Here is a 57,671-nt window from a genome sequence, read left to right on the forward strand (position 1 = left end):
TCTTCGGCTTCCTCGGCGCCGTCCTGCAGGGCGCGAACGTCTCGGAAGCCGTCGGAAGCGGGCTCATAGAGGGCGTCTCTCTCCCCGCAACGGGAGTGATCTTGGTCCTCCTCATCGGGGCCGGCCTGATGGCGATCGGTATCTACACGGGGTATCCGATCGCGACGGCGTTCACCGTCACCGGTTCCGTCGTGGGCGTCGGCCTCGCGCTCGGTGGCGCGCCCGCGTGGGCGAAGTACCAGGAGATCGGCCTCGTGTGGGTCGGGACGCCGTTCGTGGGCGGTGGAATCGCGTACCTCATCGCCAGCCTGCTCCCGCGCGAGGACATTCCGGAGCGTTTCAGCGTCCCCGCGCTCGCCGGACTCGTCGGGAGCGTGGTCGCGAACCTCGACTTTCCGAGGCTCGGGACGAACGGAGATCCGGGCTCGATTGCGGGCGCTGTAGCCCGCTCGATGTCGGTCGATCCGTCCATCGCGATCGGCGGGACGACCCTCCTCGTCGGCGTCGTCGTCGCCGTCGCAGTCCACTGGGACATCGCCAGCAACCGCGACGGTGGACTGCGACGAGTCCTGCTCGCGCTCGGGTCGCTCGTCGCGTTTTCGGCCGGCGGGAGTCAGGTCGGTCTCGCCGTCGGACCGTTGCTGCCACTGGCCGATCAGATCGACGCCGTCTCGACGTTCGCCGTGCTGTTCGGCGGTGGTCTCGGGATCCTCGTCGGGTCCTGGACCGGTGCACCACGGATGATCAAGTCGCTCTCACAGGACTACTCGTCGCTCGGACCGCGACGCTCGATCGCGACGCTGGTGCCCTCGTTCCTGATTGCGCAGACGGCAGTGTTGCTGGGGGTGCCCGTCTCGTTCAACGAGGTGATCGTCAGCGGGATCGTCGGAAGCGGCGCGGCCGTCGGCGGAAGCGACGTCATCGACACCCGGAAGATCCTCGTTACCGTGGGCGCGTGGGTTGGATCGCTGCTCCTGGCGTTTGTCATCGCCTACGCGATGGCGAGGGCGCTGATGTGACCGCGTAGCAACACTGAGTCGGATCCGCTCGCGTGGATGCAGAAGCGGTTGCCTGTATCTATGACACTTACGTGTCGGTTGTGTCCACAGCTAGCGGCGGCTGCGATCGGCGCGGGACAGAAGTACTGGGGACCGAGAGCTGGATCGAAACATATGGAGCCAGCGTGAGCCACATACGCGCGCGAGACCCACTGTCAGGTCGACGCGGGGTGTAAATAGCGACAGAGAAGTGTTCGAGGCGTGAGAACGGCGGGTTCGAGACGGACGATTCGTTCTTCGTAACTTATCGATGTGCGCTGAATATAGTATTGTACTATCGTCCCAAAAGCGTTATTAAGCACAAGCGGATACCTGGAGTCGAGTAGAATAGTATGGAAGCTACACAACCACACAACTCGAAAGGAGAACACACATGGCAGATATCGGAGCAGTGCTAGGAGCATCGGGAGCTGGAACAACCCAGGCGCTCAGTCTCGTGGGTGCAGTGCTCGTCGAGGCGATGATCCTCTACGTCGGGTACGGAGCGCTCACGAACGCGCTTGAGCCGACCGTCCGCCGGCTAATCGGGGTGGAATCCGGCGAATGATGGAGGTTATGGGGGTTGGGATCGGTGTCCTGGCCCTGTTCGTCGCGTTCGGGCTTCTCATCGGGATCCTCTTCGGATTCTTCGGAATGGGCGGCTCGTTCCTCGTCACGCCGGCGCTGTTAGTGATGGGCTACCCGTCTCGGGTCGCCGTCGGGAGTGGCCTCGCGTTCGTCTTCGGGACGTCGGTCATCGCGACGCTGAAACACCGCGATCTGGGTCAGGTGGACTACAAACTCGGAGTTCTGATGATTGCCGGGACCACGGTGGGTATCGAGGTCGGCAAGGAGATCGTCCTGCACCTCGAGAGCCTCGGACTCGCCGGGAGCATCATCAGCGTCACGTACGTGGTGCTGCTGGGCGGTATCGGCGTGTTCGTGACGTACGAGGCGATGAAGGGAGACGGCGGTGGCGGCGTCGACCACGACGCGGAGGCCGACGGCGAAATCGACGCCGACGACATCCCGGAGATCGCGAAAACGATCCAGTCGTACAACGTCCCGCCGATGATCAAACTCCGGGGCGGGATCCGCGTCTCGCTGTGGATGATTCTCGGCGTCGCCTTCGCGACGGGTCTCCTGTCGGGGTTCCTGGGCGTGGGCGGGGGCTTCATCCGGATGCCCGCGCTGTTCTATCTCATCGGCGTGCCCGTTCCGATCGCGGTCGGGACCGACCTGTTCGAGATCGTCTTCTCGGGCGGGATCGGGAGCTTCATCTACGCGATGGACGGCGGCGTCGACCTCTCTATCGTCCTGCCGCTCTTGGCCGGAAGCGCGCTCGGTGCCCGCCTCGGATCGGCCGCGACGAGCATCGTCGACGAGGGCGAAATCAAGGTCTACTTCGGGCTGATGCTCCTCGGCGGATCGGTCGCCGTCGCGGTGCGTGAGATCGGGAACTACATCGATATGCCCGTCCTCAACACGGTCAGCCTGGTGTTAATCCTCGGCTCGGCGCTGCTGGTCAGCGGGATGGTGGTCTACAGCAGCCTCGTCGAACTCCGCAGTGAGGCCGCTCGGCAGTCGCCGACCGCCGATTAACGCCGTTCCGTTCTTCGTGTGGCACAAGATTGTACGAACTCCACACAAGCCTTTTAATTGTACGGCTCCAACCGTTGCATAACAGATGCCAGATTCGATGTCCGAACAACTGAAGCAGGATATGGAGTGTGAGGGACTCTTGGAGTGTTTCCACGGTCTCAAACAGCTCGACAAGCAGTGTTTCCAGGTACTGGTGCGGGCCGGAGAGCCGCTGACCGTCGACGAGGTCGCCGAAATCGTCGATCGGGAGCGATCGACGGCGTACCGCTCGATCCAGCGACTGCTGCAGTCGGGATTCATCCAGAAGGAACAGGTCAACTACGAGCAGGGCGGCTACTACCACGTCTACTCGCCGACGGATCCGGAAAAGATATCCGATAGTATGCAGCGGATGCTCAACGATTGGTACGCGAAGATGGGCCAGTTGATCCAGGAGTTCGAGGACAAGTACGAGCGTCCGGAAGCCGAGATGACCGTCGAAGGGTAGTGAGGAAGGCGGCGCTGCGAGTCGCGGGGACCGATCCGGTTTTCGTGAGGCTGGCCCGATTCTAATGAGACCGATCGCTCGATAGCGGACGCACTCGACGCTGTCGGCGACGCGTTCACGTCGGTGCGGTAAGTATCGATATCGGAGTGGCAGACACCCGAAAACGACCGCGTCAGCGACCGGTCAGTCGAACCGGAAGGTTTCGAGGTTTCGGGGTGCGTACGTCCGAACGTCGTACTTCTGGTACAGACCGGATGAGAGCTGATCCGTCGAGGCCTCGTCGCCGTGGACGCAGATGATCTCCTCGGGGCGCGGATTCATCGTCCCGACGAAGTTCTCGAGGCCGTTGCGGTCGGCGTGACCCGAGAAGCCACTCACGGACTCGACGTCGAAGCGGAGCGTCAGCTGTTCTGAACGACCACCGCGGTCGCTGAACGGAATCTCCCGTCGGCCGCTCTGGATCCGTCGACCCAGCGTGCCCTGTGCCTGGTACCCGACGAAGATGAGTTGATTCTCCTCGTCGCCGCCGAGCAGTTCGAGCCACGACATAATCGGGCCGCCGGTGACCATTCCGGACGTCGAGAGAACGATGCACGGGTCGCCGCCGGCGACCTCCTCGCGCATCTCCTGGCCGCCGTCGACCTGCTGGAACTGGTCGGCGAGGAACGGGTTCTCGTCCTCGTGAAGGATGCGGTCTCTGAGCCCGTCGCGGAGGAACTCGGGGTACGCCGTGTGTATCGCCGTCGCCTCGCGGATCATCCCGTCGAGGTAGATCGGCATCGTGGGGAGTCGTCCCTCCCGCATCGCCTCTTCGAGAACGAGCATCAACTCCTGGGACCGACCGACGGCGAAGGCCGGAATGACGACCTTTCCGTCGCGGTCGTAGGTCTCCTGGATGAGTTCGACGAGCTTTCGCTCCGAGTCGGCCTGATCGGTCTGGTAGTCGTCGCGGCGACCGTACGTCGACTCCATCACGAGCGATTCGACGCGCGGGAAGTCGTTCGACGCGCCGTTGAACAGCCGGGTGTCGTCGTAGTGGATGTCGCCGGAGAAGACGACGTTGTGGAAGCCGTCGCCGATGTGGAAGTGCGCGACCGCGCTGCCGAGGATGTGCCCGGCGTTGTGGAAGGTGAGTTTGATGTCCGGAGCGATGTCGGTGACGTCCCCGTAATCGAGCGTGATCGTGTGCTTGAGTTCCTCGCGGACCATCTCGGACTCGTACGGCGGCGTCCGGCCCTCCTTGGCGGCGACGTCGAGGTAGTCGAGTTGGAGCAGGCCCATCAGGTCCCGGGTCGGCTCGGTCGTGTACACGGGCCCGTCGTAGCCGTACTTGAACAGAAGCGGCAGGAGCGCGCTGTGGTCGAGGTGTGCGTGCGTCAGCACGACGGCGTCCAGATCCGCGATCGGGTTCGCCTCGGGGACCTGGAGGTACGGGACCTCGCCCTCCGCGCCGGGTTTGTCACCGCAGTCGATGAGAACGCGCGTCTCGGGAGTACTGAGGACGAAACTCGCGCGTCCGACCTCGCGACAGCAGCCCAGCGTGGTGACGCGCACCCAGTCGGTCTCTTGCATCGGTTCGCGGTGGATCCGCTGGCCGACGCGTTCGAGGAAGTCCCGGCGGTCGTCCCGTTCCTGCATCAGGAAGTTCCGCACGTTGTCCACGGTCGAGGACTCCATCGGCGGCGTCCGGAGGACGTCCGGCGTCCAGCCGACCTCCTGGGTGATCTCCCGGAGCGTGCTCGCGCGGCGGCCGATGACGAGTCCCGGCTTCTCGGCTTCGATGAGGACCTCGCCGGTCGCCGGATAGAACTGGAGGTTCGTGATTCCGGCCTCCTCGGGGATGAGATCGAGGATCTTCGGCTTCGCTTCCGCGGGGTTCAGTTGCGTTCCCGATGCCGGACGGACCGTGATCCGCTTGCGGAGCGTGCTGGCGAGACGGCGGATCAGGCCGTCGCGTTCGGCGAACTCCCGCGGCGTCTCGGTGTAAATGACCAGTTCGGGACCTTCGTAGGCGACGCGTGAGACGACGAGGTCGTCGGGGATCTCGCTTTCGAGTTTCGTTCTGACCGCTTCGAGCGGATCCGTCGTGTCGTTAGTGCTCATACATATCTTGAAAGCCGTGGGTAGGAGCCACAGAACCCGTGGCCCGTACCACCGGAATCGTGGTTGATGGGTCGGCGTCGAAGGAGCGACCCGACCGAACGGACGAAATCGTTCGTTTAGCTCTATCCCACAGAGTATATAAACGTTTTTCGCTGTCAGGGCGAAACGGTACCGATCACATCGCCCAGGCCGAGGTCCCGTGCGTGCCGCAGTTTCAAGCGAGAAGAAGGAAAGTACCAATCAGAGAAGAAGGAAAACGCCGAGAAGGGCGCAAAGCGATCCGATGAGGAGGCCGACCGTGGATGCCCGAGCCATTCGGATGAACGTCCGCCGCGGAGACAGCGTGGATACGACGAGCGGATCGATCGAACGGCTATCGTCCGGAGTTCGTGTCCGTTCGCCAGTGTCGTCGGACTCGGGGGGAAGCCAAGCGGATTCGACGACGTGCCCGACGACCGTCACACGGTCGCCGATGCCGACCCGTTCCTCGGCGTAGCGCCGCGTACCGAGAGATAGCAAGCGGGCGAGTGGACGGAGGATCACCGGGGGATCGCGCCAGTGGCTTCCGGGCGTGTCGATTCGACCCTCGAATCGCTGGACGCGTTCTGACGCGTGTTCGCCTCGTGAAACCGTCTCGACGACTCGCGAGTCGGCGACGACTGTCGACGGATCGCCACCGACGCCGACGTGCTCGGTCTCGGTTCTGAGGAGAAACGGCTTGGCCCCGGCAGTCTCGTGGAGCGTGACGAACTGGGGCAGGGGAACCCAGCCACCCAGTGTTCGTTCTTCGACGGTGTATCGAAGAACGAGCGCATCGCTGCCGGTGAACGGCGCCGTCAAGAATTTCCTAGTCGACGAGTGAGCCTCTTCATCGTTCGACTGGAAGTCGTCTCGGACCTCAGCAGTTCCCGTGAGGCGGACCAGATCACCCGAAGACGACGACGGAAGTGACTGCGATCCGTCCGCTCGGTAGACGGCGCTGGCACGCCACACGTGTCGGATGCTAACGAGGATGACGACGCCCGCGAGGGCCAAAAACACAGTCGCGAACAGATCGGGACCGACGCTCTCGACGACGAGCAGAGAAGTCGAGATCTCGAGGGGCAGTGCGATCTGGAGGGGCAGTGCGATCTGGAGGGACATTAGCAGACGTGTCAGTTCCCACCGATTCGAGCGTTTCGGTTATCGCCGTTGCGGATGCTCCCGGTGGTTGTGCGGTTCCAAACGCGAGGGTGGTTCTTCGGTGCGCGACGCATTCCCCCGGGAGTCTTCCGAGGAGTGCCTCGGTCACAAACACACCACAATGTCCGCTGTTATAGCCGAAAAAAGCGTCGAGACGCCCGAATTCAGGAGTTCGATTCGTTCCTCACGACGTCGAGTGCGGAGTTCAGTATGTCGTCGGCCCGCTGCTCGTCCCGGGCTTCGGCAGTCACCCGGACGAGCGGTTCGGTCCCGCTGGGTCTGACGAGGAACCACCCGTCGCCGGTATCGACTCGAAGCCCGTCGATCGTATCGATGTCGTCGTAGCGCTCGCGAAGGACGCGTTCGATGGCGCTCATCGCCTCGGCTTTGTTGTCGGTCTCGACGTTCGCTCGGCGCGTCACGTACTCCGAATCCGAGACAGTATCGAGGAGTTCTTCGAGCGAGCCGTTCGCCGCGACCAGCGTCGCGAGGTGAAGCGCCGCGTAGTGACCGTCTGGGGCGAGCGTCTGTTCGGGCCAGATCCACGCCCCCGACGGTTCGCCCCCGAATACGAACCCATCCTGTGATGCCACGTCCGCGACGTGGACGTCCCCGACGGGCGTGTACGTCACCGATCCACCGGACGTGGCAACCGTGTCGGCTACGACGAGGCTCGTGTCCACCGGAACGGCGACGCTCGGGGAGAGAGAACGTCCGGAAGGCTCGTTCGACTCGTCTGTATCGCGTGAGAACTCCGACTCCACGGCGTCGCGAGCGAACAAGGCGAGAAGCAGGTCTCCGGGAACGAAGTTCCCGCCGCCGGTGACTGCGACCATCCGATCGGCGTCGCCGTCGTGAGCGATGCCGAAGTCCGCATCCAGCGCCGGGGCCGCAGCTCGAAGGGCAGTGAGCGTGTCCGCGTTCGGCTCGCTCTTTCGCGCCGGGAATCGTCCGTCACGCTGGGCGTCGAGCGTGTGTACCGTCGCACCGAGTTCGTGAAGAGCGTCGACGGTAACGCGACCGGTACCGTTTCCCAAGTCGACGACGACCGAGAGCCCGCTCAAGGGGTTCGACGAGGCGTCATTCGAGGATTTCACAGCCGAGTGTTCGTCGGTGCGATCGCCCTCGGACGCCCGTGATCTCGAAAAAACCTCGACGAGGCGGTCGACGTGTCGCGAGGAGATCTGGTCGTCGACACGCTCGTTCCCGAACTGGTCCCAGGATGCGGGTTCGATGTCCGCCGACAGTTTTGGGTCGGGATCGGCCGTCGACGATTCCGCGTCAGTGTCTCCAGCGGAGAATCCGGGCTCGACACCGAGGGTCGAAAGACGGCGTTCGATCTCGTCGGTCTGTGCCGGGGTGAACGCCTGCCCCGACGGGTTCCAGAGTTTGATTCCGTTGTCGGGAGCGGGATTGTGTGAGGCGGTGATGCCGACGCCAGCATCGGCACTGAGCCACTGGACGCTCCTGGCGAGCGTGGGCGTCGAGACGACCCCGATTCTGACGACGTCGACCCCAAACTCGCGCAGGCCGGCGGAGACGGCATCGGCCAGGACTTCACCAGTGACCCGAGCATCCCGGCCGACGATCACCGTCTCGGTGTCCGCACCGAGCGCCCGTCCGAGGTCGAGAGCAAACCGGGCAGTGACGACCTCACCGACCGGCCCCCGAATTCCGCTCGTCCCAAACATATGGGTGGAATGCGGGATCGTTCGGTAAAAGCCATCGGGTCGCGCAGCGCTGGAAAATAATCGGGACGCGCAGCGCTGGAACAGCGGACGCAGTGGTGTTAGAGAGCGACTTCGGACACCACGATGTCCGGAGCTATTGGGGGCGGAGAGAGTAACAGCGGACAGAGTGGTGTGTCGGGACCAACGGGAACCGAACGGTGGTATTGGGCCGGACGAGGACTCGATGCGGGTCGAGCAGCGGACACAGTGGTGTTACGGAATCCGTCCGAAACGGAGAATGATCACCGAATTCGTCGGAACACGAGAACAGGAGTGTGAACGTGACCACCTGGAGTACGTACCCAAACGTCCAACGGACCTCACACGTTTGAAAAATCCTGAAGGGTGGGGGCCTCCTCGTCGGCCCCGGCGTCCACGTAGGGTGCGATAGAATCGTGAACACCGACGAGTTCGACCGTCTCGGCCATCGCCGAGAGGATGAGTTCGACGTCCATATCGAGCGCGTATTCGCGGTACGTCCCCCCACGGCGTCCCTCGTTCCGTTCGGTGACGGAGACGATCCCGAGCATCGCCAGTTCGCTCAGATGATCGCGCATCCGCCGCGGGACGAGTGGATCCCGGTTCGCGAGTTCCGCGAACCGCGTATAGCGCGGTCGGACGTCGCGAGAGCGGACAGGGGCTTCACCTTCGAGATCGAGTGTCAACAGCGCGTACAGCACGAGGTGGCCGTGTTCGGTGAGTCCGTTGATGCCTTCCTTGATACGGCCTCGCTCCAAGGCGCGTCGACCGCGCCGGACGTGTTCCTCGGTCACGACGTCCGTCTCTTCGTCGCGAGCGAGGTCGCCGGCCTTCATCAACAGGTCGATCGACTGTCTGGCATCGCCTGCGTCTTTCGCGCCGTAGGCGGCGCAGAGCGGGATCACCTCGTCGCTGAGGACGTCGTCGTGAAACGCGACCTCGCCGCGCTGTTCGAGGATCGCACGGAGGTTCTCGGCGTTGTAGGCGGGGAAGTGGATTTCCTGTTCACAGAGGGAGCTTTTCACCTTGGGCGAGAGGTCGTCCCGGAAGGAGAAGTCGTTGGAGATACCGATGAGACCGATCTTCGCTTCTTCGAGGTCGTCGTTAGCGCGCGCTCGTGGAAGTTGATAGAGGATGCTATCGTCGTTCACGTGGTCGATTTCGTCGAGAACGACGAGTACGGTACCACCACAGGCGTCGAGGTCCTCCCACAGCATTTCGTAGACGGAAGCCAGCGGATATCCCGTCGTCGAGATCTGGTTGGCCTCCGAGCGGAGGTCGTTGACGAGGCGGGTTGCGATTTGATACGAACTCGTCAATCCATCACAGTTCAGGAAGATGACGGTGAGATCGATATCGTCGTACTGCGCAGCGTCCTCTCGAAGGTGGGCGAGGAGGTATTTCGTTGCGGCCGTCTTTCCGACGCCCGTCTTACCGTACAAGAAGATATTGTTCGGTTGTTCGCCGTTGATCACGGGCTGAAGGGCCGCCTGATACGTCCGGAGTTCCTCGTCTCGGCCGACGAGCTCTTCGGGCTGGTAGTCCTCTCGGAGGGCGTCGCGATCACGATAGATCTCGTTGTCCCGTTCGAAGAGGACCATACGATTTACACATAACAGACGGGAGTAATAAAACCACCGTGTCCGCAGTGTCCGCTGTTCCGTTGTATTAAGACAGTAGTGGCTACACCCCCCCTCCACTTTGTCCGCTGTTATCGGGAAATGAAGGGTGGGGGGTTAACTCAGCGGCAGAATAGGCTTTGTAATTTGGAAAGTATTATATATCAATACAAATAATTAGTCCGTAAGCTAAAGTAAAATTAATTAAGCAGTGGAGTTGGTTTAACATTTCGAGCGGTGAACGCCACCTCCTGATTGTACACGGTCTTCCGACTTCTAGTGGCGAGCGAGAGCCGACGGAGAGAACAGCGGACATCGTGGTGGTGCCGAAAAGTCGTTCTCGTCGATAATCCACCGTCGGTGCGTACTTCTCGTTTTGGGAGGTTATCGAACAGAAGAGGATAATTCAATACCACTCATTCACCGTTTAGACGCCTAAAACGCGTTTTTTCTCCCACCACTGAGAGGTTTACCACCCCCGTCTTTGATCCACTCGTCGTCGAACGACCCGCTATTTAGCCGACAACAGCGGACAAAGTGGAGGGGGAGGGGGGAACATATTCCATTGCGAGACCGACGTCCTCTATCGGAACCGAGACCCTCTGGATATGCCTCGTTTTGCAATCGAATTGAACACGCCAGCTGGAAGACCCGCTGATCCGCAAGTGTAACAGCGGACATCGTGGAGTGACTGGAATCCGATTAATTAGATCTGGCCCTGAGAGAGGGCCTGTTAACCAAGGATTCGGCACTTGCTGTCCGAACAGCGGACGTGGTGGTGTGGAATCTCGTCGTCGTCGGACTCTCACTTCATCCGGTCGGGTGCTCCGTCAACTGGATCACTACATCTCGACCGACGGTCAAGTGGCGTCTCTCGAAGAGTAGAACAGCGGACATAGTGGAGGGGGAGGGGCGCCTGCAATGCAACTATCGGAAATCGACGGGCGATGCATCGGAAATCGACGAGAAGTGGCGCTAATCTTCCGGATAAACCGATCAGTGACTCGTAAAATTCACTTATTGTACGAATCGGGGATCAGTACGAGTCCGTGTCGACCGATCGTTCGATCGATAAGCGATCCGATCTGGTCGAGCGCCGTCGAGATTGAACTAGCCGGGAGATAGAAATCGGTCTCTTCGGTCTCGGTGCGGGTTCGATTGCGGTTGTCGACAGTAGCCATTGTATCTACACGTACTTCCCGGGTGGTATTGAGGGTTTGTTAGTCCTCTTCCGGGTGTTTTTATTCTCAGTTCCTATTTCACTCCCTAATCTCGAATCAAATATCATATATCTGCATCAATCCGGAATATGAGTGATGATCGTTTGTGTATAATTCGGCGGCCCTGTCTTCGGAGGAAGTGACTACAGGTCCGGCGTCAGAGGGTACCGACTGCCGTCAGGGTGACAGAATCTCGACCAAGTTTTGTTCCGGATCTCGGATGAAGAAGATGGTCGTCCCGCTCTCGGTCGTCTGCGGTTCGCTCAGCGTTTCGGCGTCCGCAGGGAGTTCTCTGTACCGAGCGTGGACGTCGTCGACGGTCAGACCGATATGGCTGGTCTCCGACACGTCGATGCGTGGTTCCGACCCGGTTTCGGTGGCAGATTCGCCGGTCGAGTCGTACGAGACCAATTCGAGTCGTACCGTTCCAGCGTCGAGGTGGGCGAATTCGGCACGCGCCCCCGGGACGGCTACCCCTGTCGCAAACGCTTCTCCGCCGACCTCGAATCGGGAGAGGAGTTCGAGGCCGAGCGTGTCGCGGTAAAACGACACGGCTCGGTCCAGGTCTGAGACGGTCACCCCGACGTGATGAGCGGTGTATTCGGACATTGTACGTCGATATCTGCTGATACCCAAAGGCCCATCGAACGGGGGATCTCGATGACTGCGCTGCGTCTCGATCACGAAGGCGGGGTTCCGTGTCTATCGGTCTCTGGTCGTCGTGAGATTACGACCTCTCGATTCGGAGGGAGAACACGACCACTCGGGAGCTGAGGATTATCCTGGTTCGTGACCTTCACGAAATGGTCCTTTTCACCGACATCCTGAGCCCACATACTATCATCTTTGTTAACTATTCTTCTTCCTCGTTTCCGAAACGAGCTTCACACCATCGACCGCGGAGCTGTTACGACAGCCAAGCCGGCAGTATTCCCGCTTCGCGCAAGGTTTTTGACGACTCACGACCCAGTTTCGTTCGACAACGCTGAGTCACAGAGTGACTTCGGCGGGAGCAACTCGTATCAGATGAGCGAAATCACGGTTATTACCGAACGAGACGAGTTCGTCGAGACCGCGGATTCGGCCCCGGACGGGGCACGGGTCCCTATCGAAGTTCGCACCGTCGTTCCGGACCCGTTCGACGCGTACCGCAGGGTTCGGAGTCCAGACGGCCACGGGATCTATCTCGAAACCACCGGCGGGCAGTCCGGGTGGGGATACTTCGCGGTCGATCCGATCGAACACGTAACGGTGCCGAACTCGAAGGCATCGACCGTATCCAGCGATGACGAGTCCCAACGGGATTCTGACACCGATACCCCAACGATCGAGGCGATCGATTCACTCCTCGGCCGCGAACACCTCGTCCGTGGCGAGTGCGACGTCCCGTACCCGTGCGGTGCATTCGGGTGGCTTTCGTACGACGTGGCCCGCGAACTCGAATCGCTCCCTGATACGACCGACAACGACGGCCTCCCGCAACTCCAACTCGGCGTGTTCGATGCCGTGGTCGCGTGGCAGGAGCCACGCGACGAAACGGACGAGATCCGTACGCGAGAGGGGGAGAGTGATCGTGTAGAGAGGAATGATGGGGTCGAGCTCCGCATTACAGTGTGTCCCACTGTCGACGATTCACCTGGAGACGCGTACCAGGAGGCACTCGACAGGGCAACGTCGCTAGCCGAGTCCGCCGTCTCCGACCCGATGTACGATCCCTCCCCGGCGGTCGACGCGGACCGCGCCACCTTCGAGAGCGAGTGCGGCGAAGCCGAGTTCGCGGACCGCGTTCGAACGATCAAACAGTACATTCGTGACGGCGATACCTTTCAGACGAACGTCTCCCATCGGCTCGTCGCGCCGGCCGCGGTCTCTCCGGTCCGGGCCTTCGACGCCGTGCGACGCGTCAATCCCGCACCGTACTCCGGCTTACTGGAGTTCCCCGGTATCGACCTGGTGAGCGCGAGCCCGGAACTGCTCCTGGAAGTCGACGGTGACCGGCTGCTCACCGAACCCATCGCGGGGACCCGCCCGCGCGGATCGACCCAAGAGGCGGACGCGGAACTGGAGTCCGACCTACTCGCAGACGAGAAAGAACGCGCCGAACACGCGATGCTGGTCGACCTGGAACGCAACGACCTCGGGAAGGTCAGCGAATACGGATCGGTCGAGGTCTCGGAATACCGGCGGGTCGACCGATACTCGGAGGTGATGCATCTGGTCTCGCTCGTGGAGGGGATTCGACGCGAGGGGACGACCGTCGCCGACGCCGTCGCCGCGGTCTTCCCCGGTGGAACGATCACCGGGGCCCCGAAACCGCGGACGATGGAGATCATAGAAGAGGTGGAACAGACCCGACGCGGTCCCTACACGGGCAGTATCGGCGTCTTCGGGTTCGACGAGCGCGCCACGCTCAATATCGTCATCCGGACCCTCGTTCGACGCGGCGAGCAGTACCGGCTTCGCGTCGGCGCGGGTATCGTTCACGACTCCGTTCCCGCCGACGAGTACCAGGAGACGCTCGACAAGGCGCGGGCTCTCATCAACGCCGTCGACGAGGCGCTCGGCGAACAGGCCTCCTTCGCGGTCGAAAACGTGGCGGACGTAGACGCCGAGGACGTACCGGGCGTAGACGCCGAAGACGCACCGGGTGAACCGCAACCCCTGGAAGCGGAGGAAGAGCGTTGATCCTCATCGTCGACAACTACGACTCGTTCGCGTACAACCTCGTCCAGTACGTCGGGGAGTTCGAAGAGGTGGTCGTCCGGCGGAACGACGCCATCGACGTGGCGGGCATTCGCGACCTCGCCCCCGACGGCGTCGTCGTCTCGCCCGGTCCGGGAACGCCGCAGGATGCCGGCATCTCGATGGACGTCTTCGCGGACACCGACATCCCGGCGCTCGGCGTCTGTCTCGGACACCAGGCGCTCTGTGCCGCCCACGGCGCGCCGGTCGGACACGCGCCCGACGTCGTCCACGGCAAGCCCTCGCTCGTCCGTCACGTTGGCAGTCCCCTGTACGAGGGCGTCGAGAACCCCTTCGAGGTGGGGCGGTATCACTCGCTGGCGGTCGAACGCGAACACGTCCCGGACGTGCTCGTCGAGACGGCCGTGACCGACGACGAACAGGGTATCGTAATGGGCGTCGAGCACGCGGAAAAACCACACTACGGCGTCCAGTTTCACCCCGAAAGCATCCTGACCGACGCCGGCAAACAGATCGTCGAGAACTTCTGTCGGTCGATCGCCGATCCGGAAGTACCCGCGGGCGACAGATAACCCGTTTTACAGACCCCTTAGCCCGTGAGGGCCGCTATTTTTCGCGATCCGGAGGGTCAATATCGTGGTGAGTCTGAATGTCCGGCAGTTTGTCGAGCGCGAGGCGGACGAGCGACGTGTGGCCCGCTCCGCGCTCCTCGCGATACAGCGCGAGCGAGAGGCCGACCATCGCCAGGATGGCTAACACGGAAAAGGGCGCACCGGTGAGCACCGCCAGCGCTTGGAGAGTTTCCCCGCCCCCGACGAGAATCACCGCCAGCGCGACGGTCGCCTGTACACCACCCCAGAGCGCGATTGTACTGCGGGAGGGGGCGACGCCCCGCCGCGACGCCAGGATCGCCGCGATCAGTGTGGACGTGTCGGCGGAGGTGACGATGAACACGACGATGAGTGCCAGAAACAGGAACAACAGGAGATCTCCCAGCGGGAGCGCCGACAGCAGCGGAAACCCGGCGACGGCTTCGCTCCCACCGCGCGCCTCGATCGCTGCCAGGATGTCGACGGTTCCCGAGCGTTGGAACGATAGCGACGTCCCGCCGAAGACGAGGAACCACGCGCCCGTCGCGGCCGACGTGGCCCCGACGCTCGTCAGCACGACCGTTCTGAGGCGTCGACCGCGGGAAAGCGCCGCGAGGAACAGTCCGGCGAACGGCGCCCACGAGAACCACCACGCCCAGTTCCAGACAGTCCACTCGGTCACCCACGACCCCGAAGCGTAGAGACTCATCGGGATGAAATGGAACAGGTACGAGCCGACGGCCTCTCCCCCGCGATCTACGATGAACCCGCGCGGACCGACAGCGAGCAAGAGCGCTCCGAAGAGGCCAAAGAGGACGACGTTGAGGCCTGCGATGCGCCGGATGCCCCGGTGAAGCCCCGACACCGCCGAGAGGACGAACACGGTCGCCAGTCCCCCCACGAACAGCACGGGACCCATATTTCCGGGGGGGACACCCCACTGGAACTCCACGCCGGTCAGGAACTGCTGTGAGACGAGCGCGATCGAGGTCGCGATCCCGCCGATGGTCGCGAAGACGGCCAGCGTGTCCACGAGTCGACTCCACAGCGAGTCCAGCCCGTCGACGCCGAAAAACGGGGTCAGAATCGAAGAGATGCGAAGCGGGGCCCCCCGTTCGAAGACGAAGTACGCGATGGGGATTCCGAGGACGGCGTACGCACTCCACGCCGAGAGCCCCCAGTGAAAGAGCGCATACACCAGCGCGGCACCGATGGCCGCCTCAGACTGAGCCGGCACGTCGAAGTACGGCGGTGGTTGACGGTAGTGAAAGAGCGCTTCAGCGGGCCCCCAGAACACGATGCCGGCGGCGATGCCGGCGGTGAACACGAGCGAGAAGTACGTCGGGTACGTGTAGGTGGGTTCGACGTCGTCGCCGCCGAGCTTGACGTCTCCCCAGGAACTCAACAGGAGCACGGCGCAGTAGACGACCGACAGCAACACCGTCCCGAGTAGTACCGGACCCATCCCCCGAAGCACGCTGTCGGTGAGTCCATCGACCACACTCGTCGTACTCGCGGGGAACAGAACGTGCAGTCCGAAATAGAGGGTGAAGACGAGGATCGGAAGGCCGAGCGTGATCGGATTCTGACGCGAAACGACGGTCGACAGGAGCGTCCGTAACGATCCGCGGCGGACGCGGAGCAGCGACGCCGCGTACGTCTCCGCCGATTCGACGCCCTCGTACGGGAGGGCCGCGAGGTAACCGAGGCCGGACCCGAAAAACAACAGCGAGAGGCCGAGCCAAGCCCGTCCGCCGAGGGCGTCGCCGACGAACGACGGGAAGAAGAACCCGATGAGGACCACGGTCCCCGAACCGACGAACGACAGGAGGAGCGCGTTCGCGAGTATCCGTCCGTGATCGGATTCGTCGCTCCCACTCATACGATGTCTGTTAGCACGGGTCGGTATTATACTGTTGACTGTCTCGCGGTACTCACGCGTCCTCGCGATCACGACGACCGAGGTCTGAACGACCGCTGCCTGCCTCTTCGGATTCGAGGACCGATTCCCCGAGCAGTCGACCGCCGATTGCCCGCAGGTCGATTATCTCGTCGGCGCCGACGGCGTCGAGTTTCCGGACGTGCGTCTCCTCGTTCGCGACGGTGACGATCCGGACGTCGGGATTCACGTTTCGGGCTGCCAGCACCGCGAGGACGTTCTCTGCATCGTCGTCGCCGGCGACGGCGACGCCGCTCGCGGCCTCTACACGGGCGTCACGCAGGACCGACTCGTCGGTGGGATCGTCGGTCAGCACCTCGACCCCTTCGCCGGCTAACCTGGAGGCCGCGTCGGCGTTCTCCGTCACCACCACGAGATCGGTCTCCTCGTCGATCCGTTCGAGAAACGATTCCGTCACGTCGCCGTACCCGAGGACCACGACGTGATCCTCGAGAAGTGAGAGCTCTGATGCAGTCATAGTTCCGAAGGCCGCTGCCATCCGCGACTCTATCGCCGGGCCGATCAGCGCGCCCACCGCGACGGTGAACGCGCCCGTGCCGAGGAGGATCACCGAAAGCGAGAACAGTTTCGCCTCGGCCGTTACCGGGGTGATATCGCCGTAACCGACGGTCGCGATAGTGACGACCACGTAGTAGAACGCGTCGCCCCAGCCGTCGAGTTCCAGAAACTGCCCGCGGAGCCCGTAGGCCCCGACGGTCCCGTACAGGCCGACGCCGAGGATCGACGTCAGCGCCGCAATCTGGAGCGACGAGAGATCGAGCGTCTGACTGAACACGTCCCGATTCGCCGCCAGTAGCGGAATCGCGGCGAAAACGAGAAGCAGTAACGGAACCTCGGTCGTCCGACCCGTGGTGAGGGGGAGGAGCGCCAACCCCGGTAGCAACGCCATCGCCGCCAGCCACGCGATCCGCTTCCGCCGCTGGAGGCCGACGGTCACGAGACCGAGCGGGAACGCGAACAACACGCCCGCGAACCGGACGAACGTCCCCGAAAGCGGCAGCACCGCCGCGAGCGGCCCCTCGAGGACCGGTTGCGGTTGGCTCAGGTTCGAGAGCCCGGTCACGAATCCGAGAACCGTGATCGCGGCCATCAGTGCGACCGTCGATTTCGCGCCGGAGAACTCCCGCCACTCGACGAACGGGACCCGGTCCGTCGGATAGAAGACCTCCTCGAACGGACGCTCCTCGGACTGCCCCTGTGAGTCAACCACTACCGAGAATAGTCGGAGCCGAAATAAAACTGTACTGTTGAATATGTCGTGATTTGACCGCCGCCGGCAGTCTCAACACCCCGCTCCTTCTACCGTCGAATATGACCGTGCGTCCTCTCACGACCGAGTGGAACGGGTCGCGGAGCGAATCCAGACAGTGTCCCCCGAATCGGACCCGACGGAACCGCGGAACTCCCCGGGGAAAGCGGTCCTCGACGTCGAGGGATCCCGAATGAATCCGGCGATCCTCTTCGGCGTCGGCACGATGCTTGCGTGGGGGTTCTGGATCACGTTCGGCAACGTCGCCTCCAACAGTATCGACCCGGAGATGGCCGCGTTCGTCTCGTATCTGACTGCGACGGTCGTGACCGGCGTCTACGTCGTCTTTTCCGACGCCTCGGTCGCCGTGACCAACCGGGGCTTGCTCTACTCGGCCGTCGCCGGCGTCGCGGCTGCTCTCGGCGTCCTCTCGACGTTTATCGGCGTCACCGTCGGCTCTACGGCAGTCGTCTCGACCATCGGCGGTATGTACTTCGTGACGGCCGCAGTGATAAGCGTCGCCGCGCTCGGGGAACCGCTTTCGATCCAGAAAGTCGCCGGTATCGGCCTCGCGCTCGTCGCCATCGTCGTCATCAATCAGTGACCCGTCGAGTCCCCTCCTCGATCACCGTCGCCGTTTATGAGTGCTAAGTGGTTCCCACAACGGATAAAACGAATGTCACGTTGTGTCCGCGAATCGCGAGCTACCGTGTTTTAAGACGCTCTCCGGAGAATTTCGTTCCGTATGAAGCGAACCATCAGCACGGACGATGCACCTGCGGCGGTCGGCGCGTACAGCCAGGCGACGACGAACGGCAGCCTTCTGATCACGGCCGGACAGCTCCCGCTGACGACCGATGGCGAGCTCCTCGACGACGAGTCGGTCGCAGACCAGACACGACAGTGCCTGCGGAACGTCGAGGCGATCCTCGAGTCCGAGGGCCTCTCGCTGTCCGACGTGCTGAAAACCACGGTCTTCCTCGACGACATCGACGACTTCGACGAGTTCAACGAGGCCTACAGCGAGTTCTTCGATGAGGCCCCGCCGGCGCGGAGCGCCATCGGTGCCGGCGCGGTCCCGAAGGGTGCGGCCGTGGAGATCGAAGCGATCGCGACCACCGAGTAACTCGGTCGACGTCGGATACCGTCCGAGAGAACGGCCTAGTCCCGGAACAAACCCTTAATGATTCTCGGGGCGCTACCCGTTCACGTATGACCGACGGGGCCCCCACCGACATTCTCCGGGTCGACCTGAGCAGCGGCACGGTCGAGCGCGAGGCGATCCCGGAACGGTGGCTGACCGAGTACGTTGGCGGGAAGGGCCTCGGGGCGCGCTATCTCTACGATCGGCTGGAACCGGGGACTGACCCGCTCGGCCCGGACAACTACCTCCTCTTCACGCTCGGACCCTTGAGCGGTCTGCTCCCGGGCAAACCCCAGTTCGCGGCGATCACCCGCTCGCCGTTGACCGGGACGTTCCTCGACTCCTACAGCGGCGGCACCTTCGCGTCCTCCCTCGTCGGGGCGCTCGACGGCGCGCTCGGCGTCGCGATCACGGGCCAGGCCGACGAACCGGTGGCCCTCGAACTCGAAGACGGGGCGGCGACCCTGTCGGCTGCCACGGACCTGTGGGGCCGCGACGTCGTCGAGACCTGTGACGCGTTCGAGGGCACCGTCGCGTGCGTCGGGCCGGCGGGGGAGAACCGCGTTCGTTACGCGACGATCGCCTCCGACGGGGGCGACCACCACGCCGGTCGCGGCGGCGCGGGCGCGGTGATGGGTGCGAAACGACTGAAGGCGGTCGTCGCCCGCGGCTCGCCGCCGGAACCGTCGGCGGCGGTCGCGGCGCTACGAGACGAGTACGAGCGGCGCTACCGCGAGCACGACGTCGGCCGGTGGCACGCCGCGAGCGCGACGCTCGAAACCGTCGACTTCGCCGACGAGGTGGGCGTCCTCTCGACCCGCGGCTGGCAGGAGGGCTCGTTCGACGGCGCGGCGGACATCGGTATCGACGCCGTCCGCGACGCGGCGGTCGAACGCGAGGCCGACGAAACGTCCGAGATACCCGGCGGGTTCCGAGTCGAGACGGAGACCGGCGCGTCGGTGCCGCGCGGGGCGACGCCGATGTCGCTCGGCGCGGGACTGGGCATCGGTGACTTCGATGCGGTCGCCGCGCTCGGACAGGTCTGCGATCGGCTCGGAATCGACGTCATCAGCGCCGGGAACGCGGTCGCCTGGACGGTCCGAGCCGTCGAAGACGGCGTCGTGGACGCGCCGAATTCGCTCGGTTCGACGCCCGACTTCGGCGACGAGGCCGCCGCCCGGGACCTCATCGAGGCGATAGCCCGGCGGGAGGGAACTGTCCCCGACGCCCTCGGTGACGGCGTCGAGGCCGCCGCGGACCGACTCGGCGGGACCGACCTCGTGCCGACGATCAAGTCGATGGAACTCCCCGCCTACGACCCCCGCGGGTCGCCGACGACGGCCCTGGCGTACGCGACGAGCGACCGCGGCGCGTGTCATCGACGCTCGCTCCCCGCCGAGACGGAGGTGTTCGAGGGCGACTCCTGGGACGACACCGACCGAGTGCGACTGGTGATTCGCGAGCAGACGATCACCTCCGTCCTCTGGAGTCTGATCGCCGACGACTTCGCCGGCGCCGTGTTGGAGGACGACCTCGGAGCCGAGTGGTTGTCGACGGTCGACGCCACGGCTCCGACCGACCCCGCCGAACTGCTCCGGGTCGGCGAGCGCACGTGGACGCTGACCCGACTGTTCAACGTCCGCGAGGGGTTCGATGCCACGGACGAGACGCTCCCGTCCGTGTTCGAGCGACCGCTCCCGGGCGGCCCCTCTATCGAAACCGATTGGTTCGACGGCCTTCGAAGCCGCTACTACGCGGCTCGCGGATGGAGCGACGCGGGGATTCCGACCCGCGATCTGCTCGACCGGCTGGACCTTCTCGACGTGGTCGACGAGGAAACGCCCATCGCTCGCGACTCGGCCGTCTGCCGTAGCGATTGAAAAAATCGTCAGCCCTTCGAAACGAAACCCGTCGCAGAGCGCTCAGTCGTCCGCCGGCGCGTCGCCCGCGTCGGACGGCTCGACGCCGACTTCGATTTCGGCGGCCGCGGCCTTGTACTCGGGAATCTTCGCGCGCTCGTCGAGCACGTCGTTCGTTAGAACGTTTGCGGAGGCGGTCGCGAAGTGCGGCGTGGTCCAGATGACGCCCTCTTTGATGTCCTCGGTGACGTTGGCCTCCACTTCGATTTCTCCGCGTCGAGACTTCACGGTGATCTTCTCGCCGTCCTCGATGCCGTAGCGTTCGGCGTCGTTCGGGTGGACGTCGACGAAGTTCTCCGGGTACTGCTTGTTGAGCCGCGGCGACCGACGGCTCATCGTCCCGGTGTTGTAGTGCTCTTCGAGGCGGGCGGTCGTGAGGATCAGCGGGTACTCGTCGTCGGGCACCTCCTTCGGCGGCTGATGGGTGACGCCCTCGATGTGACCGAGGCCGCTCTCGGTGTCGAAGCTGTCCTCGTAGAGGAACTGATCGCCCTCGTCGCCCTGCTCGTAGCAGGGCCAGTGGATGCCCTCCTCGCCCAAGGCGTCGTAGGTCATCCCGTGGTAACTCGGACAGACCTGGCGGAGCTCCTCGAACACTTCCTCGGGGGTGTCGAAGTCGAAGCCCTCGCCGAAGAGTCGCGTGCCGACTTCACAGAGGATTTCGAGGTCGTGCTTGGTGTTCTCGTGGACCTTCTGGACGCCGCGCATCCGCTGGACGCGGCGGTCGGTGTTGGTGACCGTGCCGCCGCGCTCGGCCCACGTCGTCGCCGGCAGCACGACGTCGGCGTACTCCGCGGTCTCGGTCATAAAGATGTCCTGGACCACCAGGAAGCCGAGTTCGTCGAGGAGGTCGGCGGTGTGGTTGGCGTTCGGCTCCGACATGATGGGGTTCTCGCCCATCACGTACATCGCCTGGATCTGCTCGCCGATGTTCTTGGTAATCTCGACGTTCGTCAGACCGGGCTCGTCCGGGATTTCGAAGCCCCAGACGTCCTCGACGCCTTCGCGGGCCTCGTCGTCGTCGACGAGCTGATAGCCGGGAAGGACGTTCGGCATCGCGCCGACGTCGCTCGTGCCCTGGACGTTGTTCTGTCCGCGCAGCGGGTTCACGCCCGTCCCCGGTCGGCCGAGGTTGCCGGTGATCAGCGCGAGGTTGATCTCGTTTTGGACGTTGTCGACGCCGCAGGTGTGCTGGCTCATCCCCATCCCCGTGAAGATGGCGGCGTTGTCGGCGTTCGCGTACTTCTCCGCCGCCAGTTCGATGTCTTCGAGCGGGACGCCGCACTCCTCGGCGGCGGCTTCCTTGTCGAAGTCCTCCAGGGTCTCCCGGAGGTCTTCGATGCCTTCGGTCCGCTCCTCGACGAACTCCTCGTCGACCCAGTCGTTCTCCAGCACCGTCTTCAGGACGATGTTGAGAAGCGGGATGTCCGCGCCCGGTTCGACCTGGAGGTGCTGGTGGCGTTCGGTCTCCTCGATGTCGAACGAGGTCGTCGTCTTGTTCGCGTGGGGGTCGACCTGGATGACGGTCGCGCCGTCGAGAACGGCCTGCCGGAAGTAGTTGCTGTTCGCGATGGGGTGCTGTTCGGCGGGGTTCGCGCCCTGGATCCACAGCACGTCGGCCTCGTCCATGAGGTCCTCCATACTGTTGGTCATCGCGCCCGCGCCGAGGCTCGTCCGGAGCGCCCACACGGTCGAAGCGTGGCACATCCGGGTACAGTTGTCGACGTTGTTCGTGCCGTAGCGTCGCGCGAGTTTCTGGAGGAGGTAGTTCTCCTCGTTCATCGTCTTCGAGGAGCCGAAGAAGCCCATCGCGTCGGGGCCGAACTCCTCGCGGACTCCCTCCATCTCGGAGACGATCCGCTCGTAAGCCTCGTCCCAGGATGCCTCCCGGAACTCGCCGTCTTCCTTGATGAGCGGGTCTGTGAGACGGTCTTCGTGGTCGACGACCTGCGTCGCCGCCCCGCCTTTGATGCACACGCGGCCGTCGTTGACGGGTGCGTCGCCCCACGGCATAAATCGCATATCGCCGGGGTCCTCGCCGGGTTGTACCTGGATCCCACAGCCGACGCCGCAGTACGGACAGATGGTCTTGACCGGCTCTTGTTCGTCACTCGACATAACGTGTTTCCTCCGCGTGATTATTCATCTCGTTTGTAACCGTACCTGGCCACGAGTATGAATCTTTCTCACATAGTCTGTATCCACGTCTCGTGGCATATACAACCCATTTACGGCGACAGTATCGGACGGTCCGCCGTGCCCCTCGATAGTTTCGGATAGCCCCACAGAGTAATTATATACGGTTTACACCCGCGTGGGCCGAAGCGTCGAGAGACGTAAAAATAGGAAGTATCAGTGCTCTTTACCGACGGCAATCGCGTCCGCGACCCATACCAGGTGACGGTCGTGCGTAACCGAAACTCGCTACGAGGTCAGTACGTCACGCGCTCCAACGAGTCGATGCCGCCGATCCACTGGTGGTCGTCGCCGTCGCTGATGTCGTTCTCCTGCCAGGCGATCGGTTCCCAGTGTGGATCGAGCGTGAGGTAACTCCCGGTGTTGAACTCGATGCGGTGCCCGCTGGTGGGATCGCGGGCGTACATAAACTCGCCGCGGGAGATGCCGTGCTGTCCGATACCGTCGACCGGAACGCGGTTCTCGTTCATCACGTTGTGCGCCTCGAAGAGGTCGTTCGCGGAGTCGACCTCGTAGGCGATGTGGTGGACTGCGGCGTCGTCGTCGTCGTTCTCCGACTGGACGATCGCCAGATCGATCTTTGCACCGCAGGCGCTCAGGAACGTTCCCCAGCGGGATCCGTCCTCGAGGTCGTAATACTCCTGCACCTGATACCCCAACTCGTCGCGGATCCACTCCGCGCACTCGAGGGCGTCCTGATCCCAGATCTGAAGGTGGTCGATGCGGTTCGGCGCGATCGGATCGTTGTTAGTCGGATCGTACTGTCTGTTCTTCAACCGCGAGCGCCGCTCCGCCGGCGCGTCCGGTTTCGACATCTCGCCGTACAGTTCGAATCGGTGGCCGTTCGGCACCTCGAAGCGGATCGCCTCGCCCTGTCCCGCCTCGGTACCCTCGTCGATCCAGGTGACGTCCATCCCCTGCGCTTCGAACTTCTCGGCGAACGCCGCCACGTGTTCCGGTTCCTCGGTCTGCCAGCCGATGTGGTCGATCCCGGACTCCGCCGCCTCGGTCAGGCTGAGAGAGTGGTGATCCCACTCCTCGACGGCGCGAAGATACGCCGTTTCGTCCGTCCGCTCGACGATCTCCAAACCGACGGTATCGCCGAAGAAGGCCAATGAATCCTCCAGATCCGGCGTTTCCAGTGCGACGTGTCCGAGTCGGGCAACTTCTGGAGCCATCGATCTGGCGTTTCAGACAGAAGATAATAAGGGACCCACAGATTTTCAGAAAGTGGGATTCCGCCCGAAACGCTTGGATCCATAATTCCGAGGTATTGGCCCCGATAGAGCCCGATTTCTGCTTCTGAGACGTTGGAACGCGGTGATTCGGTGCCGGATCGCGCAGGTCGTCGGACCACCCTCCGTGGCCCGATCCGCGCTCCCGGTCGCGGTGTCGCTTCCGACAGTCTGAGGACCCTGGCACGGCTACATCCAGTATGGCACTCACCCCCGACCTCGTCGAAGAGAAAGTCCAGCGTTACCCGGAGATTCAGCCGCTCGCGCACGCCGAGGAGGAACACCTGGAGATGCTCCCGGAGATGCTCGCGGGCGGTGACTACGGCTGGCGAGACCCCGAGTGGATCGTCCAGTGGTACGGCCGCCGGTTCCTCGGGGGGATGCCGAACGCCGAGCGGCGCGCGCTGGAAGACGCCTACGACGACAACGATTACGAAGCGGTCCACGCAGCTATCGAGGCAGCCGTCGAGGCAGACGGTCCCAAAGAGAAGTGCTCCCACTTGACGAGCCTCGCCGGCGTGGACGTGCCGATCGCTTCGGCGTTCTGTCAGTTCCTCCACCCGGAGGAGTACGTCGTCGTCGACGAACGGCAGTGGTCGACGCTCCGCGAGTACGGCGAACTCGACGCGGCGTACCCGTCACCGCCGACGGCGACCGACTACGAACGCTACCTCGAAACGTACCGTGCGGTCGCCGAGCGGTGTGAGTGCTCGCTCTGGGACCTCTACCGAGCGCTCTGGGTACTGTCCGCGGATATCTGAACCAACTTTCAGGGGACGGCCGCCCTGGTGAGCACGGTACAGGACAGGTGTGAAAAAGCGAGCTCCGACAGGCGGCACTTTCGATATACCACCTGCTGTCTGGTGCGTTCGAACGCAACAAAGATAATCACCGCTGACGCCCGCCCGCAGTCCGACGGCGGGCGTCTATGGTGTGGCAGGCGCCCTAGAACAGGCCGCTGATGTTTCCGTCCTCGTCGATGTCCATTCCGGCCGCGGCCGGGACTGCCGGCAGCCCGGGCATGTCCAGCACGTCGCCGGTCAGCGCGACGATGAAGCCGGCGCCCGCGGACGGGTAGAGTTCGCGGACTTCGAGTTCCCAGCCCTCGGGCGCGCCCTTCTTCGAGGGGTCGTCGCTGAGGGAGTGGAACGTCTTCGAGAGACAGACCGGGGCGTCGTCGAAGCCGAGATCGTTCAGCCGTTCGATGTCGTCCTCGGCACCGCCGGTGAAGTTGACGCCGTCGGCGCCGTAGACCTCGGTCGCGACGGTCTCGATCTTCTCTTTGATCGGCGCATCGTCGGGGTAGAGGTGGTCGAACTCGTCCGCGTCGCCCTCGTCGACGGCTTCCACGACGTTCTCGGCGAGGTCGACGCCGCCCTCGCTGCCCTCGGCGAAGACGTTCGATTCGGCGATGCGAACGCCGAGATCCTCGCGGCAGTGGTCGAGGACGGCCTGGACTTCCTCGTCGGTGTCGTCGGGGAAGCGGTTGAGCGCGACGACGACCGGGACGCCGAACTTCTGGAGGTTCCGAACGTGCTTGTCGAGGTTCGCGAACCCGGCCTCGAGTTCGTCGACGCCGGCTTCCTTGACTTCCTCGAGGTCGGCGGGCCACATTCCCATCCCGTGGTACTTGAGCGCGCGCACGGTCGAGACGAGGACGACCGCGTTCGGCGTCATATCGCCCAGCCGGCAGACGATGTTCATGAACTTCTCTGCGCCGAGGTCCGAGCCGAAGCCGGCCTCGGTGACGAGGTAATCGCCCATCCCGAACGCCGTCTTGTCGGCGATCAGGGAGTTGGTGCCGTGGGCGATGTTCGCGAAGGGGCCGCCGTGGACGAACGCGGGCGTGCCCTCGATGGTCTGGACCAGGTTCGGCTTGATCGCGTCCTTCAGGAGCATCGCGGCCGGACCGGTAGCGTCGACGTCGTCGACGGTGATCGGCTCGCCGTCCGAGTCGTAGGCGACGATGATGCGCGCAATGCGCTCTTTGAGGTCCGCGAGGTCCTCGGCCAGACAGAGCACGGCCATCAGCTCGGAGGCCGCCGTCAGGAGGAATCGGCTCTCCCGCGGCGTCCCGCCGGACTTGCCGCCGAGGCCGACGACGATGTCACGGAGTGCACGCTCGTTCATATCCATCGCGCGCGGCCACGCCACGTCGTTGATGTCGACGTCGAACTCGTCGTCCTGGGAGATCTTCGCGTCGAGCATCGCCGCGATGAGGTTGTGCGCGGAGGTGAGCGCGTGGAGGTCGCCGGTGAAGTGGAGGTTGATGTCCTCCATCGGGAGCACCTGCGAGTAGCCGCCGCCGGCCGCGCCGCCCTTGACGCCGAAGACCGGCCCGAGCGACGGTTCGCGGATCGCGATCATCGCGTCCTCGCCGACGTGGTTCAGCGTCTGGCCGAGGCCGACGGTCGTGACCGTCTTGCCCTCGCCCATCGGCGTCGGGGTCATCCCCGTCACGAGTACGAGGTTGCCCTCCTTGTTCTCGGCGTTGTCCCGGAGGCGATTGACGCCGTCGTGGGACAGTTTCGCCTTGTAGTCACCGTAGAGTTCGATGTCGTCGTTGTCGATGCCCCACGGCTCGAGCACGTCTTTGATCGGCTCTTTTTCCGCGTCTTTCGCGATCTCGTAATCTGTGGGGAAACCGCCGTCGTCTTCGGACGTCATACTAAATGCTGTCCCGCGCACCTCACGTAAGGGTATCGGAAAAAAGTTACAGAAATCGGAGAAGACGTGTTTCAGTCGGCGAGAGATGGTCAAAATACGCGGCCGGTATGTTCGGACCGGAACGAGGGCTTCGTATAAAAGTGTGTTAACAAACACTGGTCAAAAACCGCTGACGGGCCGGTAAATCCGGATTCTCTCGATCCGATCGTATACCCGACTAGGTGGGTGAGATCCGGTCAGCAACAGATGAATCCGATATACTCGGTGTTTACGAACTCACGCCCATATTATCAATTATCGAAGAATTACCGCTGTCGTCTCCGCTGCGATAAGTTAATCAGGCAACCGACGACGATACGTTGGTATGGAATACCACGAGGCGGCCGACTACCTCACCTCGTTTCAACGGCGCCGGCCGAAATTCGGCATCGAGACGACGGCACGGATGCTCTCGCACTTCGACGACCCCCAAGACGACGTCGATTGCGTCCAGATCGCCGGATCGAACGGGAAGGGAAGCACGGCGCGGATGCTCGACAGCGTGCTCCGTCGCGCGGGACTGAGCGTCGGGCTGTTTACCTCTCCCGGCCTGAACGACTTTCGCGAGCAGGTGACCGTCGACGGTCGCAAGGTCCCGAAATCGATGGTCTCGACGTACGCGGAGGAGCTCGTCCCCTGTATCGACCGCCTGCGTGAAGACGACGACGTTCCGACCCACTTCGAGGTCCTCACCGCCGTCGCGCTCCGGCACTTCAGCGAGATGGACGTCGACGTGGCGATCTTGGAAGTCGGGATCGGCGGTCGATACGACGCCACGAGCGCGGTCGATCCGGTGGCCAGCGCGGTCACGAGCGTCAGCCTCGAACACACCGAACTCCTCGGCGAGACCGTCGAGGAGATCGCGCGCGACAAAGCCCAGGTCGCGCCGCAAGCCGGCCCGCTCGTGACCGGTGCGGACGGCCCGGCGCTGGCGGCGATCCGCGAGGTGACCGACGTCATCTCGGTGGGTGCCGAGCGCGACGACGGTGACGACCCCGACGTCGTCGCCGTCGAAACGGGGATGCGTTCGGCGGTCGAGAGCGAGATTTCGATCATCGGTCCCGACTGGTCCCTCGATACGAACCTGCCGCTCCTCGGTTCTCACCAGGCCTGCAACGCCGGCGTGGCCGCCACGCTCGCCCGTCAGATCGCGGCCGTGGACCCGGACACGATCGCCGAGGGGCTCCGTTCGGTCGTCTGGCCCGGGCGGTTCGAGATTATGTCCACCGAACCGATGATCGTGCTCGACGGCTCCCACAACCCGGGCGCGGCGGCGACGCTCTCGGACCTGCTCGGCCGCTACGAGTACGAGGACCTCCATCTCGTGTTCGGCGCGATGGGCGACAAGGCCTACGGGGAGATGGTGGAGTCGCTACCCGAGGTGGAGACGGCGTACGCGACGCGCCCCGATCTGGACCGGGCCGAGCACCCGGACGCGCTGGCGGAGACGCTCGCGGACTACGCCGAATCGGTCGAGACGGTCGCGTCCGTCCCCGAGGCGACGGAGCGGGCCATCGAGGCGGCCGACTCTGACGACTTCGTCCTGGTGTCCGGATCGCTGTACACGGTCGCGGAGGCGCGGGACCGGTGGACTCGTCGACTCGTTCCCACCGCGCGAACGCGCGAGTCGCACGTCGAATCGTCGTTCGTGGGTGCGTCCTTCGACAGCGTCGCCGTCACGGCGGGAACCGGACCATCCGCGGACGACGGGAGCGCGGCCGACTCCGGGATCGACCGCCGGGTGTTCAGAACCTACCTCCGGAAACCCCAGGCCGCACGCGTCGCGGAGCTCCTCGCCGAAGTCGGCGGGGACTGCCGCCGATCGACGGCCGGCAGCCCGGAGAAACTGGTCGCCACGGTGTTCGCGGCGACGACGGCCCAGTTAGGAGAACTCGCGACGGCGCTCTCGAACGAGGGACTCGGACTCAGACGCCTCGCGAGCCAACTCGACGAGCAACTCGACCCGCCAGCCCCGTCCCGCGAAGCCGGACTGGGTCCGCTCGCCGGCGAGGAGACGGCCGTGATGGGCATCCTCAACGTCACGCCCGACAGTTTCCACGACGGCGGCGAGTACGACGCTCTGGACGCGGCCGTCGACCGCGCGACCGAGATGGTCGAGGCCGGGGCGGACATCATCGACGTCGGCGGCGAGAGTACCCGTCCCGGCGCGGATCCGGTCCCCGCCAGCGAGGAAATCGACCGCGTCGTCCCCGTGATCGAAGCGATATCCGACATGGGGGTTCCGATCTCCGTCGATACGTGGAAGGGGGCCGTCGCCGACGCGGCGCTCGACGCGGGCGCGGACATCGTCAACGACGTCTCCGGGCTGACCGATCCGGAGATGCCGTTCGTCGTCGCCGACCACGACGCCTCGCTCGTCCTGATGCACAGTCACTCGGTCCCGGTGGACCCGGACAGTTCACCCGTATACGACGACGTCGTCGAGGACGTCTTGACCGAACTCGGCGAGCAGCTCCTTCGGGCCGAGCGTGCGGGTATCGATCGCGACCGAATCGTCATCGACCCGGGTTGTGGGTTCGGCAAATCGCCCGCCGAATCGTACGCGCTCATCGATCGTGCCGCGGAGTTCCGAGCGCTCGGCTGTCCCGTGCTCATCGGCCACTCCCGAAAATCGATGTACAAGGCGATTGATTACGCCGACGACGATCGACTCACCCCGACGATAGCGGGGACCGCCATCGCCGCGGACCGCGGCGCCGACGTCGTCCGCATTCACGACGTCCGCGAAAACGTCTCCGCCATCCGTGCTGCCGACGGTCGGATCGACCCCGACTCCTGACGAAGGGGGACGGCCGCACACTGTCGGTTACTGCTCTCGACCGTATCTCACCCGCGGACTGCGCGCCGTACCGATACACTTTCACCACGCGTCGTGCTAGACCATCGCGTGATTCCGCAGGTCGCCGCCGTGATCGCTGGGGAAGTTCTGGCCTCCGTCCCGCTACAGACGTTCGACCCGGCAGTCGTCACCGAGGCACCGGCGACCGTTCGGGCGATGGCCGCGTTTCTCGCGAGCACGTTCTTCGGCGGGCTCGTGCTGTATCGTGCGGGTGACCGCGTCGCGAGCGCCGCCGAGGCGTCGGCGTCTAACGTCCCACTGTCGGCGATCTACGGCGTCTTCGCCTACGGGCTGACCGCTTTCGTCGTCGTGTACGCGTACACGCAACTCGCGAGCCTGGGGGTCGGGGTCGTGGCACTCTCGATCGTCGGCGGTCTCGTCCTCGGCCTGGGGCTTCTCGGCCTCGGCGGGTTCGGATTCGCCATCGTTGGGACCTACGTCGCCGATATGGTCGCGGTCAGTGACCCGTGGCTTGGACTGATCGGCGTCGGCCTGGCGGCCGCACTGGCGGTACTCGTGCTCCCCTTACTCGTCGGCGTCGTCGTGTGGTTCGGTATCGCCGCCGTCGGGATCGGGGGCCCAGTTCGGATGTGGGTCCACGCGGACGCCGCCGAGCGACAGGCCGAACGGAGTTGAAACGATCGCCCCTCTCCTCTCCTCTCCTCTCCTCTCCTCTCCTCTCCTCTCCTCTCCTCTCCTCTCCTCTCCTCTCCTCTCCTCTCCTCTCCTCTCCTCTCCTCTCCTCTCCTCTCCTCTCCTCTCCTCTCCTCTCCCGGCGTGTCCCGTGTCGACGTGCACCCACGCTGATCACGGGGTGATATTATACGAAAGCAGCCCGTACACTACGTATGATCGGGATCGTACACCAGATAGCTGGTGTTTCGCCCCTGCAACTCCCGTTCGAGTCGCTCGGCGACCTCGTGACCATCGCTGGGACGGTGCTTCTCGTCGTGATGCTCGTCGCCTTCGGCGGGTTTCTCTACCAGAGCCTCAGCGGCGACGGGATCCGCTGGCCTGACGAGATTGACGAGGACACCGACGGTGTCACCCGACGTCCGTCGGGCGACGACGACGACGAGGAGGAGTGGAAGTACTACTGATACGGACTCCGACAGTCCGTCCGGGATCTCGCCGGTCGCGCGCGTGAGGGAGCAAGCGTGAGCCGGTCGATGAGCAATCTCTCGCCGGCGGAGGCGCTCAGACAGTCCCCGGTGGATTCTTTCGAACGGGTGGCGCGTCGCTTCTCGAACGGGTGACGCGTCGCTGTGGCCAGTCCTGCAATAAAAAGGAAAATTACCGTCGGATCAGTTGCGAACGAGGTTGTCCTTCCGACCACCGGGCGCCATCGACGGAACTAATCGCCACCCTCCGTTTCGGTACCGCCTCTGACTCCCGTCACAGTTTCGCTTCCGGACGTGACGACGTCGACGTCCTCCTGGTCGGTGAGATCCTTGATACGCTCTGCGAACTGCTCGGAGGACAGGATCTCGTGTTCGTTTTGCAGTCCCTGATAGACGGTGTAACACATCAAGACGAGGATGATCGCGAACGGGAATCCGGTCGCGATTGCGGCCGTCTGCAGGGCGTTGAGTCCGCCCCCGATGAGCAGCACGGCGGCGACTGCACCCTCGGTGATCGCCCAGAAGATCCGCTGGACCTTCGGGACGTCGTGCTTCCCGCCCGACGTCAGGTGGTCGATGACCAGCGAGCCCGAGTCAGACGAGGTCACGAAGAACGTGATCACGAGCAGGGTCGCCAGAAGCCCCGAAATGGCTCCGAGCGGGAACTGCTCCAGCATCGCGAACATCGCGACGGTCTGCCCGAACTCGTTGTAGGTCGCGAGCACCTGCCCGTTACCGACGATCGTGTTCTGCAGCGCGCTGCCGCCGAACGCGGCGAGCCAGAGCGTCGAGAACAGCGACGGGAGGAACAGCACGCCCATCACGAACTCGCGGACGGTCCGGCCCTTCGAGATGCGCGCGATGAACATCCCGACGAAGGGAGACCACGCGATCCACCAGGCCCAGTAGAACACCGTCCACGCGCCGACGGTACCGCCGCCCTCGCCCATCGTTCCGGTGAAGAACGCGAGCGAGAGGAGGTTGCCGAAGTACGCGCCGAGGCCTTCGACCCAGGCACCGAAGATGTAGAGCGTCGGTCCGACGATGATGAGGAAGCCGAGCAGAGTCAACATCAGGTAGAGGTTGATCGTGCTCAGCCGCTTGACGCCGCCTTCGAGACCGGCGGCGACAGAGAGCGTCGCGATGGCGGTGATCCCGGCGATCAGGAGCACCTGCGGCATCGTACCGGTGGGGATGCTCACGAGGCCCAGCATGTCGCCGAGGACGTACGAGAGCCCCGTGTTCACCTGCGCGACGCCGAGGCCGAGCGAGGTCGCCAGGCCGAACAGCGTCGCGAACACGGTCACCAGGTCGATGACGTGGCCGGGCCACCCGTAGATCCGCTCTCCGAGCAGCGGCCAGAAGATCGACCGGAACGTCAGCGGTAGTCCGCGGTTGAACGAGAAGAAGGCGAGGCCGAGTCCGACCAGACCGTAGATCGCCCACGGGTGGAAGCCCCAGTGGAAGAACGTCTGCGTCATCGCGGCCACGCCCGCCGCGCCGGTTCCCGCTTCAGCGCCGAAGAACCCCGGCACGTTCGAGACGTAGTACAGCGGTTCGGAGACGCTGAAGAACATCAGGCCGATACCCATCCCGGCGCTGAACAGCATCGCCATCCACGCGAAGTCGCTGAACTCTTTTTCTGCTTCGACGCCACCGATCCGGATCGTTCCGAATTTGCCCAGCGCGAAGTACAGTATCGTGACGATGAAGATGTTCACCGCCAGGAGGTAGAACCAGCCGAAGTTCCCCTCGAAGAAGCCGCGTACCGCGGAGTACGCTTGTGCGGCCTGATCGCCGAGAAGCACCGTCACGGCGATGAACACCGCGATCAACAGCAGCGCGACCGGGAACACGACCGGATGGATGTCGAACCCGAATCGCTGGATGTTCGTGTCACCGGGACTGCGGTCGGACTCCGGGTGGAACAGCTCTACCTGAAGCCCGTCGGACATTCCTCCGTCGTCACTGTCTGACATACGCTACCTCCGTTGCGCCGTATTGCCGTCGTATTTCGATCATGATTTTCGTACAGTCGGTTCGGATGTGCGGTTCGTCCTCCTCCCCCTGAACTGACCCGCTCCCCCGTTCCGTTCGGTTCTTTGTCTGTGCCGTCGATGACGGGAGTGTACCCACCGTCGCGTACCGTCGGTTGGGCCACTCTTGGGTGGAGTGTTACACAACCTCACCCATTAACAATCGTTGAGGTATATTAAACCTTGGGCAATATTCGCCGTGGAGCGACTGAGACGGGCGTTCTTCGCGGTCATCCCGTCCCTCGACGATGGACGAATTCCGTTTCAGCTGGCCGACGCGTTTATTGTTTGTAGGGGAGTGAGACCAACTACCGTGAGAATCCTCGACAGTCAACAAGACGAACGACTTCCGCCCGGAGGTCGACAGGAACCGGAAACTGCCGGCCAGGAGCGGGTCTAACGACGGCAGGTCGCCAAGGAACCATATCGTGTTAGATCATCTACGTGTTGTGGTTCGAGCGCTTCGTGTCGCCGCAGTTCGGATCGCCGAGCCACTGCGTGCCGACCCGGATAAATCTGGATTCCGGCTGTCGAGCCCGGAGACGAGTACGACCACGCTCGACGGCGACGTCGGCTGGGCGTCCCGGCCGCCCGCGCTACTCAGTTGCGGCCGGTGCGGTAGCGACGTCAGTCAGCACCACCCCCACGACGACATCGACTGCACGCGGTGCATCGCCGAGTTCGAGTACGACGAATTCCCGGAACTGGAACTTCAGCACTTCATCTGCCCGGTCTGTGGATCGGAGATGGAACACGGGCGACGACACCCGAGAGTCATCGACGTCCCCGAGTGGGCGACGTGTCACAGTTGTCGATACCACTGGGAGTTCAAACACGATTACTGAGCGCTCCGGTCACCCAGGACGACTCGCGTCCCCCGATCGTGTCAGACAGCGTCCCCGTGTGAAACGGTGGGTCCGGTCTCACCTGTCGCACTCCGTCGACGACAGTGTTTTAGTCGCTCCCGGTACCTGAAAGGACGTATGGTCAACGTGCCCGCGACCGCCGCAGCCGTCTTCGTCGTCGTGCTATTCGCCGTCGCGCTGCTCGCTATGGCGGCCGGAAACTTCTCTGTGGCCGGCGTTATGTTCCTGTCCGCGAGCATCGTCATCTACCTGCGAGAAAAGTGGTTGGTCGGGACCTGAAGCCGCCCGTTGGCTCCGAGTGTCCGCGGCTCGCGTTCTGCACGCACTCTCAGAGTTCTTCCATCTGCATCCGCTGGGTGATCACCGGCACCGTCGCGGTTCTGACGACCTTGTCCATCGTGCCGCCGAGGATGCCCCCGATCGTCCCGCGGTAGGCCGATCCCATCACGATCGCGTCCATCCCCTCGTCTTCGGCGTAATCGACGATCTCTTCGCTCGGTGCGCCGGTCCGCTGCACCGTCGTGCACTCGACGCCGTGTTCGTCTGCGACGTCCGAGAGGTTCCCCAGGACTTCGTCCCCGTACTCCTTGTACTCCTCTCGCATACTCTCTTCGTCGTCTCGTAGCGCCAGCGCCCGCGGCGCACCTGGCAGGTCGATGACGTAGAGTGCGTGCACCTCCGCGCCGAGTGCGGCGGCGAGTTGGATTCCGTGTTTTGCGCCCTTGATCGCCTCGTCGCTCCCGTCGTACGGTATCAGTATCTTGTCGTACATCGCTCCGAACCAATCGCACCGACACGACCCGTTTACAAATAACTTTCCGCGTTTCGAGGTGGGATCTCCCGTAGATCGCTCTCCCAGCGGGTGCGGCCGCTCTTCGAGGAGCTACTAGAGTAGTCACCACGGAGACCTATTTCGAGAGCAGTCAGTTCCGAGACTGGTATGGGGCCGATCAGTCGGCCTGTCCGGCCGCGCCGGCAGTGCCGGTCGCCTCGACCCCGGGGCCGCTCTCGATGGCGTCGACCAGAAGTTCCGCGACGTCGACGATTTCGATGTCGTCCTCGTAACCGCCCGTCTTCCGTCCGTCCTCGTACATCGTCATACACATCGGGCAGGCGACGACGAACTTCTCGACGGCGTCGCCGGCCTCGGTGTCTTCGAGCGCTTCCCGCATCCGCTCCTCGCTCGGTTTCGACTCCTCGTCGATGTCCATCCAGAGGCCGCCGCCGCCGCCGCCGCAACAGAACGACTCGTTGCGGTTACGCGGCATCTCCGCGAGCGTCGCACCCGTCGCTCTGATGAGGTCACGCGGGGCCTCGTACTCGTCGTTGTACCGGCCGAGGTGGCACGGATCGTGGTAGGTGACCGTGACGTCGAGTTCGTTGCCGCGGAGTCCCAGATTCCCGTCTTCGACCATCTCTTCGACCGCTTGGGTCCAGTGGAGGACGTCGATTTCCCCGTCCTGGTTCCACTCGCCGTCGTACTCGAACTGCATCAGCGGTTCGTCGGCGAAGTCCTCGTACTCCACCTCCGGGTACTCGTTTTTGAACGTGTTGTAGGAGTGGGGGTCCGTACAGATGATCTTCTCCGGATCGACCTCCTCGAACTTCTCGACGTGGTAGCCCGCGAGGTCGACGTAGAGGAACTCCTCGCCGAGCCGTCGGATGTCGTTGCCGTCGTACTTCTCCTCCTCGAAGAGGATGCCGTACTCCACGTCGGCGTGTTCGAGGATCTTCGCGAGCGACCGGGCGACCTGCTTGTTTCGCTCGTCGTAACTCGGGTAGTCGCCGACGTACCAGAGGTATTCGACGTCTTCCTCCCGGGCGTCGGTGACGTCGAAGTCCAGGTCCTCGGCCCACGCGGCGCGTTCGTCCGGCGGATCGCCGAACGTGTTGCCCATCCCCATGATGTTGTCGAAGGTGTCCTGGACGTTCGAGTCGACGTCTCCCTGGTCGGTGAGCTGTCGGTTCATCCGCGTGAACGATTTCAGGTGCTCGATGTCGACCGGGCAGGCGTCCATACAGGCCATACAGGCCATACAGGACTCCATCGTGGCGGCGTCGACGACGCTCTCGCCGCCGTCGGCGACGATGTCGATCTCTTCCGCGTCGCCGGCGTCGAGCGACTCGCGGTACTGCTTCAGATCGAGGATCACGTCCCGGGGATCCAGCGGCCGGCCCGAGGTCTCGGCCGGACACGCGGAGGAACACCGCCCGCACTTGGTACAGGCGTCCTGATCGAGGATCTCTTTCCAGGAGAAGTCGTCGATGCTCTCGGCGCCGGTGTCAGCGTCGAGGTCGGCCGGGATGCCCGGGAGCCGAGCGCCGGCCTTCTCGTCACGCGTCACGATGTTCGCGTACGACGAGAGCATGTGGAACGGTTTGCCGTACGGAATCGCGGCGATGAACGCGAACGCGAGCAGCGAGTGCGACCACCAGACCGCGGGGTAGATCGCCTCGGCGGTCATCTGGGTCATCCCCGCGATCGCGAACACGTCAGCGACGAACCACCCGACGAAGCTCACCGTCTCGAACTCGGGGAAGCCCGTCCCGAGGATGCGAAGCCCCTCCGTGACGTACCCGCCGACGCCGAGGAAGAAGAGCGCCCAGATGAACAGGTCGTCTTCGAGACTCGTGTGCTTGCCGTGGAGCCGCCACTCCCGCGCGGCGTAGCGCCGATACAGCGCGACGCCGACGCCGACGACGAACAGCAGTCCCATCGCGTCCATCACGAGCGAGTACGAGAGATAGAAGTCCCCCACGAAGAACGACTGTTCGGTGCCCACCAGGCCGGTGACCGGCTGGTAGATATCCATATCGATCGCGAGAATCGTCGTCCCGATGAGCAGCGTCAGAAAGCCCCACATAATGAACGCGTGCATTATGCCGCCGGTCGTATCCCGGTCGAAGAGCTTCCTGTTCGAGAGCACGATCCGCGCACTACTGACGATTCGATTCGGGAGGTCGTCGAGCCTGTCGAACCAGTCCGCCTGCCCGGCGGTGTAGCGGTCGACCCGCCGGTACACGCCGTAGACGAACACCAGGATCGTCAGGGCGGCGAGGACGTAGAACGCGATCTCGCCGAGGTGCCCGATGCCCCAGAACGTCGGTCTCGTTACGGTTCCTTCAGCAACCATTGTTGTGTATAGTTCGCCAATCTGGTCATAAAGCTTGGCACGAAGGGTGGATCGGTGCTCGGTGCTGACCGGGCTCAGCGGGTCGGCGACGCGCCATACCCGGTTTCCACCCCGTCGTGCTGAGTTCCGACGGTGGCCCTCGTCCGGTCACGTTCTGCCCGCGACCACGTCGTATCCCTCCGTTGATTGGTTGTGGTGTGCAGCGACGTCACCACAACTAAGCACCGTCCGATCGAATCCGGGAGTGACTATGAACGCACCCGCCCGATTCGACCATCCCGCGTGGACCGCTGGCGTCGCTACTGTCGTGAGCTACGGACTCGGACTACTGGGGCTCTTCGTCCTCCTGTTCGTCGTTCCGTTCGCCCTGTTCCTATTGCTGTGACGGCCTGACAGCCGTCGAGAGCGGGCCTTTCTCCGAGACCCGAACTGGACCCGATGGTCGGGACACTGGGACCGGCTGGTCGACCACCTGCCTCACCTGCTCGTTCCCTTGAGCGAACGTCCGCGGGCCCACGTAAAACGACGTGGAATATTGAGGGTGTGCTTAATTATCGTTAGATAAAGACTACGTAGACGTATGAAGGTCGGTGCTTTCAGCAGACAGGCGTGTAAAGCTATGCGACGCGACACCAACACCCAAGATGAACGAACCCCAAACTGAGGTTGTACATCGATGAGCTCAAACGAATTCCCATCGACGGCAGGTACCGTAGTGATCGGAGCTGGCATTGTCGGCAGTTCGCTCGTAGGTGAACTCGCAGATCGAGGACGCGACGACATCCTCCTGATCGATAAGGGGCCGCTCTCGGACCCCGGTGGCTCGACGGGCCACGCCTCGAACTTCATCTTCCCGGTGGAACACAGCAAGGACATGACCCAGCTGACCTCGGACAGCCGGGACATCTATCGCGAGTTCGATACGTTCACGAACTCCGGCGGGATCGAAGTCGCTCGCACCGAGGAGCGGATGGAGGAACTCAGGCGACGCGTCGTCTCCGCGAAGGCCTTCGGCGAGGAGGGAGAACTCCTCACGCCGGAGGAGGTCGAGGAACTCGTCCCCTACGTCAACACCGACATCATCAAAGGCGGGTTCTACAGCACGGGTGCCGGCACCTGTGACCCGCTCCGCGCCGGCGAACTCTACCGTCAGCAGGCCGAGGAGAAGAACGCGCTCCGAACGGCGCCGAACACGGAGGTCACCGACCTCCACGTCGAGGACGGCGAGATCACCGCCGTCGAGACCGACAAAGGGACCGTCCGGGCCGACGAGGTCGTCATCGCCGCCGGGCTCTGGAGCCCGGCGATCGCGGATATGGCCGGCGTCGACATTCCGCTCACGCCCGCCGTTCACCAGATGGTCTCTGTGGGTCCCGTCGAGCGCTTCGAGGACGGCGAGGGCGAGATCAACTACCCCGTCATCCGGGATATGGACACCCAGATGTACGAGCGGCAGCACGGCAACGACATCGAGGTCGGCTCCTACGAGCACCGACCCATCCTCTGGGACGTCGAAGACGTCCCATCCATCGAGGAATCGCCGCTGTCGCCCACCCAGCCGCCGCTCACCGACGACGCCTTCGAGCCGTCGATGGAGCACGCGCTCGAAATTATCCCGGACGTCCTCGACGACCCGGACGCCGGGATTCGTCACTCCATCGACGGGCTGCTCTCCGTTACGCCGGACGGCCACCCGCTGCTCGGCCCGATCCCCGAGGTCGACGGGCTCTGGTCCTGTGCGGCCATCTGGATCAAGGAGGCGCCCGCGATCGCCCGCGAGGTCTCGAAGTGGATGACGAAGGGTCACCCCGACATCGACATCGTCGCCCACGACCACGTCGCCCGCTTCGACGAGTACGGCGAGACGAACGAGTTCGTCAAGAGCCGCGCCCACGAGGGCTACCAGAAGATCTACGGCATCGTTCACCCGCGCGAGCAGTGGCAGTCCACCCGCCCCCTGCGGACGAGCGCCTTCTACAACCGCCAGGAGGACCTCGACGCGGAGTTCTTCGAGGCCGGTGGCTGGGAGCGCCCGCGCTGGTTCGAGTCCAACGCCGACCTCGTCGACAAATACGAAGATCAGATCGAGGACCTCCAGCGCCCCAACGAGTGGGACAGCCGCTGGTGGTCGGACATCATCCTCGGCGAGCACCTCCACCTGCGGAACAACGTGGGGATGATCGGCGACACGGGCTTCGGCATCTTCGACATCATCGGCAGCGACGCCTACGAGAATATGGAGCGGCTCTGCGTCGCCTCGATGGACATCGACGTTGGCGACGCCGCGTACACGCCGATTCTCGCGCCGAACGCCGGGTTCGTCGCCGACCTGACGGTCGCGCGCTTAGGAAAGAACCACTACCGTGTGATCACCGGCGGCGCCCACGCGGGTCAGGACCGCACGTGGTTCGGCAACCACCTCGAAGGCGACGCGGAACTCATCGGCCGCTCCTCGGAACTGTGCACGCTGGGCGTGTGGGGGCCGAACGCGGAAGCGCTGATGGACTCCATCAGCGAGGAGCCGATGACCGCCGACTCCTTCGACTTCGCGGAGATGAAAGAGGTGACGATCAACGGGGTCACGGCGAAAGCGCTGCGGATCTCCTACGTCGGGGAGTTCGGGTGGGAGATCTACGCGCCGATGGACCGCGGCCAGCGCCTCTGGGACACGATCTACGAGGCCGGCCAGGAGCACAACATCCGCCCGGTCGGCACCGGCGTCTACGGTGAGACGGGTCGGATGGAGAAGGGGTACCGCCTGATGGGCGCGGAACTCGAAATCGACTACAACCCCGCCGAAGCCGGGCTGACGTTCCACGGCGTCAAGGACGCGGACTTCATCGGGAAAGACGCGTACGCGGAGGCGATCGACGAGGAGAACACGGCGACGCTCTGTACCCTGTCGGTCACGGACCACGCGCCCGACGGCGGCGAGCCCCGGTTTATGACCGGCGGCGAGCCCATCCTCGATCAGGATGGCGAGGTGCTCATCGACGACGAGGGCCGCCGCTCCTACGTCACGTCGGCGGGGACGGGCCCGTCGGTCGGCAAGCACCTTCTCCTCTCCTATCTGCCGCAGGAGTACGCCGAGGAGGGTCAGGAACTGCAGGTCGAGTACTTCGGCCAGCACTACCCGGTGGAAGTCGAGGTCGCGGGCAACGGCGGCGTCTTCGACCCCGAGAACGACCGGCTGTTCCGCAACGAGTACTAACGGGAGGAAACGGAGCACACACCTATGGAGATACTCACAGCAATCAAGCGCGTGCCGGAGACGGGCGCGAAGGTATCGCTCACTGACGACAAGCTCGACATCGACACGACGTCGCTGGGGTTCACGTTCAGCCCGCACGAGGAGTGCGCGGTCGAGGAGGGCGTCCAACTCGTCGAGGACCACGGCGGCAACGTGACCGTCCTGACCCTCGGCGAGGAGGATGCCACGGAACAGCTTCGCTCGGCCATCGCGATGGGTGCCGACGACGGTATGCTCCTCGATGGGGGCGACGACGAGTGGGGCCCCGCCGCGACCGCGACGGCCATCGCCGAGGCGGTCGAGACGAGCGACACGGACTTCGACCTGCTGCTGTTCGGTAACGAGTCCGCCGACGCGGCGAACCACCAGGTCGGCGTTCGGGTGGCCGAAGAACTCGGCCTGCCCTGCGTGACGGGCATCAAAGACCTCGACGTCGGGGAGGGCGTCGCGACGGCCAAGCGCGAGATCCCCGGCGGCTCGGAAGTCTACGAGGTCGACCTGCCGGCGGTCGTCACGGTCAAAGAGGGCCTGAACGAGCCGCGGTACCCCTCGATGCGCGCGAAGATGCAGGCGCGGAAGGCCTCCGTCGAACAGACCGAACCCGAACCGCGCGAAGACGACCTGGAACTGGTCGAACTCGAAGTGCCCGAGACCGACGACAGTCCCGCCGAGATCATCGGGGAGAGCCCCGAGGCGGCCGAGGAGGTCGTCGACGTGCTCGAAGAACTGGAGGTAGTCTGAGATGGTACTCACGCTCGTCGAATACGACGATGAGGGACTCGACGACGTGTCGCTGCAGGCGCTGACGCTCGCGCGGGACGTCGCGGAACAGGCCGACGAGCCCCTGGAAGCGATCGCGTTCGGGGCCGGAGCCGCAGACGTCGCTGGCGAGGCCGGCGACCACGGCGTCGAAACGCTGCACGCCGTCGAGGACGACGCGCTCGACGATTACGCGCCGGAAGCGTACGGTCGAGCGGTCGTGCAGTGCGCCGAGGAGGTCGGCACGGAAGCCGTGATCGGGCCCGGGACGGACCGGGGAGCGGAGACGCTCGCGCACGCGGCTTCGAAGCTCGACGTGACGATGGCCGCGGAAGTCACGGACGTCGAAGTGGGTGAGTCGTACGAACTCACCCGGCAGCGCTGGGGCGGCACGCTGATCGAACACTCGAAGCTCAGCGCCGACACGAACCTGTTGACGGTGGCGGCCAACGAGGTCTCGGTTTCGACGACCGGCGGCGACGCGGCCGCGGTCGAGGCCTTCGCGCCGGACGTCCGGGACGGCGACCTCCGCGTGCAACTCACGGCGGTCGAGGAGTCCGACGTCGAGGGCGTGCCGCTGGGGGAGGCCCGGGTGGTCGTCTCCGGCGGCCGCGGGACCGACGGCGACTTCTCGGAACTCGAAGCGCTGGTCGAGAACGTGCCGAACGCGGCGCTGGGGTCCTCACGGGCGGCAGTCAACGAGGGCTGGCGGCCGCACGACGATCAGATCGGGCAGACGGGTGCGAAGATCGCGCCCGAAATCTACATCCCCGCCGGAATCAGCGGGGCGGTCCAGCATATGGTCGGGTGTAAGGGCGCGGAGAACATCCTCGCGATCAACACGGATCCGGAAGCGGCGATCATCCAGAAGGCCGACTGGGCGGTGATCGCGGACCTCCACGAGGTGGCCCCGGCGATCGCCGACGAACTCGAAGCCCGCGGCCACTCCGAGTAACGGACCCGCTGGTATTTTTTCGTCGCGATCGTGGTTTTCCCTCTGCCGTTCTGCGTCGGTGCGACCCGACTCTCTCTGGAAGACGGGGAGACTGATTCTCTCCAGCCTACGTGCCCACCGGACGCAGCGCGAAGGCGGCGAGGCCGGCTCCCACGACTAACACGGCGCCGACGTAGAACGCCATCGACCAGCCGAGCGTCGCGATCAGCGCGCCGGTCACGGTGCCGCCGAACACCCCGCCCGGCACTTTCGCGGTGTAGATCGCCGCGTAGTTCTCCGAAGAGCGGGCCTCGCCGTAGTAGCGGCCGACGAGGCTCGGGAAGATCGCGAACACCGGACTCCGGAAGAACGCCGCCGCGGCCACGAACGCGACGAACAGCGACGCGTGCCCGCGAGTCCCGCTCGCGACCGCGCCGGCCAGCGTCAGCCCGCACAGCACGAGCGATGCGCCGGCGGTCCGCTCCTCGCCGAGTCGGTCCGACAGTCCGGCGAGGACGAGCAGCCCCGCCCCGTCCGCCAGCGCGATGCTCGACGCGACGGTCGTCGCCGCCGACGCCGAGAGGCCGAGTCCGGTCGCGAAACCCACTGACTGTCCGATCAGCATCAGCCCCACGCCGTTGACGACGACGAGCACGCCGTAGAAGACCCAGAACTGCCAGGTCCGGGCGGCGGTTCGCCACCCGACTGCGTCGGTGGGGTCGTCGGAAGCGGCCGGCGAAACCGAGCTGTCAGCGTCGTCTGCGTCGGATACGTCCTCCGCGAGGTCCTTTGAGTCGGCTGCATCACCCGCGTCCGCGGCCGCCTCGGCCGGTTCCGCCCCGCTGTCGACGCCCACTGCCGAACCGGACACCGATTCCGGATCTCTGAGTAGTCCAGCGGCGAGCAGGCTCACGATCCCGACCGCGACTCCCAGCACGAGCAGCGTCCGGGTGAAGGCGGCGTCGATCGATCCCCTGACGAGCGGGATCACCACGAAACTCACCCCGCCGTAGGCCATCGAGACGATGCCGGTCGCCAGGCCGCGGTACTCGTCGAACCACTTGACCGGCGTGTTGACCGCCACCGTGTACGCGATGCCGGCGCCGACTCCGCCGATCGCGTACGAGGCGTACGCCACGGGCAGCGTCGGAGCGACGCCCAGACCGACGTACCCCGCAGTCATCAGCGCGGCCGCGGCCACGAGGAGCTTCCGCGGCCCGTACCGGTCCCGGACGCTCCCGGCCGGCAGTTGGACGAGCGTCTGCGTGATCACGAAGAGCGTGAAGACGGTCCCGAGCGCGGTCGGGGAGGCGGAGATGCGCGTTCCGACGGCGGCGCTGAGCGACGACCAGACGAACTGGTAGGTTCCGGCCCCGCCCATAATGGCCGCGCCGACCGCCACGAAGGCCCACCGACGCATCGATCGCTGACGACTCACGTGATCGGTTCGACGGGTCCGGGTAATAGACCTTTAGAAACCCGACGGCGCGCTACTCGGTCGCTCTGGTGACGTCCTCGACGGTGTAGTCGGCGGCTTCGATGGCGTCGACGATCGACGCGGCGTGTTCGGCGCCGCTGGTCTCGACGGTGAACACGAGGTAGGCCTCGCCGACTTCGAGGTCCTCGACAGAGCGGTCGTGGCGGACGTCGTGGATGTTCGCCTCCTGGTCGGCGATGATGCCGGAGAGTTCGTGCATCTTCCCCGGACGGTCGTCGATGCGGACCCGCAGGCGGATGCGCTGTTTCCGCTGGGTCAGCGCGTGGACGACCACCGTTTGCAACTGCGTCATATCGAGATTGCCGCCGCAGAGCAGCGGCATCACGGTCTCGCCCGACACGTCGAGGTCGTCGCTCAGGAGTGCCGCGACCGACGCCGCGCCAGCGCCCTCGACGACCTGTTTGGCGCGCTCCATCAGGAAGAGGATCGCCTGCGCGATCTCGGTGTCGGTGACGGTGACGACCTCGTCGACGTTGGCCTGGATGATCGACAGCGTCGCCTCGGAGATGCCGCCGGTGGCGATGCCGTCGGCGATGGTGTCGACCTCGTCTAACGTGACCGGGATGCCCTTGTCGAGGCTCTCGTGGACCGTTTCCGCGCCGGTGGCTTGGACGCCGACGACGCGCGTCTCCGGCGAGAGGTGCTTCAGCGCCGTCGAGACGCCGCTGATGAGGCCGCCGCCGCCGATGGGGACGATCACGGTGTCGGCGTCGGGGCAGTCGTGGTACATCTCCGATCCGAGCGTCCCCTGCCCGGCGATGATGTCGACGTCGTCGTAGGCGTGGACGAACTCCGCGTCGCTGTCCTCGACGGCGGCCTGGGCGTGGCTCATCGTCTCCTGGAAGTCCTTGCCCTTCAGTTCGACCGTCGCGCCGTAACTCCGGGTGGCGTCGACCTTCGCCTGCGGGGCGTCCTCGGGCATGTAGATGGTCGAGTCGGCGCCGCACCTGGTGGCCGCGAGGGCGACGCCCTGGGCGTGGTTGCCGGCGCTGGCGGCGACGAACTCGCTCACGCCGTTCGCGACGTCCTGGCTGATCTTGTTGTAAGCGCCGCGGGTCTTGAACGACCCCGTCCACTGGAGGTGTTCCATCTTCAGGTACACCTCCGCGTCGACGAGTTTGCCGAGCGACGTGCTCTTTTCGACCGGCGTCTGTTTGACGACAGTGTCGTCGTCGAGGCGTTCTCGTGCGCGTTCGATGTCGACGTACTGCACGGGCAATTCGTCGGTGTCGTCTTCGGGGTCGTGTGCTGTTTCGGTCATTGGTTGTGGCGTGCTTGCAGCGGACCACGGGATGCCGACGCGGCGTCGACCCGTGGCGGGATCGTCGTCCAGTTCGTGTGTGTCGAATTCGTGCGGGGGGCTCTTCAGTCTCCGGACGCAGATCGGTCAGCGAACGATCTTCTCGCGGCCGGGGTCGAACAGCGGCTCGTCCCGGACGGTCGCCTCGTACAGCTCGCCCTCGCAGCGGACCTGGACGTCGGTCCCGGCGTCGGTGTACTCCGTCGGGAGGTACGTGTAGGCGATCGATTTCCCGATGCTGTACCCGAAGTCCGCGGCCTGCACGTAGCCCACGGGTTCGCCGTCGACGAGGACCGGCCGGCCGCTGAGGAGGACGTCGTCCGAATCGTCGAGCGTGATCGGCGTGATTTCGTCGTCGATACCCGCTTCCTTCGCCGATTCGAGCGCCTCGCTGCCGACGAAGTCGGTGTCGAGGTCGACGGCGAAGCCGAGGCCGGCCTCGTAGGGGTTCGAGTCGGTGTCGATGTCGGTGCCCCACAGCCGGTAGCCCTTCTCCAGACGCATCGACTCCAGCGCGCCGCCGCCCATCGGCCGCACGTCGAGGTCGTCCCCGGCGTCCCGGAGCGTCTCCCAGAGTCGCTGGCCGTACTCGGTCGGCGCCCACAGCTCCCAGCCGAGTTCGCCGACGTAGGAGACCCGCAGCGCGATCACGGGCACCTCGCCGACGTAGATCTGCTTGGCCGTGAAGTACGGGAACCCGTCGTTGGAGACGTCGGCGTCGGTGACTCGCTGGAGCAGGAGGCGGGATTTCGGCCCCCAGAGACCGATCGTGCTCCTCGCGCCTTCTTCGACGGTGACCGAGACGGTCTCGGGTGCGTGCTCCTTCAGCCACCCGCCGTGGATCCCCGGCGAGTTGCCGCCGCCGGTGGTGACGAGGTACCGCTCGTCGTCGAGTCGGACGACCGTCACGTCCGCGAGGATGCCGCCGCCCTCGTTCAGGAGGAGCGAGTAGCGGACCTTACCGACGTCCATCTCGACGTCGTTGCTGCACATCCGCTGGAGGAACGCCTCCGCCTCGCTCCCCTCGACGACGATGCTGCTGAAGGAGGTCATGTCGAACATCGACACCGCGTCGCGGGTATGGAGGTGTTCGGCGCCCTCGATCGCCGAGCGGTTGATTCCCCGCCAGCCCTCCTGCTCGGGGATCTCCTCGTCGTACTGCTCGACGAGGTCGGCGTTCGATTCGTACCACTGTGCGGACTCCCAGCCGCCGGACTGGTAGAACTCCGCGCCCAGTTCCTTCTGCTGGTGATAGAAGGGGCTCGTCCGGAGGCCGCGGTGCTCGTCGGGCTGCCAGCGCGGCTCGACGATGCTGTAGACCTGCTGGTAGCGCTTCGCGCCCTTGTCCACGAAGTAGTCTTTCTCGCCCGCGTGCGGCTCGAAGCGTCGGACGTGCACGCCGCCGGTGTCGACCGGCCCGGAGGGAAGTCGCGGCACGCCGTTCTCCATCCACTCGGCGACGATCTTCCCGTAGCCGCCCGAGTGCGTCCACCAGATGGCGAGCGCGCTCCAGAGGCCCTCGACCTGCGCGGTCGGCCCCACGGCCGGCATCCCGTCGGGCGTGAAGACGAAGATGCCGTTCTCGGTCATCTCGTATTCGACGTCCGCGGTCGCCGGCAGCAACTCGTCGAACGCCTGCTTCGCGGACTTCTCTCGGTCCGGATGGGTCGGCTGCTCCCAGTGTTCCCGGGTGAAGCCGCGGACAGACGCCTGTCGGTCGTCGTTCTTCCCCATCGCGTCGGGATCGACCGAGAGCGTCTCGTGGTTGTACGACCCCATTCCGAGGGAGTCGCCGTGGGTCCGGAAATAGAGGGAGTTGTCCTGGTCGCGGCCGACCGGCTGGCTCGGGGCCTCGCTCATGTACTCCTGGATGTCGCGGTCTCCGGGCACCAGCAGTCCGTCGGTGTTCGATCCGACGCCCGAATCGGCGCCGGCGAGTTCGTCCATCGGTTCCGTAACGACGTACTGGTGTTCGACCGGCGCGATCGGGAGGTCGAGGCCGGCCATCTTCCCGGTCTGGTAGCCCCAGTTGTTCGTCGCGACGACGCAGCGCTCGCAGTCGATCGTTCCCCGGTCGGTCTCGACCGCCCCGATCTCGCCGCCGGCGACGTCGAGGTCGGTGACTTCGGTGTTGCCGTAGAAGTCCGCACCGGAGTTCGCGATGTACCACTGCAGCGCGGCGATGCCGTCGACCCGACCGTCCGTCGGGGAGTAGTAGCCGCCGAGGATCTCCTCCTCGTCCACCAGCGGCAGGTGTTCGGTGACTTCCGCCGGCGAGAGGAGTTGCGGGTCGGGGAGGCCGTAGGACTCCGCCCACTCGACCCGCCGCTCGAGGAAGTCCATCCGCTCCTCGCTGCGGGCGAGTTCGATGCCGCCGACCTCGTCGTAGACGCCGGCGTCGGAGAGGAGCCGACTCGTGTAGTGCGCCGTCTTCGTCTGGAGTTTCGACGGCGACGTCTGGAATATGATCCCCGGCGCGTGGACCGACGATCCGCCGGTGACCGGCAGCGGTCCCTGATCGATCACGACGACGTTCTCCGCACCCAACTCGGTGAGATGATAGGCGACGCTACAGCCGACCGCCCCGGCCCCGATGACGACGGTTTCCGCCTGCGACGGCAGTTCCGGATTGCTCATTAGTTCTCATCTGCCGGTGACGGTGTGACGGGCATAAATACATTGGTGGGCCCGTATACGGGGCGAAGAAACCCACACATCGGTGATTATTTCATCGATTTGTGTGTGTTCACAACGCGCGACGTCCGGCCACCGAACCCCCTCGCCGGGATCGGCAAAACCACAGACTGACAACCGATCGAAAGAACGAGCGGCGGCTGCAGTCCGGTGGCCGTCTCGCGGTTCACGCCCGCGGTCCGGGATCGCGGTCGCGAATCGCATCGAGGAGATCACAGAGCGCGTCGGCGGACCGATCGAGCAGTTCCTCGCCGAGTTCGGCGCTCGACTCCCGCGGGTCGCCCACGACGCCGTTGTCGGTGAACTCCTCGGAGTCGACAGCGAGGTTGACGCGTCCCTGCCAGTCGCCCCAGCGGTCGCTCCCGCCCTCGGCCGCCTCCTCCAGGCGGTCCTCGTGGACGGTCTCGGGGTTCGTATGTCGGAGCAGCGACGTCTCCAGCGGGCCGGCGTGGCCCATCTCGGAACTGTGGTCGCCCACCTCGTCGAACCACGTGAACGGAACGGCGAGGGCGTCGTCGTGGCGGACGATCCGCGCCGTCACCTCGTTCAGCGCTCCGATATTGCCCCCGTGGCCGTTCACGAGGACGACGCGGTCCCAGCCGTGCGAGGCGAGGCTTCCGACGACGTCGCGGACGTACGCGCGGAACGTCGACTCCGTCGTCCACAGCGTTCCGGAAAAACGGCGGTGCTCCTCGGCGATACCGACCGGGATCGCGGGCGCGACGATCACGGGGTCGGCGTACCGCTCTGCGGCTGCCGCGGCGACGGCTTCGGCGTCCAGCGTGTCGGTACCGAGCGGTGCGTGCGGGCCGTGCTGTTCCGTGCTGCCGACCGGCAGCAGTGCAACCTCCGCCTCCGACTTCTCGGCGTCGGTCCACGTCTCGCGTTCCAGATGCATACGCGGCGGTTCTTCGAGCGATCGGATAAAAGACGCGACGCGCCTGCGATTTCGAGACGTCTCGACCGCCGTTCAGTTCGTGGCCCGCAGGTCGGTACGCTCCCGGTATCAGCTGGCCTCCCAACGGTTAGTCCAATCGATCGAGCGTGCCGTAGAGCTCCTCGTTCTGGACGTGGGTACAGAACTGTGCACACAGCCGACAGCAGTCGGCGGCGTCGGTGAACGTCCGGACGCTGGCGTCCCAGCGCGCGTTGACCGATCCGAGCATCGCACTCCGAACCGACGGTTCCGTCGCCACCATCACGCGGCGCGCGCGCTCCGGCGGCGTCGCGTCGGCGGCCTGCCCGCGCATCCCCTCGGTCGACAGCAGGTCTTCGAGGACGCTTCCGATCTCGACCCCGACGCCGAGATTGTCGCCCACCTGCGGGGCGACGAACACGACCGCGTTGCTCGCCCGCGCGAAGGCGATGCTCTGCGTCGCGGCGTCCATCTCGTCCAGCGAAATCCCGACGTCGATCGCGAGAAAGGCGTTGAACCCGCGGTCGCGCAGACAGTCCCGCGTCTCTTGGAGGAGGCGCAACACCTCGTCCTCGGCGTACTCGCCGCTGGTTTCCTCCCAGGTCGCGAACGACGGCGCGTCGCGTTCGACGTCCGCGTCGTCGGGGAGGAGTGCGTCGACGTCGAACGTCCGGTACGGGCCCATCAAATAGACCAGAAACCGCTCGCGTCGCGGCGGTGCGAGGGCCTGGGAGTCACCGACTGCCCGAGGCAGACTGTCGACGATTCGTTGCCGCATTCGAGCGCCCGGTTCGACGGTATAATATATAAATATCGGGATTCTCAGAACTTTTCTAGTCGAGAACGACTAAGTACTTCGCGAGTCAACGTTCGACCGAGTCGTTCCAGATGGCAGAAACCGACCGCCCAAACGATGGCGTCCGACGGCCGGAGCCGCCGCTCCCCGACGAGAGCGGGCTCACGCTCGAGGAGTACCTGGCGATGCAGCGGGCGATCAGCCACCGGACGCGCTTTCGAATCTTGCGAACGCTCGTCGCCAACGACGAACTGAGCGCCGCCGACCTCAAGGCCGCGGTCGACGTCGAGGCGCACAACTTCCACTACCACCTCGACGAACTGGTCGACGTCGGCCTCGTCGACAAGCGCCAGCGACGGACCGCAGACAGTCAGGGATTCTACACGTACTACCGACCGACCGCGATGGGTCGCGGAATCCTCGAACACGGGGTCGAGGAGCTGATGCGTCGCGAACGCGAGTTCGACGATACCTACGCCTGATCGCGTGCTCTCCCGGGACTTTTTACCGCGCGCCCGCTCCCTCGGCGTATGGACTACGACCCCGTGAGGCACGCGGTGTCCGATCGCCAACTCGGACACTTCCCCTCCGGCCGCGACGTCTCCGTCACCGTCCACCGCTACGCGGGCGGCGACGGCCCGACGGTGTTCGTCCAGGCGGCCCAGCACGGCATCGAACTCAACGGCCCGGCGGCGCTGCGCCGCCTCCACGACCGCCTCGTCGACGCCGAGATCGCGGGCACGGTCGTCGCCGTCCCCGTCACGAACCCCATCGCGTTCGATCACCGGTCCTATCTGACGCCGGAGGCCTACGACGCCTTCCACTCGAACTTCAACCGGATCTGGCCGGGCGATTCGAACGGGAGCTTCCAGGAGCGACTGGTGGCGAACCTCTGGCCGCTCGTCGAGGAGAGCGACGCCGCCGTCGACCTCCACACCGGGATGCCAGAGATGCTCGAACACGTCCGGTTCAGTCGGGCCGACGACGACGCCCGGGCGCTCGCGGAGGCGTTCGGGACGGAGGTCCTCCTGGCTGACGACGACGCGGTCGGCGACGACGCGGTCGGCGACGACGCGGTCGACGACGAGTTCTCGGGGAAGTTCCGACTCGCGGCGGCGCAGGCGGGCGTCCCGGCGATCACCGCCGAGCTCTCGAACAGCCGGACCGTCACGCGCTCGGCCGTCCAGTCGGGCGTCGACGGCGTCCTGAACGTCCTCCGTCGGCTGGACGTCCTCGACGGACCCCGCGCGTCGACGCCGGACCAGCAACTCCTCCGAGACGACACGCCGCGGGTCGTCGCCGAGGAGTCCGGACTCTTCGAACTCCGATCGGACCTCGGCGTCGGCGACGAAGTGAGCGCGGGCGAGGAACTCGGCGCGGTGTTCGACCCGGCGTCGTTCGAACGACTGGAGACCGTCACCGCGAGCGCCGCCGGCGTCCTGTACTCCGCTTCCCGCGGCGGCGTCGTCGTGACCGGCGAGCGAATCGTGAGCATCGCAACGGTGCCCTGACCGGCTCTCTCGTTTTCGTCGCCTCCGTCCCCCGGAGTCTCCCACCGGGGGTTCAGCATTTGAAGGCCCTCAGCATTCCGCACGCACTGTTACCCAACCACAATGTGTTAGATACTGTCAGTGATATGGCGATGCAGCCGCACTCATCGTTCGACGCTCTCTCTCGCGTGATCGAACGGCTCGGAACCGACGGTCGAACCGTGCGTCGGGTCGAAGCGGCTGCGAGTGCGGACGAGCGCGACAGCGGTTCGCTCCGCGCCACCGTCGATGTCGTGATCCCGTTCTGTGAGGCCGTCTCGTCGGGCGCGGCCTCGTCGCTCGAAGCCACCGCAGCCAGCGTCGACGACGGCGAACTCAATCTCACAGTTCAGTTACCAGTATTTCCGGACGCGTCGACGGACGCTGCGGAGGCGCTGCCGGACGGAACGAGGGTTTCGGCCAACTCGACCGACGCGCGGTTCGAGGGCGGGCACGTCCTCGTGTCGTTGGACGTCGTGATCGAGGCGGATTCGTCCTCCGATACTCGCTCCGCGGGTCGGTCGGCCGCGGCCGACGCCGACACGCCTGAGCCCGGACCGACCGCGTCCGCGGTGACCGACGGGGCCGGAATGCCGTCCGGTGCACTGGACGCGTCCGCAGGAACGGACGACGCCGAGCGGCCCGAATCGGAGATGCCGTCGGCGTTCGGTGAGACGGCGACTGAATCGGCCGTCGATGACACTGAAACAGATACCTCGACGGCCGCCACTGCGGACTCGGTCGACGATTCCGACGACGCGTCGTCGCTCGCGGCCGCGCGCGACGACTCGGTGCCGCCGTACGAGGACACGCCGTACCTTCGGCGCCTCTACGAGTCGTGTGACACTTTCGAGGAGATGAGTCAGCGGATCGAGATGGACGTCTCCGACGAGACCGTCCGTCGATATATGATCGAGGCGGGGGTCCACTCGCCGACGTCCTACGAGACGGGCGCGGCAGCCGCTGAGTCGGTCGATAGCGAAGAACCGGCCGATCGGTCCCCGTCCGCTGAAAGCGACATCTCGGCCGGTCCCTCGACCGCGGACGGAGGCGACGAACGGGTCGAGGACGACGCCCGGGCCGATCCGCTTCCGGACGATCAGCTCGTCGCCGACGGGATCGGCTTCCCGGATCGGTTGACGCTCCACGACGTCGTCGATGCCGTCGTCGACGCCCGGACGGTCCACGAGGTCGGCCGCGAACTCGGCCTGGAGCACGACCGGACGCGACAGCTCCTCCGTCAACTCAACGTCCTCGATCTCGTTCTGCGGCGCGTCTCCGACGACCCGAAACGGGAGACGTCCGTCGAGGACGTGGCGGCGCGTATCCGACAGTGCGCGCCCGACGGAACCTGAAACGCACGGAAGCGACTATCCGAAGGGTCTCACCGCCTCGGAGTCGTCGCCTCTCCGGAGGGCAAAGAGGGCTCACGGACGGGAGTAGCTCTCCCCGAGGAGCGAAACGCTCCCCCGCGTGCCAATAGACAAAAGTACGTCCCTCTCTATCGTTAGGTAAGGATGTCCGTTGGTACACAGCGCGGGGTCGCAGATGGTGTAACGCAGTTGTTGAACACGGCACGCTTCGAGTTGATGCCGTTCGACAGTTTCGAGGGAGAGCTTTCGGAGTTGCCGGCGGGAGCGACCGTGGCGATCACGACGTCGCCACAGTTAGGGATCGACCGAACGGTCGAGAAGTGCGAGGAGGCCGCCGAAGCCGGCTACGAGGTGGTTCCCCACATCGCGGCCCGGTACATCGAGGGCCCAGAGGAACTGGAAGAGATCGCCCGTCGACTGACCGAGGCCGGAATCACGGACATCTTCGTGCCAGGGGGCGACAAAGAGGAGGCAGTCGGCGAGTTCGAATCCGCCTACGACCTGCTCGTGGCGCTGGACGAACTGGAGTACGAGTTCGACGAGGTCGGGATCACGGGCTACCCGGAGGGTCACGACTTCATCTCCGACGAGGAACTGGCGGAGGCGATGGAGAAGAAAGCGCCCTACGCGACGTACATCGTGACGCAGCTGTGTTACGACTCCGACACCATCCTCGAGTGGATCGAAGACATCCGCGCCCGCGGGATCGATCTCCCCGTCGAGGTGGGGATTCCGGGCGTGATGAAGTACGAGAAGCTGATAAACATCTCTCGGAAAGTGGGCGTCGGCGACTCCGTGAAGTTCCTGCGGAAGACCACGGGAATCGTGGGCTTCATCAAGCAGTTCATCGGGTCGCGCGGGCGGTACAAGCCCGACGATCTGATCGAGGGGCTCGCCCCGTACGTCGACGACGAGACGTACAAACTCCAAGGGCTCCACATCTACACGTTCAATCAGACGTCCGACCTCGAATCCTGGCGGCAGAGCCGATTGAACGGCTAACAGGACTCCGCACGGCTGCGTTCCCCTCTCTTACTCTCTCCACCCAGACGCGCCACTAACCAGTCTCGCGTCTGTCGCGCGTCAGTTCGGGGCGAGACCGCACCGGCCACAGCCTATCGGACTCCTTTCACGTTGTGTCAGCAGATACCATTATCCGACGCTGGGCCCGAGACGCTAGCGTATGACGTATGAAACCGTCGCGGCGGTCGATCCCGCCGTCGCGGAGGCCCTCGAAGGCGAGCGGACGAGACAGAACGAGACGCTGGCGATGATCGCGAGCGAGAATCACGTCTCTGAGGCCGTGATGGAGGCTCAGAGTTCCGAACTCACGAACAACTACGCGGAAGGATATCCGGGGGAGCGGTACTACGCGGGCTGTGAGTACGCCGACGAGGTCGAGGAGTTGGCCATCGGGCGGGCCAAGGAGTTGTGGGGCGCCGAGCACGTGAACGTCCAGCCCCACTCTGGCTCGCAGGCGAATATGTCGGTCTACCTGGCGATGCTCGAACCCGGGGACAAAATCCTCTCGCTGGACCTCACCCACGGTGGGCACCTCTCGCACGGTCACCCCGCGAACTTCGCGGGGAAGACCTACGAGGTCGAACAGTACGAGGTCGACGAGGAGACGGGCTACGTCGATTACGAAGGGCTGGCGGAGACTGCCCACTCGTTCGATCCGGACATCATCGTCTCGGGGTACTCCGCGTACCCCCGCGAGGTCGAGTGGGAGCGCATTCAGGAGACCGCCGACGCCGTCGACGCGTACCACCTGGCGGACATCGCCCACATCACGGGCCTCGTCGCCGCCGGCGTGCACTCCTCGCCGGTCGGCGTGGCGGACTTCGTGACGGGGTCGACCCACAAGACCATCCGGGCGGGGCGCGGCGGGATCGTGATGTGCGACGCGGAACACGCCGATGCCATCGACGCCGCGGTCTTTCCCGGCGCGCAGGGCGGGCCGGCGATGCACAACGTCGCGGGCAAGGCCGTCGGGTTCGGCGAGGCCCTCTCCGACGACTTCCAGGCCTACGCCGAACAGACCGTCGCGAACGCCCAAGCGCTGGCCGATCAGCTTCAGGAGAACGGCTTCAGCCTGGTCTCCGGCGGCACCGACAACCACCTCCTCCTCGTGGACCTGCGGCCGTCGCACCCCGATACGACCGGCAAGACGGTCGAGTCGGCCCTGGAGTCCGTCGGAATCGTCCTGAACGCGAACACGGTCCCGGGCGAGACGCGCTCTGCGTTCGATCCCAGCGGCGTCCGGATCGGCACGCCCGGCGTCACGACCCGCGGGTTCACCGAGTCGACGTGCCGAGAGGTCGCGGACCTCATCGCGCGCGTCATCGAGGACCCCGAGAGCGAGGAGACGCGCTCGGCGGTCGCCTCGCGCGTCGACGAACTCACCGACGAGTATCCGCTGTACGAGTAGCGGCCGATCGGCGGTCTCCCATTCCTGTCAGGTAAGAACGATGACCTGGTTATAATTGTAACTACGATAAACAATTGTGTGGTATGTACCAGGTACTTGTGCCAGTCGACGACGACGAGAACAGGGCGCTCAACCAGGCGCGGTACGTGGCGAGCCTCCCGGACGCCGAATCGGAGGTCGAGGCCACTGTGCTGACCGTCGTCCCGCCGAGCAGTCTCGACACCGTCGACGACGTCACGTTCGACGAGTTCGGGGCGGCGGTTGGGGCCGCAGACCACCTCGAATCCAACGGCATCGCGGTGAACCGTCGCGTCGGCGACGGCGGCGTCGCGGCGGAAATCGCCAGGATCGCCGACGAACTCGACTGCGACGAGACAGTGATGGGCGGCCGGAAACGGTCCGGAATCTCACCGATCCTGCTCGGGAGTACCGTCCGCGAGGTCTTCGTCTCGACGGACCGCCCGGTCACGATCACCGGGACCGAGATGGTGATCGACGACGGGCCGCGAGAGCTGCTCCTGCCGGTCGATCGCAACGTCGAACGGGCGCGTCACCAAGGGGCCTACGTGAGCAGCCTCCCAGACGCCGCGAACGAGGTCTCCGTCACGGTGATGTACGTCTTCCCGCATCAGGACTACGCCGGCGCGCCGCCGCACGACTTCGAGGAGATCGGCGCGGCGGTTGCGGTTGCGGAGATGCTCGAAGAACGCGGTGTGTCCGTCGAGCGCGTCGCCGTGGGCGGCGAGGTGACCCGGAAGATCCTGGCGACCGCCGAGGACCGAGAGGCCGACGGGATCGTGATGGGCGGTCGCCGGCGTTCGGGCGTCCAGAAGGCGATCCTGGGGAGCATCGCGGAGGACGTGATGCTCTCGGCTGACCGGCCGGTGACGCTCACCGGATAGTCGCGCCGGTGGGCCCCAGCCCCTCGTTCCCGGCGGCCCCGTACGCCGTCGATACTGACGTGTAGCCGGTCCTGTCGCTTCTGTCGTTGCGGACGACCCTGTCGCTCCGGACGTTGCGGACGGTTGCGTCACGATCGACGCTCAGGACCTGCCCAGATCAAAAAATGGTACCGGTCACCGGAACTCGAACCCGGTCCAGCCGGCCGGGTTAGTTGTTCTGTTCGGCTTCCTTCTTCGCGCCGAGCTTGGCCTGCTCGCGGGCGCTCGGGTTGACGGATTCCTTGAACGGAACTTCCGCGACCGTCGCGAACACGGGCTCGCCCTCCTCTTCGGCGTACTCGTCGGGGAGGTGCACCTGGAACTCCAGGTCCAGATCGTCCTCGTAGATCTCGTCGTCGAGCGTCGCCTGCGCGGCATCCTGGAGCTTGTCGGCCGGAACGAACCCGAGGCCGATGTTCGTCTCGAGGTCCGGGTTCCACCACGGCGACGTCATGTACCCGCACTCCTCGCCCGTCTCCGGATCGGAGATGATCCAGAAGTCCGAGGCGTAATCGCGAATCGGTTCGCCGGCCATCTTCAGGCCGACGAGCTTGAGGTTGAACGGGTACTCGCCGCTCTCGATGAGTTCCTTCTGGCGTTCGAGCTCCTCTTTACCGATGTAGTCGCCCTCCTTGTCGTCGGGAACCTGGTAGCCCAGGTTGACCTGGAACGGCGAGGTCTCGTGGTCCATGTCCTGGCCCCACGAGAGGATCCCCGCGGCGATGCGGCGGTGGTGACCGGGGGCGATCTGCCGCCCGCCGTGGTCTTTGACGGTGTCGAGCACCGGGTCCCAGACGCGCTCGGCGTTCTCCATCGCGTCCTGGACGTAGATCTCGAAGCCCTTCTCGCCGGAGAAGCCGGTCTGACTCACGAGAACCTCGGCGCCGTTGATCTCGGCCTCCATCAGGCCGTAGTACGGAATCTCCGAGACTTCCTCGCCGACGACTTCCACCATCACGTCCTCGGAGCGCGGGCCCTGAATCTGCATCGGCGCGACGTCGATCTCGTCGATCTCGACGTCGAAGTCCATCCCGACGTTGACGCCCTGCAGCCACTGCATCAGCGTCGAGTCCGAGATAGAGAACCAGAACTCGTCGTCCTCGACGCGCAGGAGGATCGGGTCGTTGAGAATGCCGCCGTCCTCGTTGCAGAGGATGACGTACTTGCCCTTCATCGTCTCGATCTCGGTCGCGTCACGCGTGATGACGTAGTCGGTGAGCGCCTCCGCGTCGGGTCCCTTCACGCGGATCTGGCGCTCGACAGCGACGTCCCACAGGGTTACCGTGTTCGTCAGCGCCTCGTACTCGGCCATCGCCCCGCCGTCTTCCGGCTCGACGAGACCGCGCGGGTGGTAGATGCGGTTATACACCGAACATCGCCACGCTCCCTCCTCGTTGAACGATTTATGGAAGAAGGGAGACTTTCGAACGCGCGTCGAGACCAGCATCTGGATCCCCGGATCCCCGGTCTGTCGGAGGTTCCGCGGGAGTGTTCTATCGGATTGGTCGATACTCGGGTGGTTTGGATGATCGTAGTCCCCTGACATCCTATGAAAGATGCTCTCATACCCAAATAAAATGTACCCCTGAAAGTACCGTGCCTTTATCCGGACGACCGGGGTGGGAGTCGGCTCCCTGCGTGCTAGATCAGTGCATACCGCGCATCGTTTATCTCCTTCCGCCCCGAATCGGGCATATGAATCCGTCTCGACCCGCTCCCGGTCCGGACGCCGCTCGCGCGTTCCGGCTCGGCATCTTCGCGGGTGCGATTATCGGCCTCGTCGTCGCGGTCGTGTTGTACTGGTACGGCACCTTGACCCTGTTCGCCTTCGGGTACGTTCTCCTCCTCCTGTATCCGGTGTACCTTGTCCTGGTGGCAACCGCGCTCAGCGTGTGGCTCGGCTACGACAAAGACGTCACCTCGCTCCGACCGGTCTACCGCACGGAGCGCTAGTCGGCTCCCTCGTCTGACCTCGGACTCCCGACTCGTTCTCGGATCCGCTCGTGCAAACGATGCCGACAAGCGGTACTGTAAGATGCCGACAAGCGGTACTGTAATCACGACTCGTTTCCTGGTAGTTCGGTAATGGCTCGTCTCGAACGGCTCCGGGTGTTCCCCGTGAAGGGACTCGCCGGCATCGACGTCCAGGCCGCCGACGTCCTCGACGGCGGGACCCTCGACGGTGACCGGGAGTTCGCCCTCTTCGATCCCGAGGGGGACGTGGTGAACGGCAAGCGCACGCAGCGAGTGCACGAACTCGCGACCGACTACGACCCGGAGACCGGGACGCTCGTCGTCGAGACACCGGCGGGCGAAAGCGGGGAGTTCGTCCTCCCGCGGGAACGTCAGCGCGCCGCGGCGTGGTTCGGCGACTTCTTCGGTCTCGATCTCACGCTCGAACGCGACGCTCGCCGCGGATTCGTCGACCGTCGCGAAATGGGCCCCTCGGTGGTCAGCACGGCCACGCTCGAAACGATCGCCGGCTGGTTCGAGGATCTCTCCGTCGATGGGGCGCGTCGCCGCCTGCGGGCCAACATCGAGGTCTCCGGCGTCCCGGCGTTCTGGGAGGATC

Annotated in this window: 46 protein-coding genes (2 of these 46 only partly in view); 27 read left to right on the forward strand and 19 right to left on the reverse strand. The window is 64.7% G+C overall.

The features are described 5' to 3' along the window. The 4 genes from NO360_RS14725 to NO360_RS14740 all read left to right on the forward strand — a co-directional run. Positions 1 to 1,019, forward strand: partial view of an inorganic phosphate transporter gene (locus tag NO360_RS14725; RefSeq protein ID WP_256308600.1) — the 3' portion only. Its footprint begins 157 nt before the window's first position; 1,019 of the gene's 1,176 nt are visible here — the last part of the coding sequence; its start codon lies off the left edge, out of view; its stop codon occupies positions 1,017 to 1,019. A 412-nt stretch (positions 1,020 to 1,431) separates the two neighbouring features. Further along, complete coding sequence (locus tag NO360_RS14730) at positions 1,432 to 1,605, forward strand: DUF7512 family protein (RefSeq protein ID WP_256308601.1); 174 nt, start codon at positions 1,432 to 1,434, stop codon at positions 1,603 to 1,605. Continuing rightward, positions 1,602 to 2,639: a sulfite exporter TauE/SafE family protein gene (locus tag NO360_RS14735; RefSeq protein ID WP_256308602.1), complete on the forward strand. Its 1,038-nt coding sequence runs from the start codon at positions 1,602 to 1,604 to the stop codon at positions 2,637 to 2,639. Before NO360_RS14730 ends, NO360_RS14735 begins: the two co-directional genes overlap by 4 nt. Positions 2,640 to 2,724: 85 nt before the next feature. Next, a complete protein-coding gene (locus NO360_RS14740; protein ID WP_256308603.1) occupies positions 2,725 to 3,126 on the forward strand; it encodes a helix-turn-helix domain-containing protein in 402 nt (133 codons plus the stop codon). A gap of 183 nt (positions 3,127 to 3,309) precedes the next feature. Here the strand turns inward: NO360_RS14740 and NO360_RS14745 are convergent, their stop codons facing one another. The 5 genes from NO360_RS14745 to NO360_RS14765 form a co-directional block, all read right to left on the reverse strand. Next, on the reverse strand, positions 3,310 to 5,229 hold the full coding sequence (locus NO360_RS14745; RefSeq protein WP_256308604.1) for a beta-CASP ribonuclease aCPSF1: 1,920 nt from the start codon (positions 5,227 to 5,229) through the stop codon (positions 3,310 to 3,312). 240 nt (positions 5,230 to 5,469) lie between these two features. After that, a complete protein-coding gene (locus NO360_RS14750; protein WP_256308605.1) occupies positions 5,470 to 6,372 on the reverse strand; it encodes a hypothetical protein in 903 nt (300 codons plus the stop codon). 203 nt (positions 6,373 to 6,575) lie between these two features. Further along, the gene (locus tag NO360_RS14755) at positions 6,576 to 8,102 is read right to left on the reverse strand and encodes a phosphopentomutase/phosphoglucosamine mutase (RefSeq protein ID WP_256308606.1); all 1,527 of its coding nucleotides are present in this window, start codon (positions 8,100 to 8,102) and stop codon (positions 6,576 to 6,578) included. A 359-nt stretch (positions 8,103 to 8,461) separates the two neighbouring features. Further along, positions 8,462 to 9,721: an orc1/cdc6 family replication initiation protein gene (locus tag NO360_RS14760; RefSeq protein ID WP_256308607.1), complete on the reverse strand. Its 1,260-nt coding sequence runs from the start codon at positions 9,719 to 9,721 to the stop codon at positions 8,462 to 8,464. A 1,415-nt stretch (positions 9,722 to 11,136) separates the two neighbouring features. Next, the gene (locus tag NO360_RS14765) at positions 11,137 to 11,568 is read right to left on the reverse strand and encodes a VOC family protein (RefSeq protein ID WP_256308608.1); all 432 of its coding nucleotides are present in this window, start codon (positions 11,566 to 11,568) and stop codon (positions 11,137 to 11,139) included. Between the two features lie 417 nt (positions 11,569 to 11,985). On the opposite strand from NO360_RS14765, the gene NO360_RS14770 reads away from it, so the two are divergent. After that, on the forward strand, positions 11,986 to 13,644 hold the full coding sequence (locus NO360_RS14770; protein WP_256308609.1) for an anthranilate synthase component I family protein: 1,659 nt from the start codon (positions 11,986 to 11,988) through the stop codon (positions 13,642 to 13,644). After that, complete coding sequence (locus NO360_RS14775; protein ID WP_256308610.1) at positions 13,641 to 14,234, forward strand: anthranilate synthase component II; 594 nt, start codon at positions 13,641 to 13,643, stop codon at positions 14,232 to 14,234. Before NO360_RS14770 ends, NO360_RS14775 begins: the two co-directional genes overlap by 4 nt. Before the next feature lie 34 nt (positions 14,235 to 14,268). On the opposite strand, the gene NO360_RS14780 is transcribed toward NO360_RS14775, so the two are convergent. Then, positions 14,269 to 16,134, reverse strand: coding sequence for a BCCT family transporter (locus NO360_RS14780; RefSeq protein ID WP_256308611.1), 1,866 nt, complete (start codon positions 16,132 to 16,134; stop codon positions 14,269 to 14,271). Between the two features lie 52 nt (positions 16,135 to 16,186). Beyond that, entirely contained in the window at positions 16,187 to 17,422 is a 1,236-nt protein-coding gene (locus NO360_RS14785) for an NAD-binding protein (protein WP_256308612.1), read from the reverse strand. A gap of 157 nt (positions 17,423 to 17,579) precedes the next feature. On the opposite strand from NO360_RS14785, the gene NO360_RS14790 reads away from it, so the two are divergent. The 3 genes from NO360_RS14790 (at position 17,580) to NO360_RS14800 (ending at position 20,485) form a co-directional block, all read left to right on the forward strand. Continuing rightward, positions 17,580 to 18,065 (forward strand): EamA family transporter, encoded by a 486-nt coding sequence (locus NO360_RS14790; protein ID WP_256308613.1) that lies wholly within the window; start codon positions 17,580 to 17,582, stop codon positions 18,063 to 18,065. 141 nt (positions 18,066 to 18,206) lie between these two features. After that, entirely contained in the window at positions 18,207 to 18,587 is a 381-nt protein-coding gene (locus tag NO360_RS14795) for a Rid family detoxifying hydrolase (protein WP_256308614.1), read from the forward strand. Between the two features lie 86 nt (positions 18,588 to 18,673). Further along, on the forward strand, positions 18,674 to 20,485 hold the full coding sequence (locus NO360_RS14800; RefSeq protein WP_256308615.1) for an aldehyde ferredoxin oxidoreductase family protein: 1,812 nt from the start codon (positions 18,674 to 18,676) through the stop codon (positions 20,483 to 20,485). A gap of 42 nt (positions 20,486 to 20,527) precedes the next feature. On the opposite strand, the gene fdhF is transcribed toward NO360_RS14800, so the two are convergent. Further along, entirely contained in the window at positions 20,528 to 22,642 is a 2,115-nt protein-coding gene (fdhF, locus tag NO360_RS14805; RefSeq protein ID WP_256308616.1) for a formate dehydrogenase subunit alpha, read from the reverse strand. 314 nt (positions 22,643 to 22,956) lie between these two features. Next, positions 22,957 to 23,898, reverse strand: a complete 942-nt coding sequence (locus NO360_RS14810; RefSeq protein WP_256308617.1) for a VOC family protein — start codon at positions 23,896 to 23,898, stop codon at positions 22,957 to 22,959. A 257-nt stretch (positions 23,899 to 24,155) separates the two neighbouring features. Here NO360_RS14810 and NO360_RS14815 point away from each other — a divergent pair, with 257 nt between their 5' ends. After that, positions 24,156 to 24,716 carry a hypothetical protein gene (locus NO360_RS14815; RefSeq protein WP_256308618.1) on the forward strand — a complete coding sequence of 187 codons (561 nt, stop codon included), beginning with the start codon at positions 24,156 to 24,158 and terminating at the stop codon, positions 24,714 to 24,716. A 184-nt stretch (positions 24,717 to 24,900) separates the two neighbouring features. Here NO360_RS14815 and NO360_RS14820 read toward each other — a convergent pair whose 3' ends face one another. Beyond that, entirely contained in the window at positions 24,901 to 26,622 is a 1,722-nt protein-coding gene (locus NO360_RS14820) for a formate--tetrahydrofolate ligase (RefSeq protein ID WP_256308619.1), read from the reverse strand. Between the two features lie 364 nt (positions 26,623 to 26,986). Between NO360_RS14820 and folP the strand changes: the two genes are divergently transcribed. The 3 genes from folP to NO360_RS14835 all read left to right on the forward strand — a co-directional run bounded on the left by folP (position 26,987) and on the right by NO360_RS14835 (position 30,621). Next, positions 26,987 to 29,461: a dihydropteroate synthase gene (gene folP, locus NO360_RS14825; protein WP_256308620.1), complete on the forward strand. Its 2,475-nt coding sequence runs from the start codon at positions 26,987 to 26,989 to the stop codon at positions 29,459 to 29,461. Between the two features lie 108 nt (positions 29,462 to 29,569). Next, a complete protein-coding gene (locus NO360_RS14830) occupies positions 29,570 to 30,157 on the forward strand; it encodes a hypothetical protein (protein WP_256308621.1) in 588 nt (195 codons plus the stop codon). Between the two features lie 212 nt (positions 30,158 to 30,369). Then, positions 30,370 to 30,621, forward strand: coding sequence for a hypothetical protein (locus NO360_RS14835; protein ID WP_256308622.1), 252 nt, complete (start codon positions 30,370 to 30,372; stop codon positions 30,619 to 30,621). Between the two features lie 254 nt (positions 30,622 to 30,875). Here the strand turns inward: NO360_RS14835 and NO360_RS14840 are convergent, their stop codons facing one another. After that, a complete protein-coding gene (locus tag NO360_RS14840; RefSeq protein ID WP_256308623.1) occupies positions 30,876 to 32,621 on the reverse strand; it encodes a BCCT family transporter in 1,746 nt (581 codons plus the stop codon). 506 nt (positions 32,622 to 33,127) lie between these two features. On the opposite strand from NO360_RS14840, the gene NO360_RS14845 reads away from it, so the two are divergent. Both NO360_RS14845 and NO360_RS14850 read left to right on the forward strand, forming a co-directional pair. Beyond that, entirely contained in the window at positions 33,128 to 33,523 is a 396-nt protein-coding gene (locus NO360_RS14845) for a hypothetical protein (RefSeq protein WP_256308624.1), read from the forward strand. Between the two features lie 138 nt (positions 33,524 to 33,661). Beyond that, positions 33,662 to 33,823, forward strand: a complete 162-nt coding sequence (locus NO360_RS14850) for a hypothetical protein (protein WP_256308625.1) — start codon at positions 33,662 to 33,664, stop codon at positions 33,821 to 33,823. A 49-nt stretch (positions 33,824 to 33,872) separates the two neighbouring features. On the opposite strand, the gene NO360_RS14855 is transcribed toward NO360_RS14850, so the two are convergent. Beyond that, entirely contained in the window at positions 33,873 to 34,316 is a 444-nt protein-coding gene (locus NO360_RS14855) for a universal stress protein (protein WP_256308626.1), read from the reverse strand. A 178-nt stretch (positions 34,317 to 34,494) separates the two neighbouring features. Beyond that, positions 34,495 to 36,678: a (Fe-S)-binding protein gene (locus tag NO360_RS14860; RefSeq protein ID WP_256308627.1), complete on the reverse strand. Its 2,184-nt coding sequence runs from the start codon at positions 36,676 to 36,678 to the stop codon at positions 34,495 to 34,497. Positions 36,679 to 36,928: 250 nt separating this feature from the next. Here NO360_RS14860 and NO360_RS14865 point away from each other — a divergent pair, with 250 nt between their 5' ends. The 4 genes from NO360_RS14865 (at position 36,929) to NO360_RS14880 (ending at position 41,642) form a co-directional block, all read left to right on the forward strand. Beyond that, a complete protein-coding gene (locus tag NO360_RS14865; protein WP_256308628.1) occupies positions 36,929 to 37,063 on the forward strand; it encodes a hypothetical protein in 135 nt (44 codons plus the stop codon). A gap of 291 nt (positions 37,064 to 37,354) precedes the next feature. Next, positions 37,355 to 39,889, forward strand: a complete 2,535-nt coding sequence (locus NO360_RS14870) for a GcvT family protein (protein WP_256308629.1) — start codon at positions 37,355 to 37,357, stop codon at positions 39,887 to 39,889. 24 nt (positions 39,890 to 39,913) lie between these two features. After that, positions 39,914 to 40,669, forward strand: a complete 756-nt coding sequence (locus tag NO360_RS14875) for an electron transfer flavoprotein subunit beta/FixA family protein (RefSeq protein WP_256308630.1) — start codon at positions 39,914 to 39,916, stop codon at positions 40,667 to 40,669. Between the two features lies 1 nt (position 40,670). Further along, the gene (locus NO360_RS14880; protein ID WP_256308631.1) at positions 40,671 to 41,642 is read left to right on the forward strand and encodes an electron transfer flavoprotein subunit alpha/FixB family protein; all 972 of its coding nucleotides are present in this window, start codon (positions 40,671 to 40,673) and stop codon (positions 41,640 to 41,642) included. 106 nt (positions 41,643 to 41,748) lie between these two features. Here the strand turns inward: NO360_RS14880 and NO360_RS14885 are convergent, their stop codons facing one another. The 5 genes from NO360_RS14885 to NO360_RS14905 form a co-directional block, all read right to left on the reverse strand. After that, complete coding sequence (locus NO360_RS14885; protein ID WP_256308632.1) at positions 41,749 to 43,059, reverse strand: MFS transporter; 1,311 nt, start codon at positions 43,057 to 43,059, stop codon at positions 41,749 to 41,751. Positions 43,060 to 43,111: 52 nt separating this feature from the next. After that, positions 43,112 to 44,380 carry a threonine ammonia-lyase gene (gene ilvA, locus NO360_RS14890; protein ID WP_256308633.1) on the reverse strand — a complete coding sequence of 423 codons (1,269 nt, stop codon included), beginning with the start codon at positions 44,378 to 44,380 and terminating at the stop codon, positions 43,112 to 43,114. Positions 44,381 to 44,506: 126 nt separating this feature from the next. Further along, on the reverse strand, positions 44,507 to 47,056 hold the full coding sequence (locus tag NO360_RS14895; RefSeq protein WP_256308634.1) for a GcvT family protein: 2,550 nt from the start codon (positions 47,054 to 47,056) through the stop codon (positions 44,507 to 44,509). Between the two features lie 223 nt (positions 47,057 to 47,279). Continuing rightward, entirely contained in the window at positions 47,280 to 48,011 is a 732-nt protein-coding gene (locus NO360_RS14900) for a creatininase family protein (protein ID WP_256308635.1), read from the reverse strand. Between the two features lie 127 nt (positions 48,012 to 48,138). Continuing rightward, positions 48,139 to 48,807: a DUF7509 family protein gene (locus NO360_RS14905; protein WP_256308636.1), complete on the reverse strand. Its 669-nt coding sequence runs from the start codon at positions 48,805 to 48,807 to the stop codon at positions 48,139 to 48,141. Positions 48,808 to 48,917: 110 nt separating this feature from the next. Between NO360_RS14905 and NO360_RS14910 the strand changes: the two genes are divergently transcribed. From NO360_RS14910 to NO360_RS14935, 6 genes are all read left to right on the forward strand, one after another. Further along, a complete protein-coding gene (locus NO360_RS14910; protein ID WP_256308637.1) occupies positions 48,918 to 49,307 on the forward strand; it encodes a winged helix-turn-helix domain-containing protein in 390 nt (129 codons plus the stop codon). Positions 49,308 to 49,355: 48 nt separating this feature from the next. Then, positions 49,356 to 50,336 carry a succinylglutamate desuccinylase/aspartoacylase family protein gene (locus tag NO360_RS14915; RefSeq protein ID WP_256308638.1) on the forward strand — a complete coding sequence of 327 codons (981 nt, stop codon included), beginning with the start codon at positions 49,356 to 49,358 and terminating at the stop codon, positions 50,334 to 50,336. Between the two features lie 131 nt (positions 50,337 to 50,467). Continuing rightward, a complete protein-coding gene (locus NO360_RS14920) occupies positions 50,468 to 51,709 on the forward strand; it encodes a DUF8073 domain-containing protein (protein ID WP_256308639.1) in 1,242 nt (413 codons plus the stop codon). A gap of 162 nt (positions 51,710 to 51,871) precedes the next feature. Next, positions 51,872 to 52,729, forward strand: coding sequence for a methylenetetrahydrofolate reductase (locus NO360_RS14925; protein ID WP_345780209.1), 858 nt, complete (start codon positions 51,872 to 51,874; stop codon positions 52,727 to 52,729). A 181-nt stretch (positions 52,730 to 52,910) separates the two neighbouring features. Beyond that, the gene (gene glyA / locus NO360_RS14930) at positions 52,911 to 54,158 is read left to right on the forward strand and encodes a serine hydroxymethyltransferase (RefSeq protein WP_256308641.1); all 1,248 of its coding nucleotides are present in this window, start codon (positions 52,911 to 52,913) and stop codon (positions 54,156 to 54,158) included. An 83-nt stretch (positions 54,159 to 54,241) separates the two neighbouring features. Beyond that, the gene (locus NO360_RS14935; protein WP_256308642.1) at positions 54,242 to 55,060 is read left to right on the forward strand and encodes a universal stress protein; all 819 of its coding nucleotides are present in this window, start codon (positions 54,242 to 54,244) and stop codon (positions 55,058 to 55,060) included. 208 nt (positions 55,061 to 55,268) lie between these two features. Here NO360_RS14935 and NO360_RS14940 read toward each other — a convergent pair whose 3' ends face one another. Beyond that, entirely contained in the window at positions 55,269 to 56,645 is a 1,377-nt protein-coding gene (locus NO360_RS14940; RefSeq protein WP_256308643.1) for an aminomethyltransferase family protein, read from the reverse strand. 149 nt (positions 56,646 to 56,794) lie between these two features. On the opposite strand from NO360_RS14940, the gene NO360_RS14945 reads away from it, so the two are divergent. Next, entirely contained in the window at positions 56,795 to 57,052 is a 258-nt protein-coding gene (locus NO360_RS14945; RefSeq protein WP_256308644.1) for a hypothetical protein, read from the forward strand. 132 nt (positions 57,053 to 57,184) lie between these two features. Then, positions 57,185 to 57,671, forward strand: partial view of an MOSC domain-containing protein gene (locus tag NO360_RS14950; RefSeq protein ID WP_256308645.1) — the 5' portion only. It continues 287 nt past the right edge of the window; the window shows 487 of its 774 coding nt (coding positions 1–487); it begins with the start codon at positions 57,185 to 57,187; the stop codon falls past the right edge of the window.

Source organism: Halobellus litoreus (assembly GCF_024464595.1).
Taxonomy (GTDB): Archaea; Halobacteriota; Halobacteria; order Halobacteriales; family Haloferacaceae; genus Haloquadratum; species Haloquadratum litoreum.

Coding starts and splice junctions, on each gene's coding strand:
- NO360_RS14730 (WP_256308601.1), top strand. CDS start 1,432: ATGGCAGATATCGGAGCAGTGCTAGGAGCATCGGGAGCTGGAACAACC.
- NO360_RS14735 (WP_256308602.1), top strand. CDS start 1,602: ATGATGGAGGTTATGGGGGTTGGGATCGGTGTCCTGGCCCTGTTCGTC.
- NO360_RS14740 (WP_256308603.1), top strand. CDS start 2,725: ATGCCAGATTCGATGTCCGAACAACTGAAGCAGGATATGGAGTGTGAG.
- NO360_RS14745 (WP_256308604.1), bottom strand. CDS start 5,229: ATGAGCACTAACGACACGACGGATCCGCTCGAAGCGGTCAGAACGAAA.
- NO360_RS14750 (WP_256308605.1), bottom strand. CDS start 6,372: ATGTCCCTCCAGATCGCACTGCCCCTCCAGATCGCACTGCCCCTCGAG.
- NO360_RS14755 (WP_256308606.1), bottom strand. CDS start 8,102: ATGTTTGGGACGAGCGGAATTCGGGGGCCGGTCGGTGAGGTCGTCACT.
- NO360_RS14760 (WP_256308607.1), bottom strand. CDS start 9,721: ATGGTCCTCTTCGAACGGGACAACGAGATCTATCGTGATCGCGACGCC.
- NO360_RS14765 (WP_256308608.1), bottom strand. CDS start 11,568: ATGTCCGAATACACCGCTCATCACGTCGGGGTGACCGTCTCAGACCTG.
- NO360_RS14770 (WP_256308609.1), top strand. CDS start 11,986: ATGAGCGAAATCACGGTTATTACCGAACGAGACGAGTTCGTCGAGACC.
- NO360_RS14780 (WP_256308611.1), bottom strand. CDS start 16,134: ATGAGTGGGAGCGACGAATCCGATCACGGACGGATACTCGCGAACGCG.
- NO360_RS14795 (WP_256308614.1), top strand. CDS start 18,207: ATGAAGCGAACCATCAGCACGGACGATGCACCTGCGGCGGTCGGCGCG.
- NO360_RS14800 (WP_256308615.1), top strand. CDS start 18,674: ATGACCGACGGGGCCCCCACCGACATTCTCCGGGTCGACCTGAGCAGC.
- fdhF (WP_256308616.1), bottom strand. CDS start 22,642: ATGTCGAGTGACGAACAAGAGCCGGTCAAGACCATCTGTCCGTACTGC.
- NO360_RS14810 (WP_256308617.1), bottom strand. CDS start 23,898: ATGGCTCCAGAAGTTGCCCGACTCGGACACGTCGCACTGGAAACGCCG.
- NO360_RS14815 (WP_256308618.1), top strand. CDS start 24,156: ATGGCACTCACCCCCGACCTCGTCGAAGAGAAAGTCCAGCGTTACCCG.
- NO360_RS14820 (WP_256308619.1), bottom strand. CDS start 26,622: ATGACGTCCGAAGACGACGGCGGTTTCCCCACAGATTACGAGATCGCG.
- folP (WP_256308620.1), top strand. CDS start 26,987: ATGGAATACCACGAGGCGGCCGACTACCTCACCTCGTTTCAACGGCGC.
- NO360_RS14835 (WP_256308622.1), top strand. CDS start 30,370: ATGATCGGGATCGTACACCAGATAGCTGGTGTTTCGCCCCTGCAACTC.
- NO360_RS14840 (WP_256308623.1), bottom strand. CDS start 32,621: ATGTCAGACAGTGACGACGGAGGAATGTCCGACGGGCTTCAGGTAGAG.
- NO360_RS14850 (WP_256308625.1), top strand. CDS start 33,662: ATGGTCAACGTGCCCGCGACCGCCGCAGCCGTCTTCGTCGTCGTGCTA.
- NO360_RS14855 (WP_256308626.1), bottom strand. CDS start 34,316: ATGTACGACAAGATACTGATACCGTACGACGGGAGCGACGAGGCGATC.
- NO360_RS14860 (WP_256308627.1), bottom strand. CDS start 36,678: ATGGTTGCTGAAGGAACCGTAACGAGACCGACGTTCTGGGGCATCGGG.
- NO360_RS14865 (WP_256308628.1), top strand. CDS start 36,929: ATGAACGCACCCGCCCGATTCGACCATCCCGCGTGGACCGCTGGCGTC.
- NO360_RS14870 (WP_256308629.1), top strand. CDS start 37,355: ATGAGCTCAAACGAATTCCCATCGACGGCAGGTACCGTAGTGATCGGA.
- NO360_RS14875 (WP_256308630.1), top strand. CDS start 39,914: ATGGAGATACTCACAGCAATCAAGCGCGTGCCGGAGACGGGCGCGAAG.
- NO360_RS14880 (WP_256308631.1), top strand. CDS start 40,671: ATGGTACTCACGCTCGTCGAATACGACGATGAGGGACTCGACGACGTG.
- ilvA (WP_256308633.1), bottom strand. CDS start 44,380: ATGACCGAAACAGCACACGACCCCGAAGACGACACCGACGAATTGCCC.
- NO360_RS14895 (WP_256308634.1), bottom strand. CDS start 47,056: ATGAGCAATCCGGAACTGCCGTCGCAGGCGGAAACCGTCGTCATCGGG.
- NO360_RS14900 (WP_256308635.1), bottom strand. CDS start 48,011: ATGCATCTGGAACGCGAGACGTGGACCGACGCCGAGAAGTCGGAGGCG.
- NO360_RS14905 (WP_256308636.1), bottom strand. CDS start 48,807: ATGCGGCAACGAATCGTCGACAGTCTGCCTCGGGCAGTCGGTGACTCC.
- NO360_RS14910 (WP_256308637.1), top strand. CDS start 48,918: ATGGCAGAAACCGACCGCCCAAACGATGGCGTCCGACGGCCGGAGCCG.
- NO360_RS14915 (WP_256308638.1), top strand. CDS start 49,356: ATGGACTACGACCCCGTGAGGCACGCGGTGTCCGATCGCCAACTCGGA.
- NO360_RS14920 (WP_256308639.1), top strand. CDS start 50,468: ATGCAGCCGCACTCATCGTTCGACGCTCTCTCTCGCGTGATCGAACGG.
- NO360_RS14925 (WP_345780209.1), top strand. CDS start 51,872: ATGTCCGTTGGTACACAGCGCGGGGTCGCAGATGGTGTAACGCAGTTG.
- glyA (WP_256308641.1), top strand. CDS start 52,911: ATGACGTATGAAACCGTCGCGGCGGTCGATCCCGCCGTCGCGGAGGCC.
- NO360_RS14935 (WP_256308642.1), top strand. CDS start 54,242: ATGTACCAGGTACTTGTGCCAGTCGACGACGACGAGAACAGGGCGCTC.
- NO360_RS14940 (WP_256308643.1), bottom strand. CDS start 56,645: ATGTCAGGGGACTACGATCATCCAAACCACCCGAGTATCGACCAATCC.
- NO360_RS14945 (WP_256308644.1), top strand. CDS start 56,795: ATGAATCCGTCTCGACCCGCTCCCGGTCCGGACGCCGCTCGCGCGTTC.